The following is a 57,102-nucleotide window of genomic DNA, read 5'->3' as shown; positions in this document are numbered from 1 at the left end:
GGCTGATCGAGATGCTCGCCGGCCGCCCGGGCGAGCCGGTCTCGTTCACGAGCGCCTTTCACCCCGGGAACACCACGGCGCCGCCCTCCCGGGCCTAACCGACGTTTTGAAGATTCATAAACTTGTGAATTAGGCGTAGTGTGCCGGTCATGACGGCAACGATCGAGGCCTCCGGCCTGGCGAAGAACTTCGGGCGGGTTCGCGCCCTGGACGGGCTCGACCTCTCGGTGGCGGAGGGTGAGGTGCACGGCTTCCTCGGTCCGAACGGGGCGGGAAAGTCCACGACCCTCCGCATCCTGCTCGGCCTGATCAAGGCGACGAGCGGAGGCGTGGCCGTCTTCGGGCTCGACCCGTGGTCGGATGCGGTGCGCGCGCACCGGGACATCGCCTACGTGCCAGGAGACGTCAATCTCTGGCCGAGTCTCACCGGCGGCGAGGCGATCGACCTGCTCACCTCCCTGCGCGGGGGTGCTGACCGGGCGCTGCGCGCCCGCCTCATCCGGGACTTCGACTTCGACCCCCGCAAGAAGGGACGCAGCTACTCCAAGGGCAACCGGCAGAAGGTGGCGCTCATCGCCGCCTTCGCCCGACCGGCGCGGCTCTACCTGCTCGACGAGCCGTCGAGCGGACTCGACCCCGTGATGGAGGCCGCATTCCGGGGCGAGATCGACCGAGTGAAGGCAGAGGGTGCCACCGTGCTGCTGTCGAGCCACATCCTGAGCGAGGTGGAGGAGCTCTGCGACCGGGTCGCCATCATCCGCGCAGGCAAGACGGTGGAGACGGGCACACTCACCGAGCTTCGCCACCTCACCCGCACGAGCTTCCGCGTGACCACGCTCACGGATGCCGCGGCGATGAACGCGATCGTCGGCGTTCACGACGTGCGGCGCGAGGCCGACCACCTCGTCTTCGACGCGGACACGGATGCCCTGCGCCCGGTGCTGCAGGAGCTCGCGGCGATCGGGGTGGCCGGCCTCACCGTGTCGCCGCCGTCGCTCGAGGAGCTCTTCCTGCGCCACTACGGCGAGGAGCGCGCGCGAGAGGTCGCGAACTGATGTTCAGGCTGCTTCGCGCCCAGGCGCGGCGGGATCGGTGGCAGCTCGCCAGCTGGATCCTGGGAATCGGCGTGCTCGCCGTCGGAAGCGCGGCGGCCGTCGTGCAGGAGTTCGGCGATACCAAACAGAGGGCGGCCCTGCTCATGCTGGCCTCCGGCAACCCTGCCCTGCTCGCGGTGCGCGGTACTCCGGACGGCCTCTCCACCGGGTCCGTCATCTTCTTCGAGATCTTCACCTTCCTGGCGGTGCTCGCGGCGCTCATGATCACCTTCCTCACGGTTCGGCACAGCCGGGGCGACGAGGAGCAGGGGCGTACGGAACTCGTCGGCGGCACGCCGGTGAGCCGCTCGGACGCCCTCGGCGCGACGCTCTGCCTGGGGGCGCTCGCCAACCTCGCCGTCGCGACCTTCGTCGCCGCCGGATTCGCCGCGACCGGCCTGCCACTCGGCGGATCCGTTCTCACCGGGCTCGCGACGGGTGGCACCGGGCTCGCGTTCTGCGGCATCGCCGCCCTCGCGGCCCAGGTCTGCCGCACCTCGCGGGCGGCGAATTCGCTCGCCGGGATGCTCGTGGGCCTCGCCTTCGTGCTGCGGGCCTTCGGCGACGCGACCGGCACGGTCTCGGAGGGCGGACTGAGGGTGACGAGCGCGTGGCCATCCTGGCTGTCGCCGATCGGCTGGGGCCAGCAGGTGCACGCCTTCGGCCACGAGACCAGCGCGCCGCTGCTTCTGCAACTCGCTCTCTTCGTGGTCGCCAGCGGGGTGGCGCTCGCCGCGGTGCGCCGCCGCGACCTCGGTGCCGGCCTCGTCGGCGACCGGTCGGGCCGCGCGACGGCCGGCCCGACGCTCACGGGCACGCTCGGACTCGCCTGGCGCCTCCAGTTCAGCGCCGTCATCGGCTGGGCGGCGGGCGGCGCCCTCCTCGGGCTCTTCGCCGGTGGCCTCGCGGATGTCGCGGTCAGGGCCGTGCAAAACAACCAGGCTTTCGCGGCCACGGTGCGCGGCCTTCTCAGCGGCAGCACGTCCAGCCTGCTCGACACCTTCGTCGCGGCGATCATGGCCTTCCTGGGCGTGCTCGCGGCCGGCGCGGCCCTCCAGGCGGTGCTTCGAGTGCGCATCGAGGAGGCCGAGGGCCGCGCAGAGCTCCTACTCTCCGGAGCGGTCTCGAAGGCCAGGCTTCTGGTCAATTCCCTTGTCGTGGCGCTCGTCTCGCTCGTCGCGGTACTCCTCGCCGGCGGCGTCGTCACCGGGCTCGCATTCGCGGGCGCCGGGCATCCGGACCGCATCGGCTCCTCCCTCGTCGCCGCGTTCGTGCAACTGCCGGCCGCCCTCGTCTTCGTCTCGGTCGCCGCCCTCGTCTTCGCGCTCCTGCCGCGGCTGACCATCGGTCTCGGCTGGGGCCTGCTCGTCGTCGGCTTCGTGCTCGGCCAGTTCGGCGGGGTCTTCAAGCTCCCGGACTGGCTGCGCAACCTGAGCCCGTTCACCCACACGCCGATCGTGCCCGGTGACTCCGTGGACCTGGCGCCACTCGCGGTGATGGTCGTCTTGTCGATCGTGGTCGCGGCGGCGAGCGTGTTGCTCGCGCGGCGCAGGGACCTGGTGACCTGATGCCGTCGGACGAGGTGGAGGAGTTCGCCGAGCAGATGGCGGCGACGCTCGCCGCCGCCGGTTTCCCCCGGATGGCGGCCCGCGTGATGATGGCCATCATGACGGCGGAGTCCGGGCGCGCCACCGCGGAGGAGCTCTCGCAGCAGCTGGGGGCGAGCGCCGCGGCCATCTCCGGCGCGACCCGCTACCTGCAGTCGATGGCGATCATCCGCCGCCTCTCGATCCCCGGAACGCGCCGGCATCGCTACGAATTGCCCGATCATGCCTGGTATGACGCGACGAGCTCGCAGGGGCAGCTCTACACCCACCTGATCGACCTCGCCGAGCGCGGCCTCACGGCCATGCAGCCCGACTCGAAGACGGCGCAGCGCACCGCGGAGATGGCGGACTACTTCCGCTTCATGCGCGAACGCCTGCCGCTGCTGCTCGAGGAGTGGAAGGCGACCCGCAGGTAGGCTTTTCGCGCCGGATTGCGCGCCGGGAGAGCTTAAGCTTGAGCCTCATGAGCGACGAAATGCCCTTCCCCTCCGGCATCCATCTGGGCGAGCTGGACCCGACCGTGCGTCCTCAGGACGACCTCTTCCGACACGTCAACGGCAAGTGGATCGAGCGCACCGAAATCCCCTCGGACAAGGCGCGCTACGGCTCGTTCTATCTGCTCGCCGAAGAGGCCGAGAAGGCCGTGCGCGACATCATCGAGGAGGCCCAGTCCGCCGAACCAGGCACCGAGGAGCGCAAGTTCGGCGACCTCTATGCGAGCTACATGGACGAGGCGCGCATCCAGGAGCTCGGCGCGACCCCCCTGCACGCGGCGCTCGCCGATGTCGACGCGATCGCCGACGTCCCGTCGTTCCTCGTCGCCCTCGGGGTGCTCGAACGCCAGGGCGTGAGCGGATTCTTCCAGCTGTACATCGACAACGATCCTGGCAACCCCGAGCGGTACATCGCCCTCTTCGAGCAGGGCGGCCTCGGCCTGCCGGACGAGAGCTACTACCGCGAGGAGAAGTTCGCGGACATCCGCACGGCCTACCGCGCGTACCTGGAGAAGATGTTCGGCCTGGCCGGGGTGGCGGATGCCGCGCCGCGCGCCGCCCGCGTCTTCGAGCTCGAGACCACCATCGCCGCCGCGCACTGGGACAACGTCGCCACGCGCGACAGCGAGAAGACCTACAACCTCACCACCTGGCACGACGTCGTGACGAGGGCCTCCTCCGTGGCCAACGGCCCAGACCTCAACCGCTGGCTCGACGCGCTCGACGCGCCGAAGGGCGTGTTCGACGAGCTCGTGCTGCGCCAGCCGTCGTTTCTCGACGGCATCGCCGCGGCGCTCACCGCCGGCAACCTCGAGCGCTGGACCGACTGGCTGCGCTGGCAGGTGATCCGCTCATCCGCGGCGTACCTCTCCGACGAGTTCGTCGAGGCGAATTTCGACTTCTACGGCCGCACCCTCACGGGCACCCCGGAGCTGCGCGCCCGCTGGAAGCGCGGCGTCTCGCTCGTCGAGGGCGCGATGGGCGAGGCCGTCGGCCGCACCTACGTCGACCGTCACTTTCCGGAGGCCGCGAAGACGAGCATGGACGTGCTCGTGGCCAACCTGGTCGTGGCCTACCGGCAGAGCATCGCGGCGCTCACCTGGATGACGGACGACACCCGCGCGCGAGCCCTCGACAAGCTCGAGAAGTTCACGCCCAAGATCGGCTATCCGGTGAAGTGGCGCGACTACTCGACGCTCGAGATCAGGGCAGACGACCTCATCGCCAACGTGCGTGCGACGAGCGAGTTCGAGTTCCAGCGCGAGCTCGGCAAGATCGGCAAGCCGCTCGACCGAGACGAGTGGTTCATGACCCCGCAGACCATCAACGCCTACTACAACCCCGGTTTCAACGAGATCGTGTTCCCGGCGGCGATCCTGCAATTCCCGTTCTTCGACGAGGGTCGGGATGCCGCGGCCAACTACGGCGCGATCGGCGCCGTGATCGGGCACGAGATCGGCCACGGGTTCGACGACCAGGGCTCGAAGTACGACGGCGACGGTCGGCTCACGGACTGGTGGACGGCAGACGACCGTGCCGCGTTCGAGAAGCTCACGGCTTCGCTCATCGAGCAGTACAACGCCCTCGCCCCGCGCCAGGTGCCCGACCACCACGTGAACGGCGCCCTCACGATCGGCGAGAACATCGGCGACCTCGGTGGGCTCTCCATCGCCTGGAAGGCCTACCTGATCAGCCTCGACGGCGCCGAGCCGCCGGTGGTCGACGGCCTAAGCGGCGCCGAGCGTTTCTTCCTGTCGTGGGCGCAGGCCTGGCAGGCCAAGTCCCGGGACGAGGAGACGGTGCGGCTGATCGCGATCGACCCGCACTCGCCCAATGAGTTCCGCTGCAACCAGATCGTGCGCAACATTGACGCGTTCTATGAGACCTTTGGAGTGACAGAAGCCGATCAGCTGTGGCTCGATCCAGAAGAGCGCGTGACTATTTGGTAGTTGGTACGAGCGACAACCTACGTCGAGAGCGAATCCGCACCCCCCGTGTCGGTCGCCATCGCGGAGCCGCGGGAGCCGAGAGCTTCTCCGGCAGCTTCACCGCGCTCGGACAGCTCGCCTACGCGGGCGCCCAGGTCTCCGCGCACGTCGTCGACCTGCGCAGCGGCGCCACTCTCCTGTCGATCGATGACCGGATCGTGCTGCCGACGGCCGGCATCGGCCAGGTCCTGCTGCTCATCGAGGTCTCGGCGCGCATCACCTCCCGTGAGCTGGGCGGCTACGGCATCCTCGACAAGACGCCGGGGGACGCGATCGGCGCGCCGGGCATCTGGCACCGGCTTCAGGCGCCGGCCCTGCCCGTCGCCGACCTCGCGGCGCTCGTCGGCGCCACGAGCGACAGTCTCGCCACCAACGTGCTGCTGCGGCACATCGGGCTCGACTCGGTGCGCACGCGCACCGAGTCGCTCGGACTCGCCCGCACCGCCCTGCTCGACCTGGCCCGCACGACCCGGGGCCCGGATGACGCCCCGCAGCTGTCCGTGGCGTCCACCGCCGAACTCGCCTGGCTCTTCGCCGCCCTCTCCCGCGGGCAGATCGTCGACCATGTCACGAGCGACCGCGTGCTCGGCTGGCTCGCCCTCAACGCCGACCTGTCACTCGTGGCGAGCGCGTTCGGGCTCGACCCGCTCGCCCATCGTTCGACCGACCACGGCATCCGGGTCGTCAACAAGACCGGCATCGACTTCGGGGTACGCGCGGAGGCCGGGCTGCTGAGCGGATCGAGGACGGGCGTGGCCTACGCCGTCACCGTGCAGTTCGCGGATGCGGACCTCGCAACGAGGCTGCGCGTCATCGAGGCCATCCGCACGGTCGGCTTCGACCTGCTCGAATACGTGCACTGACCCGTCGCAACCCGCCGCGAGCCCGCACCCACCCCCCCGCCCACTCCCGCCCACCCCCGCCGACTCGGGGCAAATGGCCGGTATTCCGGCCGCCAGGCGGCCATTCGCCCCGGCTCGACGCCGCGGGCCGTCGAAATCCGTTCGGAGTGGGGGGACAGAAAGGGTTGTCCTCCAAAGACGGAACCCGCTAGGATCGGCGCAGGCACTTGAGCCGGTGGTAACCCGAGCCACCGACCGACCCGACTGTGCCTGCTAACTAAATAGGACGACCCTCCCATGTCGCTTACCCGGCGGCCACGGCGATCCCCCGACGCCCGGCCACATTCTGTCCTGCTCTTTTCCCCGAACACGAGCCCCCTTCGTAAGCGGCTGAGACTTGCGCTCGCTGCTTTCACGACGGCTGTGCTCGCCGTCGGGCTCGTCGCGGTGGGCGTCGCTGCCCCGGCTTTGGCACAAATGAACCAGCCATCCGACTGGGTGACCCTGCCGGGTGAAGCGTGCATCGATGTGGGCTATTCGACCGAGAATTCGGCGAGCAACCCCTACGTTCTCCCCGCCACCTTGCCGGCGGGCCTGCCCGCCGGGGGCACGTACTCCAAGGTCATTGTGAAGGCGGGGAACACCGGGACGAGTGTTGTGCACGAGAACACCGTCTACGCGCCCATCGAGGTCACCGGAACGACCGTGAAGTGGATCTACCGGGCCGCGCTGGTCGCGGGCGATACCTTCGTGCACGACGAGAAGGGGAGCATCAGCCACGTGATCGTCTGCGCGGTTCCCGCTCCGGCCGCGGTGGCGCAGTGCATCCCAGATTCCGCCATCAGCTACACCTACAACCCCGCGGACAACTCGGGCATCGTGACGGTGGCGAACCCCAAGGGCTCGACGGGCGTGCTGTGCAAGCCGCTCTACATCACCGCCACCAGCTGGAAGTACAAGCAGAACGCGGTGTGGGGCCAGACCCTCGACCAGGTGAACAAGGTGGCCATCACCACGCCGGGTACCTACTCGTACTCCGCCGCGGTGGCCTGCGGCCAGGGTGACATCTATGCCTCCCGCACGGCGTTCATCGTGCCGACCGCCGAACTCACCGGACCCCAGCCCTGGGAGAAGTTCCTGAGCGGGCTCGGATTCGCCACCAGCACCCCCGGCAACACCTACACGCAGCAGCCGACCAACTGCTACGGACTCGTCGTGCCGGTCGCACCGGCCCTGACGACAGCTACGGCCTGTGGAGCGTACGGAACCGTGACGCCCGCCGTGACGGATGGTGTGCTCTACTCGACGGTGTTCACCAACGCGACCGGCGACTACACGGTCACCGCCACCCCCACCGCCGGGCACCACTTCGGCGGCTGGGAGAAGTCGAAGGTGTGGTCGGGCAATGTCGGCGCGTACGTCGAGTGCGTGCTCAAGCCCACGGTGACGATTTCGACCGGCGAGTGCTACGCCGACACCGGGTACTCGAGCAAGACGGTCACGGCCGTGTTCAACAACGTGGGGTCGAATGTCCCGGTCACCTTCACCGGTCCCGGCGTGTCTGAGACGGTTCCGTCCGGGACGAGCAAGACGGTGCAGTTGAGCCCGGTCGGCAACGCCGGCGCGTCTCTCGTCTTCACCGCCGCGGGCCAGACCTTCACATTCGCGGTGCCGGCATTCGCCGACTGCGGCGCCGAGACCAACCCGAACGCGAGCGCTGCCGTCGGTGCGTGCGTCTACGACGAGAATGGCAAGGCCGGATCGCGAAGCGTCGAATTCACCTTCGACAACTCGAAGAGCAACCGTCCGGTCGACTTCGCTGTCGCGTCGATGCCGCAGCTCAACCGCACGGTCGCGGCCGGCGCCACGGTGAAGGTCACCGCGGACAACGTGTCGGCCGCGGGCGGCAGCTACACGGTCACCGCTGACGGCAAGACGTTCGTGCTGCCGGTGCCGGCCTGCCCGGAGCCGACCAGGCCGGAGCCGGTCACGACCCACAAGGTTGTCGAGAGCGCTCCGGACTGCTCCACCAGCTCGGTGACCATCACGACCACCGACACGACCACCTCCTGGGTGTTCGACGCCGCGACAGCCGAGTGGGTCCGTGGCGACGACATCATCACCGCCACGACCTCCACCCGTGACCTGACCGAGGGCGAGGCGGCGCACTGCCTCAGCATCCCGACCGACCCGACGTCACACGACCAGGTCTGCCTCTCGAATGACGAGTCGGCGACCCTCGTGAGCGGCTACATCTCGGTCCTGCTTCAGGCCGGCGTCAAGTACACCATCCACAACATGGCGGATGCGGACGCGACGAACGACATCGTCGCGACGACGACAGACACCTCGCTCGAACCCGGCACGTATCGGGTGACTGCCGAGGCGCTGCCCGGATACACGCTCGCGCCATTCGAACCGTTCCCGCTCTTCACGATCGCGAGCGCCGGTGCGTGTGAGCAGCTGCCGTCGCACGCTCTCGCCGACGGTTCGGCCACGGGCACCGACCAGTCCTGCAGCGCGAACTCCCTGATGAGCGGCTACATCACCGTGGCTCTCGACCAGGGGCTCTCGTACTTCATCGACGGGGTGGAACTCACGTCGGCAGTGACCAACGAGAAGCCGGGCACATACGTCGTGACCGGAGTCGCCCAGGACGGTTTCCAGTGGAACGGTGACCCGTGGACGATCGTGATCGCCGCGGCCGCCTCATCCTGCCTCACGGTGGTCACCGAGCTCAAGACGCTCGCCTTCACCGGGTTCACCGGCGGGGCGGGGTACGTGGGCCTCGCCGGCCTGATGCTCCTGCTCGGTGGTGCGCTGATCATCTGGTCACGTCGCCGCAACGCCCAGTCGTAGCGGGTAACAGGTAGTAGGGCGAGGGTCCCGCCCACGGTCAGCCGACCGCGGGCGGGGCCTTCTGCCGTTGGGGGCGCGCGGCTGGCACGCGGCCGAAGGCCTGCCCGCTAGCGAAGTTCGTAGATACGAACCGCGGCGGTGTCGTACACCGTGCGAAAGTGCGAATCGCCGCGAATGCTTTGCTCGGCTGCCGCGAGCACGCCGACGTTCAACATCCTGTGGCTGCTCGCGTAACTGGTTTGGCTGTCGGAGAAGATGACATAGCTGTGCGGCGCCGTCGCCAGGCTCTTCACATACCGCTCGATACTCGCACCGCTGACCGTCGTCGAGTGGTCCTTCAGCAAGGTGACGAGCGACGACGTCCTGGACGCGGAGTCGAACAGCCGGTAGTTCGACCCAATAAAGAGGGGAAAGTTCGCGACCGCCTCGACTGCGAGGTCGTCCTTCTTCACCCTCGCATCCAGCCACTCCGACGCACGGGTGTCCTGCTGCGAGACGAGATGATCGGCTTCCGGCTGGAAGTAGGTGATCGTGAACAACACGGCCATCACGGTGAGCGCGGACGAGAACCCCAGGATCAGACTGCGAGTGTGCACGGGCCCGGACCAGAAGAGCCACGCGACTCCGATCGCGTACCAGGGCACGCCAAAAAGGAAGACGCGCAAACGGCCCTCACCGCCGTAGGTCTGCCCGAGAAGCGCCAGAGCGGGTGCCGCGGCCAACCAGCCGACGATTATCGTCGTTCCTACGTTCCCTCTCAGGAGGTTGCGCAGCCAGCCGGCGACCGCGAGGACGCCGGTTAACGCCGACAGGATCGTCGCCGCCCGAGAGGCGAATTGCGCCGCATCCGTTGCCTGGGCTGCGCCTGGCGGCGTGTAGGTGGCGTTGGCGAAGAAATCGAAACCGCTGAAGAGGCCGTAGACGGACTGGATGTATCCGAGATTCGGAAGCAGGTAGATGACCGCTATCGCCAACAGGGCCGGCCCCAACCACCGTGGCCGGACATAGCCGACGATGGTCAGCGGCAGCAGTCCGAGGACGGCTAGATACGGGGTCAGCTGATGGCTGGCCGCGATTATCGCCTGAAGGATGAGGACGGCTACGATGGCGGCGATTCTGAGCCGTCGTTGTGGTCCCTTCTCGGTCAATGACCACCGGTCACCGGTGGGGGCCGGTGCCGCGTTCGTCTCGGCTGGGCTCGTTCGCGTGTGCTTCGGGTCTCGCGCCTCCGGCCTCTTGATTCGGTTCTCGATTGCCTCGACCCACGGCATCGGGGTGCCCCTCAGCACTGCCATGACTGCGAGGCACATCGCGAGGTAGAGGGTGAAAACGAACGCTTGGGGCGAGTAGTAGTTCTGATTGACCCAATTGCACAGGGAGAACACGAGCGTGGCCGTCCACGATATCCGCGCGTTCTTCGAAATCGCTCGGGCGATCCCGAACACGAGCGCGGCATCGATCAGGGGAAAGAGCAACTCTGCCCAGGTGGCATAGGCGGTCGGCTCGCGGTAGTTGGCGATCCGACCGATGAAAGCGCTGACTGAGAAGAATCCCGGCCAACGGTTGTAGAGGTCTATCGACGGGTCGACCCGACCGAACGCGTCGATGTAGCTCGTGACCGCTATGTGCTTGTAGGTCCACGGCAGGCGTGGCGCGGCCTCGATGATGTTGGCCGACGAGTAGAGCATCGCAATGAGCACCGCCAGAGCCCCCGCCATGGACGGTGCCGGAAATACCCGTCGCGCGGCCAGGCCCCATAGGCAGAGCGCGAGCATGGTTGCCACCGCCAGGTACCAGGTGAGCGGAAACGCCGGAAGCAGGCCCCATGTGCCGATAGCGCCGACGTTGGTGGACTTGAGCCCTACGATCCAGAGGATCACGGCAATGCCGCAGACCGACAACGACAGCAACCCGGCAAGACGTCGGCCTCGTGCGGAACCCGGGGGCTCAGATCGGCCCGCGACCGTGGTGGAGGTCATCTTGGGCGCAAACACCATGAACCCGGATGCGGCGAGAAGCACGACGACCGCTGCGGCCTGGGGGTACCAGAACCTAGTCCAGACCATGACGAGGCTGACCATAGCCGTGATCGCCGTGCTCGCCAGCACGGCGATCAGTGTCCGCACTGAGGGATGGACGACCCGCAGCGGCCGCGCGCATGCCCAACCCGGCAAGACGAGCCACACCGCCACAATGAACATGGCGACGGCCGGTCCGCCGGGATTCACGATCACCAGAGCGGCTGCCGACACGCCACAGAGGGCGAGCATTCTCTCGAAGAGCCGTGCGGTGGGCATCGTGCGCCAGTTTCGTGCCACGGGCGAAGCGGCGGGAGTCCTCACTCTGGTGCATCCTCTCCGGCGGTGCTTCCGTGGCGCGCTCCCTGTGCGCCTCGCTTCGATCCCTCGGGAGGCATGTCGTCTGACCAGCGTCGCGCTCGGTTGAATGACCAGATGAACCACGGCAGACAACCGACGGCGGCGGCGAGGCGGACCAGGTTCCACGCGAGAGTCTGGGGAGGCAGGATCGATGCCGCGGCCGAGGCCGCGGCCAGGCCGATCGCCACGATCAACCGAGTCGGCGGCCGCTGCAGGGGCACGTCGGAGCCGAGGGCTCGCAATTGCAGGAACGCGAGTGCGGCGAAAGCGATAATCGTGGCGATCGCTGCGCCCACGATACCGATGAGCGGCACGAGAACGATGTTGAGGCCGATGTTGACGGCGGCGGCCGCTGCGGTCAGGATTCCGACCGCATTCCCGCGCCTTTGCACAATCAGGATCTGGGCGCTCGCCAATTCCGCCGCCACGGGATACGACGACAGGGCGACCAGAAAGACCACGAGAGTCAACGGGCCGGGCCGGAAGCTTTCGGGAGCGACCACCCGCAAGAGAATCGGTGCCGCCAGGGTGATCCCCAGGATCGTTGGCAGGAGCAGACGGTAGAGCTGGTCTCGAGAGCGCGAGGCGAGCTCGGTGCGCTCGACATCGGTTCGGAGGGCAGCGAAGTGTGGCGACCACGCGCTGTGGATGAAGATCAGCAGGGTGATGCTGACCGAACCCACAATGTAGCCCACCTGGTATCGAGCAACCGCCTCCGGACCCTTGATCACCTGGATGATGACCCGGTCGGCGGCGCTGAGCAGAATCCAGGCCAAACCCGCAAAGGCGAGAGGAATGCCCAAACTGATGGCTCGCTTGATGGCGGGCCAGTTGAGCAAGCCGCGCAGTGTGGGACGCACAAAGACGATTCCCACGATCATCGCCGCGAACTGGGCTCCGACGCCACCCCACGCATAGATGGTGGCGCCTTTGTGAACGGTGAACAGCAGCACGAGGCCGACGATCTGCCCACCGATCGCGGCTATGGTGCCGACCACGGCAAAGGGACGGAACCGGTCTTCTGTCAGAAGCAGCGCCTGGATCACCTGCACTGCAGCGGTCGGCGCCGTCCACAAGAGGACCGCGAGCAGAAGGCTGTCGAATGCTCCGAACCCGAGGGCTTCACGCCAGAGCGGGGCGGTGAGAACGACGGCGAGCGTGACGACAAAGGATATGACGATGCCGACGGTCACCAGTCCGCGAGCCGCTTGTCCGTCGCTGTCCTCCGATCGCTGCAGGACGACTGCCTTGTCGATTCCGAGCAGCGCGAGAACGCTGATGACCTGATGAACAGCGATCGCGGTGGCCAGCGCTCCGAACGCTGCGGGAGAGATCACGTGCGTGAGCACGGGTGAGATGATCGTCGCCGCGACGAGTTGGAGCGACCACACGAGTGCGTAGAGCAGGCCCCGACCGAAGAGCGGGGACCCCTTCGATGGTGGTGCCGTGTCCGACGACCCAGCCATCGTCATGCCATCGACTCGAGGGGTAAATCGCGGATTCGTCGCGCCGGGACTCCCGCGTAAACACCGTGAGACGCGCAGCGACCCGTGACAACAGCGCCCGCCGCGATGATGACATCCGATTCGACGACGGCTCCTGGCAGGATGGTGGCGCGCGCTCCCACCCAGACCCTGTCGCCGATCACGACGGGGCGGCCGACCGCCTGATGCTCCCATTTGCCATATTGGTCGAACGGATGATGGCTGGTGAGAATCATCGTCTGCATGCCGAATGCGCACTCGTCACCGATCGTCACTGGAGCGCCCGCTTCGACGAACACTTGACGATTGAAATACACCGACCGACCGACCGTGAAGTTCTTCGGGCTGCCGACGAAGCTGAAGTTGGCTCCGGGGGCCGATAGGAGTGATGCGCCGAAGAGGTTGTAGATCACCCGTCGAAGCGCGCGTGGCGAGAACGTCGATCCGCCGACGATGCTGAAGGCGAAGTGGTGGGCGGCGAGCTGTATGTCTTCGCGAAACCCACGGAGAGCACTGTCGATCACTGCTTCATGCCTCTCGCGGACCGGCGCTGAAGCAGGTAGCTGAGGGGCCCACGGGCGACGGAAAAGAGTTCAACCCAGCCCATTCGCGCGAACTCACGATCCCATTCGTCGGCTGGTCGAGCCCCGGCGACACGGGCGGGCCTGCGCCACGCGAGCGAGACGAGCCGGGTCAGCGCGTGGGGACTGCGGACCAGTGCCATGCGAGCGGTGTGGGGGTTCATGAACAGTTTGGTGAGCCAGGCACCGAGGCCAGTCCCGTATCCCCTGGCCTGAACGCGAAGCGCGGCAAGGTCGTCGCGATTTCGATGCCAGACGATGGCCGAGGGCTGCATCACCAGAGTGCGCCCGTCGAGAATGATGCGGGTGAACATGTCGATGTCTTCGCCGCCTCCCGCGCGGGTGCCGACTCCCAGGGCGCTATCGAATCCACCAAGCTCGAGGGCGGCACGACGCCGCAGCGCGAAGTTTGCTCCAGTGCCGAACTCCCCGATCGAGAACGGGAACATCGGAAGACGGGCAGGCGGTTCAGCGAGCGAATAGATGCGCGGCTCGAGGTTCTTCGACCAGCTCACGCGGCCATCGAAATACCCTTGGGCCGGCGTGCGCAACTCCCCGCTCGGCACGAGTCCCGTGACACAGTCGACGTTCGGGGCGCGAGAAAAGCCGGCAGCCAGCTCCGTCAGCCAGGCCTGGTCGACAATCACGTCGTCATCGGTGTAGGCGACGATCTCTCCCGTCGCGGCGCGGAGTCCCGTGTTTCTGGCGAGGCCGAGGCCCGGGGTCGGTTCCGATACCAGGGTCACCGCTGGTGCAACGAATTCGTTCTGGACCAGATCCCGGATTTCGGAGGTGCGCGACGCATTGTCGACCACGAGAACGTCGAATTTTGGATAGTCGAGAGCAAGGATCGCCTTCAACGCACTGCGGAGCTGGGACGCGCGATCTCTCGTGCAGACGATGACGGTGATGGTGGGCAGTGGCGCGGCGTCGACGCGGCGCACAGCGCGGGGGAGCACGGCCATCGCCCTATCGAGGGCCGCGCGACCGATCAGTCCGTTCGGCGCGTCGAGTTCGATGAAGCCCCTGACGGCCGGCCCTTCGCGGACAAGAAGGCGAGCCCTTGTGTACCCATCGGATTCCCGCAGATGGACCTGTTCGAAGCGCGTGACGGTCTGGACGTCGAGGGTGCCTACCCACAATGCTCCCGGCCAGTCCGGAGGGTGGGAGCTCGTCATGGCGGGATTCAGCTCAAGCGTTCGCATTGCGAGGCCCCTTCCCCTGTCGCGAGGGCCCTGCTGTCACGTCGCAGCCCTGTGCTCCGTTGAGACTAGCGAATCGTCTGCGCGCGCGTGGGTGATCCCGTAGAGGTAGCCGAACCCGGCTGAGACGAGGGAAAGAACAATTGCGAACGCCGCAGCGGGGCGTCCATGTGAAAGCTCGCGCCACACACCGCCAGGAAGCATCCGCCCGGCATAGCTGCGCTCGCTCGACAGCGCGTCCTGGGGACCGAGGTCTCTGCTGAGGGCGGCCTTCGAGACACCTTCGAAGAAGCTGCGTCGGCGAAGGTAGCGCCACGTGACCCTGTCCGGTGTGACTCGATGATGCACGACGCTGCGAGGTTCGAAAATCACCCGGCTATTCGGGTTCAGCTGGCGCAGCTTGATGCACACCTCGGTCTCCTCCCCGCCCAGGGGAACCTGACCGACACGACCGGTGTCCACGTTGAACCCGCCGATCGCCAGGAGCGCCGAGCGCCGGAAGATCATCGAGCAGCCAATGACGTTGCGCACCTCAGAGCGTTCGCTCGGCTGGCCTCGATAGGTACAGCCGACGACCCAGAGCAGCTCGGGTGGGAGGGTCGACGGCGGCCGGCCCGATGGCCAATCGGGCACTGCGCTCCCGCCGGCCCCCACGATGTCGTCGTTCACGAAGCATTCGACGAGCAATCGAAGCCAGTCGTCTGCCGCCACGGCGTCATCATCGAGGAAGGCAATCAGGCTGCCCTCGGCCGCCTCGAGGCCGGTATTGCGAGCCCCCGACAGTCCCTGCCGGTGGCGGTTGGACACGACTCTGACGCCGGTCTCCGACCACCGCTCCTCGACTCGGCGAAGGAGCTCGCTCTCATGGTCTATGACGACAATGACCTCTGATGCTTCCGGCTGGGCACGAGCGGAGTTTATCGCCAACGCGAGGTCGCCCCATCGTCGCTGCGTGTAGGCGCAGACGACAACGCTGACGGTGGCGTGGTGGGTCATGCGGATCTTCGCGCAGTCGGGTCAGCATGCTCGACGATCGAGTGGGCTGGATGCGCCGAAACGGCGTTCGCGTGGGCGAGCACGCGAGGGCATTCCATCAGAATGGTCTCGAGGACTCGGAATCCGTCGCGCATCGCGTGAAGGTTACTCTGGCCGAATATTCTCCGCTGCTCGACGCTCGGAACCTCCGCGACCCTGAGCTTTGCCGAGGTGACACGGCAATCGAGAACCGTCTCGATCTCGAATCCGTCGCCCCAGTAGGTGTGCCCGTCCTCAGCCTTCGGAAGCGAGTTATCTGGCAGGTCGAAGGACGGGACCACGCTTGTCCAGAAGGCGTTGTAGCCATAGCAGAGGTCGGTGTAGTGCGTGTTGAATAGCAGGTTCGCGAGCGCGTTGAGGGCGAAGTTGCCCAAATGGCGCGAGAGGGTGATGTCCTTGCTTCCGCCGCCGGCGCAGAAACGGGTTCCCTTGGCAAAATCGGCGCCTGCTAGAAGCGCGTCGACGAACGCGGGGATTTCGGAGGGGTCGGCGGAACCGTCGGCGTCGAACGTGACGATGACGTCCCCGGTGACGGCGGCGAAGCCGCACGCGAGCGCGTTGCCTTTGCCCGAACGGGTCTGCTCGATGATCTCGATGCTGGGCATCACCCGGCGGGCGGTGGCGACGGTGTCGTCCACCGAATGTCCATCAACGAGGACCACCTGGTGGACGGGCGGGAGTTGCGGGAGCATAACCTCCAAGTTCCTTGCCTCGTTCTTCGCAGGAATGACGATCGAAACGCGGGGGACCGCCGTCCGCAGCGGATTAGAGATCTCGGGCATAATGCAGCTCGTTTCGGGTCGAGCAAGACGTAATAAACCGACTGGCAGGTCGGCCAATTCTCTTCCGACCTGGACAAGCGATTTTCGGGTTGACGCTACATTCCAGTATACTTGTTTGGCCCCGTCCGACTTTGGGTCTTTGTGCCCAGAGATCACACTGGGCGAGGGCTGGTTCTGATAGAAATACTGAGAGTCTCTTTTCTTCCCCAATCGCGAGGATCGGCTAGCCGTCATGGACTGGCAATTGACGCGCGGCGGGGATCCACGCGCGGAATCGCGCGAACCCCTATGCAAATGCGGGCATGAACGCGACGCGCACGGCCATCATCGGCGCGGGTCGGACTGTGCTCTCTGCGGTGCGGATGTCTGCACCAAATTCAGCAGTAGTCGGGGCGCGGCGTCGGAGTGAGGTGCCGCTCCCAGCGCACGTCAGCGCGGACACTACCATCGGGGGTGTGAGACTTCTCATCGTCGCTGACGGCATACCGAACCGGGATCCGGAGCTGGGCGACGGCAGTTCGATGATCTCGTTCGAGATCATCAGGTCGCTGCCAGCCGAGATCGCGGTCACGCTGGTGACGCTGGGCTCGACACACGACATCCCCGAGGTAGTCTCCGCGAGGTGCGAGCGCGTTGTGACGTTCGGCAAGAGGCGGCACGAAGTCGCGCTGTTCCGCTCGCTGTTCTCGAGGTTGCAGGTTGCCGCAGAGGAGCGTTCAGTGGCCGGGGTTCGAGCCTGCGTCCGAGAACTGTCCGCCAAGAGCGATGTGACACTCCTTCACGGACCGCACATCCCCTTCGTGGGGAGGTACGTCCGCGGACCGATGGTCATGCAGGTGGTCGATCCCTGGTCGATCCGGATGGAGATGGAAGCACGACACAGCGCCGGATTGGTCGGCGCATACAAACGATTCAAGGCCGGTCGCGTTCTTGCCCTCGAGCAGTCGATTCCCGCCAGGGCGCGTCTGCTCACGGTCGGGCGCGAGGATGCCGCCCGATGGTCCGGACGACTCCATCGGGCGGTTCGAGGCATAGCGAACGGCGTCGACCACGCGGAGCGTGTTCCTCGCGAACCCGGCCCGCCCGTGGTGTGCTTTGTTGGCAGCCTCAACTACGCACCCAACATCGACAGCGTCACCATCCTTGTGGAACAGATCGCCCCTCTGGTGTGGCGGGATCTTCCCGAGACGCGTTTCACGATCGCGGGTAGACAACCGGCCAAGGCTGTCACGGATTTGCGGCGACCGGGGGTGGAGATCCTGGCCAATGTCCCGAGCATGACAGACGTCTTCAATTCCGCGGATGTCGCCGCGTTCCCGGACCGCGAAGGGCTGGGCATCCGCAACTCCGTTCGAGAGGCGCTCGGCGCCGGCATCCCCGTCGTCGCCACCGCGGCGGCGGCTCGCGAGGTGGAGAGCCAGGAATTGCTGACAACTGCGGAGGAACCGGCAGCGATCGCGGCGGAGATCGTCCGACTCCTGCGCGCGGCGGGTTCGACGGCGGAGAACCGAGCGGGTGACGTCGTGACATGGCGATCGTGGAAGAACGCAACGGCCGAGTACCTCGACGAACTCGAACTCGCGCACGCCACTTCCTCCTGATTGCAGGGCATGCCGTGCCAGTGTTACTCGGTGCCAATGGCTCCGGCCGGGGGGACGGCGGCATCGTGTGGAGGCTCTGGATCGTCGATCCGCACGAGGCGAGCGGGGTTGCCGCGCATCACTCCGCGCTCGGGAACGCTCTCGAATACGAGAGAGAGTGCGGCGATCCGGGCGTAGTCACCGACGTGAATGGGGCCGACGACGACGCAGCCGGCACCGAACTCGACACCGGTGCCGACGCTTGCGACGCCCTTCTCCGTTCCATCGCGTCGCACGATGTTGCCGATCGTGACGTTTTGCCTTAGAACGCAGTCGGAACCCATCACGACCGCGGGATTGAGCACGATGCCGTGCGGGTGGAATATTCGGAGTCGCGGACCGATCTGGCATTCCGGGGGAAGCTCGACCCCCACGAACAGCGACATCCACAGGCGGTAGATTCCCGCGTGCACGTACCCGATCGCACCCCAGTGCTGGTGCGCCCATTGCGCAAGCCGAAAGCCCACGAGAACAAGCTGCGAGTCGCGGTAGCCCTTGTTGGTTGCCCAATCTTGGAAGACCCACCTGAAGAAGCCCGGCGCGCCCCTCCGTTCGACCTTCGACACGTTCGACCCCCCCTAGCTTGAACGAGAAGCGGCTCTGGGCGTCTTCTTCGAATCAGCCCATCTTCCCCCGCCCCGCCCGTGGGCGACAACCTGGGGTTTCGCGCCAGCGCGCTTGAGGCGAGTCCTCGCTCTCCGACTTCAGCGCCAGACTCTCACCCAGTCGACGGCCAGGGTACTTCCGGTGGGTGGCGAGTAGCCCTCGAGGACCGTCAGGCTAAAAATCACATACATGGGATCGCGCGTCTCGGCCGGCTTGGTTGCATAGGGCTTGCCGTCCAGATAGGGAGTGGCGTGAATGCCATCCCAATACAGGCCGTAGGTGTGGTACGCGTCCAGATACGACGCATTCTCCTCGCCATAGCTGGCTAGACCGAGCTCGGGGCCCGACGCAGGATGAAAGTTGAACTTTGGCGAGCCGTCAGGCGGGTAGAACTCCAAGATGTCGATCTCCGGCGGCCATTTGCCGGACGGCTGGGTCCAAATGGAGTTCCAGCACCCCTGGCAGGAATTGACTCTGGTTCGCGACTCGATGTACGTGCCCGGGGTCAGGGAGAAGTGATTCTCGGACTGAATCAACCCGGAGACGTAGTGGTAGGTCTTTCCGTTGAGGGTGGCGGTGGACGGAGCGAGAGTCAGGTAGACATTCCCGTTCGATTCCGAGACTTGCGAACTCGCGTAGTAAGCGCCCTCCAGGGAAGGGTTGAATGGCGCGTCTCCTTGTGTTGTCGCGGCATATCGGCCGGTGCTCCATTTGCTGGTATCCAGCGTGGAGCCATTGAACTCGTCGGAGAAGACAAGGGTGGTTTTCGAGGAGGCCGGAGAGTTGTCATCGACGGTGGGGAGCAGACCGAGCGCCTTCGGGGTGCTGGTCGCCGACGGAGTCGGGGCGGCAGTTTTCACGGCCCTCGGCGCAGGATCTACGGTCAGGATGATCGCAATCGCCACCGCTATGAGCAGAAAGACAAGAACGATCACCGCGCGCCGGAGGCGCCAGACCCTCATGGGCACTGTCGCCCCCTCACGTTCCGAATGCCCGCCCGGGGCTGGAGGGTCGGGCCTCGAGTGCGGTGGTGCGCACAAGGGTCCCGCCGTCCGATCTCGTCAAGGCTATCGAGTGAGGCCGGATCCCCGACGTGCCCGTCCGCGGGGTACGTGAGTCATCGTGCTCTTCTCACGGCTTGTAAGCATACTGAACCGCCCAGTCGACCTGCAGGTGGCCGGCCGTGCTGGCTGCCGGCGCCGGTGCCCCGATATCGGTCTCCGCTTGAAGTGTCCATCTGAAGTTGGTCGACGGGACGCCCGCAGCGATGCTGGTCTGAGCCACGAGAACACCGTCCCAGAACCACTTGACCTTGCCGGGAGTCCATTCCGTGGTGGCAACGTGCCAGGTGGATGAATCCGTCGCCGACCAGCTTCGAGGGCTTACCGCGTCGAAGGACATGTTCCACGTCGAGTCGAGGCTCCCTTTGATCGCGGATGCCGGGCTCATCTTGCCGTTGAGGCTCCCTTCCGGCCAGTCGATCTCTCCCTCGTTCCAGTTGTCGCTCGACGGCCACAAGAGGAAAGCGATCTTGTAGCCGGGCAGGTACTCCGAGCGGAACCTGACCGAGTAGCGACCGTAGGTTTGCCCGGCGTAGCCGAACGGGATTGGGGTCGCAACCCTCGGTACCCCCCCTTCGGTATGCAGGTAGTAGTCCAACACGCCGTTGGACACTGAGAGCACTGAGTCCGGGGTGTAGGTTCCGTGTTTTGACGTGTCCGGGAAGCCGGAGTACCCACGCATGTCCGCGCCGTAGACCGTGCCAACCTGGCCGAGCGCTGCCGGCTTCGAAAAGTCCTGGACAGCAGTCTGCGTCCAGCCGGGGAGATTGCCCACAGGCATGGAGGCGGTTGACGTGGCGGTGGCGGTCGGAGTAGGCGTTGCGGTGGCGGTGGCGGTGGCGGTGGCGGTGGCGGTGGGCGTTGCAGTGGGAGTGGGAGCCGGAGTCCGGGCGACCTTCCGCGCGATCACTTTGGTCGCAGCGGTTTTAGCCGACGTGATCGTCGAGTGGATGGGAGCCGCCAGCGCCGCATGCGCACCCGATACGTTGAGAGTGGCCAGAAGTAGTGAATAGACCGCTATCGATGAAATGCGCTTGAATGGCCTGCTCATGACAACTCCCCCGAAATAAGACGATTCCTCCGTGGGAAAGGCAAGGCGCTGAGGCCGGGTCACGGTTCGCGAACCCGAGACTTCTCGAAGCGGTTTCCCCCGAAACGGCGATGTGCCAAGCACCGACAGTGGTGCCCCACGGGCCCAATCTACCAGCGATCATCGGTGTTCACCACCTCGCGTTGTCGAGAGGAGCGGACTAGGCGAGCCGGTCGAGCCCGTCGTTGATGATGGGCCGCGCGGTCGGCGGGGGAAGCTCGATGCCGAACAGCGCCACCACGGCCTCGTTGAACGACGCGGCCTCGCCAGCGCGGGCGAGCTCCCTGGCCCGAGCGGATGGCATGTGCAGCAGCACTCCGGCGAGATGGCGCAGCGCCGCCTCGGTGCGGCCGTCACTGTCGCCGCGGGCGCGAGCCCGATCGATCTCGGCATCGAGGAGACCGAAGACGTGCGCACGCAGGGCGACGATGGCCGGGGTGAGCTGTTGCTCGGCGGTGAGGGCGGCATGCTCGGACACGGCCTCGCTCACGAGCGCGCGGGCGTCGCTCGTGGCATTGAGTTCCTCGAGCGGCGCGTGCAGGCTCACCGTCTCGAGGTCGAGAAGTTCGATGCCCGGGATGGCCGCGATCGTTGGATCCACGTTGCGGGGGAGGCCGAGATCGATCACGATCCGGCGGCGACCCTGTGCCACGACCGCGGTCGTGATGACCGGGGTGCTCGTGCTGGTGCAGGTGATGACCACGTCGGCGCCGGCGATGGCGGATTGCAGGTCGTCGGTGGCGGCCATCCCGTGGCGCAGCGCGAAACGTGGGGCGCGCCCGGAGGCCGAGAACACGGTCAGGTCGGCGGCGCCGCGGTCCCGCAGAGCGGCGACCGTGGTGCCGGCGTACTGGCCGGTGCCCACGATGAGAACCCGGGTGGCCGTCCAGTCGGCGATGCGGCTCGAGGTGAGCTCGAGCGCGAGGCGCACGAGCGAGCGCCCAGCGCCGCCGAGCGCCGTGCGGTTCTTCACGCCGCGGGAGGTGTGGGCGGCCCGCTGGAAGAGGCGTTCGAGGCCGGAGGAGGTGGTGCCGGCCACGCGGGCCTCCTCGAGGGCCCGGCGCACCTGGCCGGAGATCTCGTCTTCGCCGAGGATCACCGATTCGAGACCCGCGGACACGGCGAAGAGGTGGCTCGCCACATCGTCGCCCTGCAGCACGCGCACCGAGGCGGTGAGCGCGTCCGCCTCGATTCCGCTGGCTTCGCTGATCACCTGCACGGCCCTGGCCGCCGCCGACTCGCTCGCGGTGGCGAGCGGTTCCTCGATCTCGAGGTAGGCCTCGAAGCGGTTGCAGGTGGCGAGCACTACGGCGCCCGTGACAAAGTCTCCGTTCTGCACCAGGATTCCGGCGGCCCGCGGCGCACCGATCGAGAGCTTCTCGAGAAGGTCGAAGCTCGCGTTCTGGTGGTTGGCGGTGAGGCAGAGAAGCACCTCGATAGCATACGCCCGCTCGCTGTCGAGTCCGCTGGGCGACCGTCCAGCGCCGCTCGCTCATACTTAAGGACGTGAACCTGCCTGCGCACCATCCCCTCGTCGACGGCGGAACGGCCGCCTCCCCCCTGATCAGGGCCTATCGCGGCGACCGCCCGGAGACCACCCCCGTGTGGTTCATGCGCCAGGCCGGACGATCACTTCCCGAGTACCGCGCGCTGCGGGTGGGAATGGCCATGCTCGACGCCTGCCTCGATCCCGAGCTCTCGAGCGAGATCACGCTCCAGCCGGTTCGCCGCCACGGCGTCGATGCGGCGATCTTCTTCAGCGACATCGTCGTGCCGCTCAGGCTCGCCGGCGTCGACGTGGACATCGTGCCGGGGCGCGGCCCGGTGCTCGGCGCGCCCATCCGAACGGCGCAGGATGTCGCCGCACTCCGCGCCCTCGACCCGGCCGCCCTCGCCCCGATCGCCGAGGGCGTGGCCCGCACCGTCGCCGAACTCGGGTCCACCCCCCTCATCGGGTTCGCGGGGGCCCCGTTCACGCTCGCCGCCTACCTCGTCGAGGGCGGCCCGTCCAAGGATCACCTGCGTGCGCGCACCCTCATGCACGCCGACCCCGCGGCCTGGGATGCCCTGCTCGGCTGGGCGGCGGACGTCACCGGCGCCTTCCTCCGCGCCCAGGTACTCGCCGGGGCGAGCGCCGTGCAGCTCTTCGACTCGTGGGTCGGATCGCTCTCCGTCGTCGACTACGAGTCGCGGGTCGCCCCGTTCTCGGCACAGGCGATCTCGCACGTGAAGGACCTCGGCATCCCGGTCGTGCACTTCGGTGTCGGCACCGGAGAGCTGCTCCGGTCGATGCACGCGATCGGCGCCGACGTGATGGGCGTCGACGACCGCATCCCGCTCGACGAGGCGTCGCGGCGGCTCGGATCGGAGGTGCCGCTTCAGGGCAACATCAACCCCGCGTTGCTCGCCGCCCCGTGGCCGGTGCTCGAGCGGCACGTGCTCGACGTGATCGAGCGGGGCCGCGCCGCGAGCGCCCACGTGCTCAATCTGGGACACGGGGTGCCTCCGGAGACCGACCCGGACGTGCTCACCCGCATCGTGGAACTCGCCCATGCCTGACGTCGTGGTCGTCGGCGCCGGCATAGCGGGGCTCGTGGCGGCACGCGACCTCGCGGCCGGAGGCCTGTCCGTGACCCTGCTCGAGGCGACCGACCGGCTCGGCGGCAAGGTGGCGAGGCACACGGTCGGCGGCATCGAGCTGGATGCCGGGGCCGAAAGCTTCGCCACGCGCCGCGGAACCGTCGCCGCGCTCGCCGCCGAACTCGGGCTCGAGCCGGCGATCGTGCAGCCGAACCCGGCCGGCGCATGGCTGCAGCCCGCGACCGGAGCGGCGCTCCCCCTGCCCAAGACGGCGCTTCTCGGCATCCCGGGAACCCCGCTCGCGGCGGACGTGATCGCCGTCGTCGGGATGCGGGCCGCCCTTCGTGCCCAGCTCGACGAACTCATGCCGAGCGCCGTGGCCGCGAAGGAACGCACCCTCGGCGCCCTCGTGCGGCGCCGGATGGGGGACGGCGTGGTCGACAGCCTCGTCGCGCCGGTCGTGATCGGCATCCATTCTCGACACCCCGACGAGCTCGATGTCGACGTCGTGGCGCCCGGCCTCCGCGGCGCGCTGCGCGGCGCGGGCTCGCTCGCCCACGCGGTGCTGAGGCTGCGGGATGCCGCGCCGGCGGGCACGGCCGTGTCCGGAATCGATGGCGGTATCTTCTCGCTCGTCGAGGCGTTGGGCGCCGACCTGCGCCGGCGCGGGGTGCTCATCCGCACCGGGGCGGTGGTCTCCTCGGTCGATGCCGGCGGCGTCACCCTCGCCGGCGCCACCGTCGACAGCGGCGAGCGGATCGACGCCCGGCGGGTGGTGCTCGCCGCGCCACTCGGAGCGGAGGCCGGAGCCTCGATCCTGCTCACCACCCTCGTGGTGGAGAGCGCGGCTCTCGATGCCGCGCCCCGGGGCACCGGGGTGCTCGTCGCGCCCGGCGCCCCCGGCATCCGCGCGAAGGCGCTCACCCACGCGACGGCGAAGTGGCCGTGGCTGGCCGCCCTGGCCGGCGAACACCGGCACGTGGTCCGACTCTCTTACGACGCGCGGCTCGTCGACGGCCTCGCCGCCGGCGCCCTCGAGCGACAGGCCGTCGCGGATGCCTCGGCCCTGCTCGACGTGCGAATCCGCCCGGAGTCCGTCGTCGGCTTCTCGGCGGTGGGGTGGGCACCCGTGCCGCCCGCGCCGAGCCCGATCGACGGCGTGACGGTCGTCGGCGAGGGCGTGGCCGGCACCGGTTTGGCTGGCGTGATCGCCCACGCGCGGCTCCAAGCTCAACGTTTGCTGCAAGGAGTGGCGCCCTAGCTCCTGGGGGCTACTGTGGAAGGCGTACCCGCTATAGAGCGCCTCGGCGCTGGCGCACAACGGAACGGAGCATTCATGCGAGGCAAACTACTCTTCCTCGTCGGACTGGCCGCAGGATACGTACTCGGCAGCCGGGCCGGCCGCGAACGTTACGAGCAAATCAAGAGGGCTACCAACCGCCTGTGGAACGACCCCCGGGTGCAGCGCCAGGTGAAGCAGGCCGAAGACTTCGCCAAGGACAAGGCACCCGAGGTGGCCGACTTTCTCGCCGAGGGCGCGAAGAAGGTCGTCGGCCAGGTGAGCGGCAGGCCGGCGAGCGCGAAGACGCGCCAGACGAAACGTCCGGCCGCCGCGAAGCATCCGGCCGCATCCAGCACCGACGCCGCGAAGTAGACGATCATGAGTGACGACGACCGCGGCAGACGGTCCCTGTTCGCGCTCATCGCCGACCTGCCGCGGCTGCTCGCCGAACTCGTCAAGGACGAGTTGGAGCAGCTCAAGCAGGAGATGCTCGCCAAGCTCAGGCACGCCGGCGTCGGCGTCGGACTCTTCGTCGCGGCGGGCCTGTTCGCGTTCTTCCTGATGGCGGTGCTCATCGCGGCGGCGATCCTGGGGCTCGCCGTCGTGCTCCCCGGCTGGGCAGCGGCGCTGGTCGTCGCGGGCCTGCTCCTGGTGATCGTGGCCATCCTGGTCGGCATCGGCGTCGCCCAGGTGAAGCAGGGCATGCCGCCCGCCCCGACCGAGACCATCACGAGCGTGAAGAAAGACGTGAATGCCATCAAGGGCATCGGAATGCGAGAGAAGCCATGAGTGAGCCCATCGAAACCCGCGTCTCGACGGCTCGCGTCGAGCTCGAGAGCGCGCTCAACGAGATCGAGGACCGGCTCAACGTTCCCAAGCAGCTGAGCCGGCTGTCGCGCCGCGCGAGGGCCGCGTACAAGGCCAACCCGCTGCCCTGGATCGCGGGCGCCACCGGCGCGATAATCGTGATCGGCGGGCTCGTCGCGTGGGCGATATTCTCTGACGATTAATCGCACCAGTCACACCGCTCCCAGCACCACGACAGAAAAGCAGCGCCGCTTTTTGATCTCGCCCACCGGCGAGGGAGGATAGACGGCATGAGCAACACCCCAACGCCCAGCGGGTACACGCTGTGGGCCGTCTACCGTCGTGATCCAGCAAACCCGGCGGGGACCGATCTCGAATCGCTGCGTGCGGCGGTGAACGCCGTGGAGGCTCGCGGCGTGACCGTGCGCGGCTTCTACGACGTCTCCTCGCTGCGGGCAGACGCCGACCTCATGGTCTGGCTGCACGGCGGAGAGCCTGAGACCATCCAGTGGGCCCTCCGCGAACTGCGTCGCAGCGACGTGATCAGGAACCTGCTGCCCACCTGGAACGCGATGGGCGTGCATCGCGATGCCGAGTTCAGCGCGAACCATCTGCCGGCATTCATGCGCGACAAGGAGCCGGAAGCCTGGCTCACCGTGTACCCGTTCGTGCGTTCGTACGACTGGTACATCCTGCCGGAGGAGGAGCGGCGCACCATGCTCGCGGACCACGGCCGCAAGGGGGCCGAATACCGCCAGGTGCTCGCCAACACCGTCGCCTCGTTCGCCCTCGGCGACTACGAGTGGATCCTCGCGCTCGAGGCGCCGCAACTCGTCGACCTCGTCGACCTGATGCGCACCCTGCGCCAGACCGAGGCCCGGCGCCACGTTCGCGAAGAGGTGCCCTTCTACAGCGGGCGCCGCATCCGCCTCGAGGAGATCGCCGAGGTGCTCGAGTGACGGTGGTGCAGAACGCGACACCCGCCGCGGCCTTCGGGCCAGAGTACGTGACGGAACCGACCGCCTACGACGCCATCCTGCTCGCGAGTTTCGGCGGACCAGAGGGCCAGGACGACGTGATCCCGTTCCTGCGGAATGTGACCCGCGGGCGCGGCATCCCGGAGGAGAGGCTCGAGGAGGTCGCCCACCACTATCGGGCGTTCGGCGGCGTGAGTCCCATCAACGCGCAGAACCGTGAGCTGAAGGCCGCGCTCGAGGCGGAGCTCGCCCGGCGCGGCATCGACCTGCCGGTGCTGTGGGGCAACCGCAACTGGGCGCCCTCCCTGAAGGATGCCTTCGTCGAGGCGAACGAGCGCGGTTTCGCCCGGCTCATCGCGATCGGCACCAGCGCGTACAGCTCGTACTCCAGTTGCCGCCAATACCGCGAGGACTACGCCGCGGCGCTCGCCGACACGGGCCTCGAAGACGTGATCCAGATCGACAAGGTGCGCCAGTTCTTCGACCACCCGGGGTTCGTGCAGCCCTTCATTGACGGCGTGCGCGGTGCGCTCGCCTCGATCGCGGCGGAGGGCATCCCGCTCGAGCAGACGCACGTGCTGTTCTCCACCCACTCGATCCCCGACGCCGATGCCGCGAAGAGCGGGCCGGCGTTCCGCGGCTTCGGCGACGGTGGCGCGTACGTGGCCCAGCACAGGGCGGTCGCCGAAGTCGTGATCGCCGCCGCGGGTGACGCGCCCGCCTGGGACCTGGTCTTCCAGAGCCGCTCCGGACCGCCGAGTGTGCCCTGGCTCGAGCCGGACGTGAACGACGCGATCCGCGACCTCGCCTCCACGGGCATCCGTGCCGTGGTGATCGTGCCACTCGGATTCGTGAGCGACCACATGGAGGTGAAGTGGGATCTCGACACCGAGGCGATGGAGACCGCGCAGAGCCTCGGCGTGCTCGCGATCCGCGTACCGACCCCCGGCGTCCACGCCGCCTATGTCTCCGGGCTCGTCGACCTCGTGCTCGAACGGCGCGACGCGGTCCCGGTCGCCGACCGGCCGGCCCTCACCGAACTCGGACCGTGGTACGACGTGTGCCGGTCAGGCTGCTGCGAAAACGCGCGACTCGGATTCAAGCCTGCGGTTGCGGGGCTGCAGCCGTGACCTCACCATCGTCCGCCGGCGACGTCATCCGCATCGGCACTCGGGGCAGCGCCCTCGCGCTCGCCCAGACCGGAGTGATCGCGGCCGCCGTGGCCAAGGCCTCCGGGCTTGAGGTGGAGATCGTGCCGATCGCGACGGAAGGCGACCACTCCGCCGAGTCCCTCGCCACCCTCGGGGGCACCGGGGTCTTCGCGAGCGCCCTGCGCGAGGCGCTTCTCGGCGAGGTGTGCGACCTCGTCGTGCACTCGCTCAAGGACCTCCCCACGGCGGGCTATCCCGGCCTGCGCATCGGGGCGGTGCCCAGGCGAGCGGATGCCAGGGACGCCCTGTGCGCGCGTGACGGCCTCACGCTCGAGGCCCTCCCCGCCGGTTCGCGGATCGGCACCGGCTCGCCGCGCCGCGCGGCCCAGCTGCGCGGCAGGAGGCCGGACGTCACCGTGGTCGACATCCGCGGCAACGTCGACACGAGACTGCGCAAGGTCGAGTCCGGCGAACTGGACGCCGTCGTGCTTGCCGCGGCGGGTCTCACCAGGCTCGGCAGGCTCGACGCCGTGACCGAGTTCTTCGAACTCGGCCGCTGGGCAACCGCCCCTGGGCAGGGCGCGCTCGCCATCGAGGTGCGCGAGGGCCACTCCGCCTCGTTCGCGGCGATGCTCAAGACGGTCGACCACCCGAATACCCGCCTCGCGGTGTTCGCCGAGCGGGCGGTGCTCGCCCGGCTCGAGGCCGGTTGCGCCGCGCCCATCGGGGCGTCGGCCGTGATCGACGGCGAGCTGCTCTTCCTCACGGCCACCGTGTACGCGCCGGACGGGTCGAGTTCGCTCACCAGTTCGCACGCGCTCGTTCTCGAGGGGTCGGCCGCCGAACGTGCCGGCCTGCCCTGGGAGCTGGGCGACCGGGTGGCCGACGAGCTTCTCGAGCTGGGTGCCGCCGACATCGCACCGCTCGGGACGGCATCGTGACCCCGCATCGCGCGGGCAAACCGCTCGCCGGGTGGCGGGTGCTCGTGCCCCGTGGCGGCAAGTGGGGGGACAGCGTGGCGGCGACCCTACGCTCCTACGGCGCCGTTCCGGTGATCGCGCCGATGATCAACTTCGCGAGCGCCGAGAACCCGCGCACGCTCTCCGACGCGCTCAAGCGGCTCGAACGCGGCGACTTCGATTGGCTCGTGATCACCAGCGCCACGACCGTCGACGTGCTGATGAGCCAGCAGGTGACGGTGCCGTCGACCACGCGCATCGCCGCCGTCGGCGAGACGACGAGCGCGGCCCTCGCGCTCGCCGGCTACCGGGTGGACTTCGTGCCCGAGAGCGACAACTCCGCTCGTGGCCTCGTGAAGGAATGGCCGGCGTCGGCGATCGTGGGGCGGGTGCTGATCCCCCAGTCCGACATCGCCGAGCCGACCCTCGTCGCCGGGCTCACGACCCTCGGCCTCGAGGCGGAGTTCGTGGCCGCCTACCGCACCGTGGGCGTGCCGGTGTCCGAACATGTGGCGGCGGATGTCGCCTCCGGTCGCATCCGGGCGGTGCTGATCACCTCCGGCTCCGTCGCGCGCCAGGTGCAGGCGCAGCTCGCTCCCCTTCCCGACGACACGATCGTGGCCGCGATCGGACCACGCACCGCCTTCGACGCGCGAGCGGCCGGGATCACGGTTCACCTCATCGCCGAATCACGGTCTGCGCTCTCGCTTGTCGAGACGCTCGCGGAACACGCGCTCGCGGAACGGACGCAGAACAATGAGTGAGGGCCCGACCATCCGCCCGCGCCGCCTGCGCAGCACCCCGGCGATGCGCCGCCTCGTCTCCGAGACTCGTCTGCACCCGGCCGAGCTCGTGCTGCCGATGTTCGTGCGTGAGGGCGTGAGCGAACCGGTTCCGATCACGTCGATGCCTGGCGTGGTGAACCATTCGCTCGACAGCCTGCGCAGGGCCGTCGTCGAGGCGGCCGAGGCGGGAATCGGAGGGGTGATGCTGTTCGGCATCCCCAGCCACAAGGATGCGTTCGGCTCCGGGGCGACCGACGACGGCGGCATCCTCAACGTGGCGACCCGCGCGGTGATCGAGGAGGTTGGCGCGAGCATCGTCGTGCAGACCGACCTCTGCCTCGACGAGTTCACCGACCACGGCCACTGCGGTGTGCTGGATGCCCGCGGCCGCGTCGACAACGACGCGTCGCTCGAACGCTACCGCGACATGGCCGTCGCCCAGGCCACGGCCGGCTCCCACCTGCTCGGCCTGAGCGGCATGATGGATGGCCAGGTCGCCGCCGTGCGCGACGTGCTCGACCAGAACGGTTTCACGGACACCGCGATTCTCGGCTACGCGGCCAAGTACGCCTCGGCCTTCTACGGCCCGTTCCGCGAGGCGGTGCAGTCATCGCTCGAGGGCGACCGCCGCAGCTACCAACTGGACCCCGGCAACCGGCGCGAGGGTCTGCGCGAGGTGATGCTCGACGTCGAGGAGGGCGCTGACGTGGTGATGGTCAAGCCGGCCATGAGCTACCTCGACGTGCTCGCCGATGCGGCGGCCGTGAGCACCGTGCCGGTCTGGGCCTACCAGGTGTCCGGCGAGTATTCGATGATCGAGGCCGCGGCGGCGAACGGCTGGATCGACCGTCGCCGAGCCATCGAGGAGTCCGTCCTCGGCATCAAGCGCGCCGGCGCGGACGCCGTGCTCACCTACTGGGCCACCGAGCTTGCCGGCTGGCTGCGCTGACCATGATTCTGCCGGCACCGATGGAACGGAACATGTGATGGGCACGAACGAGCACTACTTCACCCGGGCCAAGCTCTCGATCCCCGGCGGCGTGAACTCGCCGGTTCGGGCGTACGGGTCGGTCGGCGGCACGCCGCGCTTCCTCGTCTCCGCGCGGGGCGCGTACGTCACGGATGCCGAGGGGCGCGAATATGTGGACCTCGTGAGCTCCTGGGGTCCAGCCATTCTCGGGCACGCGCATCCGTCGGTCGTCGAGGCCGTGCAGGATGCCGCGGCGAAGGGGCTCTCCTTCGGGGCATCCACTCCCGGCGAGACCGAGCTTGCCGAGCTCGTGCGCGAGCGGGTGCGAGTGGGCGACCAGCGTGCGGTCGAGAAGCTGCGGCTCGTCTCCACCGGCACCGAGGCGACGATGACCGCCATCCGGCTCGCCCGCGGCGCGACCGGCCGTGACCTGCTCGTGAAGTTCGCCGGCCACTACCACGGGCACTCCGACGCCCTTCTCGCCGAGGCCGGCTCCGGCCTCGCGACCCTGGCCATGCCCGGCTCGGCCGGGGTCACCGCCGCCACCGCGGCGCAGACCCTCGTGATCCCGTACAACGACCTCGCCGCCGTGCGCGCGGTCTTCGCCGAGCACGGCCCCAACATCGCCGCGGTCATCGTGGAGGCGGCCGCCGCGAACATGGGTGTCGTCGCGCCGGAGCGCGGCTTCAACCGAGCGCTCGCGGCCATCGCCCGCGAGAACGGCGCCCTCACGATCTTCGACGAGGTGCTCACCGGGTTCCGCGTCGGCCCGGCCGGCTGGTGGGGCCTCGAGGCCGCCCGCGTGGTGCCGGACGGCGCGGGCTGGCAGCCGGACCTCTTCACTTTCGGCAAGGTCATCGGCGGCGGCATGCCGCTCGCGGCGCTCGGCGGCCGCGCCGAGATCATGGACCGGCTCGCCCCCCTCGGCCCGGTCTACCAGGCCGGAACGCTCAGCGGCAACCCGGTCGCCGTCGCCGCGGGCATCGCCACCCTCAGGGCTGCGGATGCGGCGGTCTACGCGAAATTGGACGCCGTGGCAGACCGGCTCTCCGTCGCCGTCTCCGCCGCTCTCGCCGCGCAGGGAGTGGAGCACACCGTGCAGCGCGCGGGCAACCTGTTCTCGTTCGCCTTCGCCACGAGCGCCCCGCGCAACTACGCCGAGGTGAAGGCCCAGCAGGCGTTCCGCTACGCCCCGTTCTTCCACGCCATGCTCGACGCGGGGGTCTCACTGCCCCCGTCGGTGTTCGAGGCCTGGTTCGTCTCGGCCGCCCACGACGACGCGGCGGTCTCCCGCATCCTCGATGCCCTGCCCGCAGCGGCCCGCGCCGCAGCGGCCGCTGTGCCTCCCGCCTGACGCGCCCCGGTCGTCATCGCTCGCTTCCGTCGAGATGCCCACTTCGGCCCGTAAATCGCGTCGGAAAGGGGCCGAAGTGGGCACCTCGGTGAGTCAGGGTGCGGCAAGCAGCTGGGACAGCCGTGCGATCTCGGCCCGCGAAATGCCGATCGACGCCAAATAGTCGCCGACATCGAGCGGCTCAAGCCACTCCACGAGAGCATCTCGCCGATCCCGGATGCGCGACAGCAGCGTCTCGTCGCTGTGGGCCTCCTCGCGCCGCGGTTCTGGCGTCGTCCACAGGTGCGCGTTGACCCGCCGGACCGCCGCCTCGTAGTCATCGGCGATCGCCTCAACCGGAACTCCGGCCAGCCGAAGAACGAGTGCCGTGACGAGTCCGGTGCGATCGCGTCCCGCCGAGCAGTGCACGAGCACCGCGCCATCCGCCCCCGCGATCGCGTGGAACACGGCCGCGAACTTCTCGGGGGAGAAGGCGAGATTGTCGGCATAAGACGCCGGGCTGTCGAGCAGCGGGCCGCAGACGCGACGGAACTCCGGGTCATCCGGATCCTCGGTGGGCAGATTGACACGGATGATCCCCGCGAGCGCCGATTCGTCGATGACCGGATGCGCCGCCTCGCGACCAATCTCGGACGGGTTGCGCAGGTCCACCACGAGCCGCACGCCCCCCGAGATCGCCTGGCGCCAGCCCTCGTCCGTCAGAAACTCAGGCCGACCGGACCGATAGAGCCGGCCAAACGCGGTCGCGCCACCAGAGACGATCGGCAGCCCGCCGAGGTCGACGGCGTTGAACGCGCCTTCCCAGGTCACCGGAGTCGCGAGGGTCGAGGTCATAGGCCCGGAGTCTAGCTTCCGCACCCTTCACCGAGATGCCCACTTCGGGCCCCGAATCGCGTGGGAAAGGGACCGAAGTGGGCATCTCGGCGAGAACTACAGCAGCGACAGCAGCAGGAACACAATGCCGAGGAGGGGGAGCACTCCCTGGATCGCTGCCGAGCGGGCGTTCGCGCGACCCGTCGAGATCAACACGAGGGCGGCGAGCACCATGCTCCCTGTGCCCATGAAGATCAGCGCGAGACCGGCCGGGCGACTGGAGGCGAGCAGCAGCATCCCGACGACGATGCCGATCGTGAGGAACAGGTTGTAGAAGCCCTGGTTGTAGGCCATCGGCTTGAGGGTGTCGGCATCCGCCTGGCTGGCGATTCCGAAGATCTTCCAGGTGCGGGGGTTCGTCCAGCTGAGGCTTTCGAGTGTGAAGATGTAGACGTGGACGAGGGAGGCGAGTCCCGCGAAGGCCAGTCCGATTACGAAGAGTGCAGTCATGCTCGCAAGTATGGCGGATGCGGCGACCGAGGCTGCGGTCGGCGTCAGCCGAAGAGGATGGCGGCCTCGTCGTAGCGTGACTGGGGCACCGTGTTGAGCTTGCCGAGGGCATCCTCGAGGGCAACATGGGTGATCGTCGTGCCGCTGAGCGCGACCATCCGGCCCCACCGTGAGTGCATGATCATGTCGACGGCGGCCATGCCGTAGCGGGTGGCGAGTACCCGGTCGAACGCCGTGGGGGTTCCGCCCCGCTGGATGTGGCCGAGGGTCGTCGCCCGGGTCTCCATGCCCGTGCGCTCCTCGATGATCGGGGCGATGAGCTCGCCGATCCCGCCGAGCCGCGGACGGCCGAACGCGTCGAGGCCACGCTCGGAGTGTGCGTCGTCCATGGAGTCGAGGTGGAAGCCCTCGGCGACGACGACGAGCGGCGCCCGGCCGCGGTCCCGCACGGAGGTGACCCAGGCCACGATCTGGTCGATGCTGGTCTTCTGCTCCGGGATGAGGATGGCGTGCGCGCCGGCCGCCATGCCGGAGTGCAGGGCGATCCAGCCGACGTGACGGCCCATGACCTCGGCGACCATGCAGCGGCCGTGCGAGTCCCCGGTCGTGCGCAGGCGGTCCATCGCGTCGGTCGCGATCTGTACCGCCGTGTCGAAGCCGAAGGTGTAGTCGGTGGCGGAGAGGTCGTTGTCCACCGTCTTCGGCACGCCCACAATCTTTATACCGGCATCCGTGAGTCGCTTGGCCGCGGCGAGGGTTCCTTCGCCGCCGATCGCGATGAGCGAGTCGACCCCGAGGCGGTCCATGTTCTCTTTGATGCGTTCCGCGCCGCCCTCGCCCTCGAAGGGGTTCGTGCGCGACGTGCCGAGGATCGTACCGCCCTGCTTGGCGATGCCCTGGATGTCTTTGCGCTCGAGGGTGACGATGTCGCCGTCGACCACTCCGCGCCAGCCGTCGCGGAAGCCGACGAACTCCTGCCCGTAGATCTGGGTGCCCTTGAGAACGGCGCCCCGAATGACCGCGTTGAGGCCCGGGCAGTCTCCGCCGCTGGTGAGAATTCCAATGCTCATGGCACCATCATTCCGCAAGTTCGGGGTTGCTCCGTTCACCAGCCTCTCGAGGCTCCGCTCGGCCGTCGCGTCAGGGCAGCGGATGCCGCGCGCAAGCGGTCGTCGCGGCGTGCTCCGCGCACACGACGAGCTGTTCGCGGCAGGACAGCTCGCCGCAGTTCTGCATGTGGCTCGTCGGTTCGCCGCACCGATAGCAGCGGCCGATGGTCAGGGCGTCCTCGGAGAAGTCGATCGACATCCGATTGTCGAAGACATAGAGCGAGCCCTGCCAGAGGCCCGTGTCGCCATAGGTCTCGCCGTATCGGGCGATTCCCCCGTCGAGCTGGTAGACCTTCTCGAACCCGCGGCTCACCATGAGGGAGGAGAGCACCTCGCACCGGATGCCGCCCGTGCAGTACGTGACGACCGGCTTGTCCTTGAGGTGGTCGTACTTGCCGCTGTCGAGCTCGGCCACGAACTCTCGGGTGTTGGCGACGTTGGGCACAACGGCACCGGCGAACCGGCCGATCTCGGCCTCGAAGGCGTTGCGGCCGTCGAAGAAGACCACCTCCTCGCCTTCCACGAGCTCGTGCAGACGCTCGGGGCTGAGCCTCTCACCGCCGCCGATCACGCCGTTCTCGTCGACGCGCAGCTCACCCGGCGCGCCGAAGCTCACGATCTCGTCGCGCACCCGCACGCTCAGTCTCGGGAAGTCGTCGCCGCGGCCCTCGCTCCACTTGGCATCCAGCCCGGCGAACGGCGCATACTCCCGCGTCTTGCGCAGGTAGCGCTTCACGTCCTTCAGCTCGCCGCCGACAGTGCCGTTGATGCCGTCCTTCGAGACGAGGATGCGGCCGCGCAGGCCGAGCGACTCGCACAGGTCGCGCTGCCAGAGCCGGATCGCGTCCGGGTCGGCGAGTGGCGTGAAACGGTAGAACAGCAGGATCTTGGGGACGGCCACCGACCGATTCTACGTTTTTCCCGCTGCGTGGTTCCGGCACGGGGTGTCACCCCTCCCCGTTTTCGTGATGTCAATTCGACGTGACGTCATGTCGAATGGACAACCGCCATCGGAGGCGGAGGCGGAGTGGGGGACGTAGTCTGCTGTGCATGGAAACGCCGATCGCGACCGATGCCTCGACCGATGCCTCGACCGATGCCTCGACGGATGCCGCGACCGATGCCGCGCCACTGCGCTCCACCTACGCGCCGAGCCACCCGGTCAGCCTGAGCCTCACCCTGCGGCCGCTGAGCCGCGGCAGCCAGGACCCGACCATGGTGTGGGACGGCTCCGGCGTCTGGCGCACCCTGCCGACCCCGGCCGGACCGGCCACCCTGCACCTCGCCCAGCGCGCCGGCGAGATCCTCGCCACCGCGTGGGGCGCCGGAGCGGAGTGGGCGATAGCCGGCGTGCCGGAGTTGCTCGGTGACGGCGACGAGCCGGGCGATTTCGATGTGTCGCAGAACCCGTTTCTCGCGGATTCCCGCCGCCGCAACCCCGGACTGCGGCTGCTGCGCACCGGGCTCGTCTTCGAGATGCTGCTCGCCGCGGTGCTCGAGCAGAAGGTCACCGGCACGGAGGCGCGCCGGGCCTGGAGCCAGCTCATCCGGGCGCACGGCGAGCCGGCGCCCGGCCCGGCCCCGGCCGACATGAGGGTCTTCCCGTCGCCGCGGGTCTGGCGGATGATCCCCTCCTGGGAGTGGCACAGGGCGGGCGTCGGCCCGCAGCGCTCGCGCACGGCGCTCGCCGCGGCCTCTGTCGCCGCGGGGCTGGAGCGCACGCTCGCCATCGGCCGGGGCGGGCCGGAGGTCGTGTCGCGGCTGCGGTCGGTGCCCGGCGTCGGCGTGTGGACCGCGGCCGAGACGAGCCAGCGCGCCCACGGCGACCCGGACTCGGTGAGCGTCGGCGACTACCACCTGCCCGCCGTGGTCGGCTGGGCGCTCATCGGCAAGCCGGTCGACGACGACGGGATGCTCGAGCTCCTCGCCCCGTGGACCGGGCACCGGCAGCGGGTCATGCGGCTCATCGAGGCGAGCGGGTTCGCCAAGCCGCGCTTCGGGCCGCGGATGACGATCCAGGACCACCGCTCGCACTGAGCTAGCGTGAAGCGGTGCACCTTCTCTTCAGGACTTTCCTCGTCTGGCTTCGCCGCAACCGCCCGGGACTCGACGTGCACGACGTCGGCCGAATCAGCTTCCGGGTGCTGCCCACCGACCTCGACGTGCTCGGGCACATGAACAACGGTGTCTACCTCTCGATCATGGATCTCGGGCGCATGGACCTCATGCAGCGCTCCGGGGTGCTGCCCCGCCTGATGAAGGCGGGCTTCTACCCGGTGATGGCGGATGAGACCATCAGTTTTCGGCGCTCCCTGCAGCCCTGGCAGCGATTCACCATCGAAACCCGCATTGTCGGTTACGACGAGAAGGCCGTCTACATCGAGCAGCGCGCCGTGGTCGGAGGAGAGATCTACGCGCGGGCGACGATGCGTTCCCGCTTCGTGAGAAAGACCGGGGGCACGGTGTCGACGGCCGAACTCGCCTCGGTCGCCGGTATCGACATTTCCGACGACACCCTGCCGGAGTGGGTCACTCGCTGGGCGGCGGATGTCGCCCTTCCGCCCGCGCGCGGGTCGGCGCCGAGCGAGTGGGACTGACCGCCGCTCGTGGCTGCTACTCGGCTGGCTGGTCGTTCGCCGGCGACTCGTCGTGCTCGCCGAGCGGACCTCCGCCGAAGTCGGCTGCGCCCGCGGCGTCCGCCGTCTGCTTGAGGAGTTCGTCCGCCGAGGCCTGGGCGGCCGCCGCTTCCGCGGCATCCCCGGCCGCTGAACCGCCCTGGTTCGCAAACTGGTCGAATGTTGCCATCGCTTGCTCCCTGTTCGAGTACTGCTTCGAGAGAGCCTAGCCAGCGGCGGGCCCGTTGGTAAAGAGGCGGACCGCATCCCGCGGGCTCGATCAGCGGACCTCGAGCACCGCCATCGCGGCGTTGTGGCCCCCGATGCCGCTCACGCCGCCACCGCGCCTCGCGCCGGCTCCGCAGAGGAGGATGCGGTCGTGCGCCGTCGCGACGCCCCATCGCTCGGCGGGGGTCGCCAGGGCATCCGAATCGTCGGCGAACGGCCAGGACAACGGGCCATGGAAGATGTTGCCCCCCGGCAGGTGCAGGGCATCGTCGAGGTCGAGGGTGGTCTTCGTCTCGAGGCAGGGCCGGCCGGCCGCGTCCGTCATCAGCAGCGGTTCCACCGGTTCGGCGAGCACCGAGTCGAGCGAGTCGAGCACCGCGCGGGTGAGCCGTTCGCGCATGGCGCCGTTGTTCTCCGGAGTAATGAGCCGATCCGGCGTGTGCAGCCCGAAAACCGTGAGCGTGTGGGCGCCGGATGCCGAAAGCTCCGGAGAAAGGATGCTCGGGTCGGTGAGCGAGTGGCAGTAGATCTCGGCGGGCAGCGGGCTCGGCAGCTCGCCGGCGGTCGCCGATCGGTAGGCCCCATCCAGCTGCGAGTAGCCCTCGTTGATGTGGAAGGTGCCACCGAACGCGGCGGCCGGATCTACGCCAGAGTCGCGCAGGCGGGGCAGCCGTTCGAGCAACAGGTTGACCTTCACCTGCGCGCCCTCCGGGCGCTCGGGCGCCGGCTCTCCGAGCAGCCGCGCGAGCACGTGCGGCGCGACGTTCGCGAGGATCGTCGTGGCCGCGATCGTGCGTTCGGTGCCCAGGTGGCGGTAGCGCACCTCGCCGTCCGGGGTGAGCGCGGCGACCTCCGCACCGGAGACGAGCGTGGCGCCGGCGTCGCGGGCGGCATCCTCGAGTGCGCTGGTGACGGCGCCCATGCCGCCGGCCGGCACATCCCAGTCCCCGGTCTCGCCGCCGATCACATGGTAGAGGAAGCAGCGGTTGGCCGCGAGGGTCGCGTCGTGAGCCGGCGCGAAGGTACCGATGAGCGCGTCGGTGAGCACGACCCCGCGCACGAGGTCGTTCGCGAAGGTGCGTTCGATCACCTCGCCGATGGGCCGCTCGATGAAGTCGTGCCACGAGCGGTCGTCGTCGACCGCCCGCCGCGCCTCTGCACGGGTCATCAACGGCTCGCCCACGCTCGGGAAGAGCGCGCGGGCGAGGTGCGCGGTCCGTCCGTAGAAGTCGTGCCAGGCGGCGGCGTCACCCGCGGCGCCGACCGCAGCGAACGACCGTGCGGTGGCCTCGGCGTCGCCGTTGTCGACGAGCAGGCCGCGCGTCGTGCCCGGTTCCGGTGTGTATGAGGAGTACCGCCGGCGGAGCAGACGGATGTCGAGGCCGAGTTCCCGGATGATCCGAGCGGGAAGCAGGCTCACGAGATAGGAGTAGCGGGAGAGTCGAGCGTCGACGCCCTCGAACGCCTGGGCGGAGACCGCGGCGCCGCCGAAGTGGTCGAGCCGCTCGAGCACGGTCACGGTCCTGCCCGCCTGCGCGAGGTAGGTTGCGGCGACAAGGCCGTTGTGCCCGCCGCCGACGATCACGACGTCCCGGCCGCTCACGCGGCGTCGCCGTGCAGCGGGGTCTCGCCGTCCGCCGGGCTGTCGCCGTGCAGGGGGGTGTCGCCAAGGGGGGCGTCCTCGTCGGCGGCGCAGCCGATGGCGTCGACCACCCGGCCGGAGAGTCTGAGCAGGCGCTCGGCATCCTCCGGTTCGAGCACATCGAAGAAGTAGCGCCGCACCGCGGCGAGGTGGCCGCGAACCGCGCGCAGCACCGCCCGTCGCCCGTCGGGGGTGAGGCCGATCCATGATCCGCGCGCGTCCGTCTCGCACTCGGCCCTGGCCACCAGCCCGCGTTTCTCCATGCGGGAGACGAGGTGCGACACGCGGCTCTTCTCCCAGCCGATGCCGCCCGCGATGTCCCGGCTTCTCAGCTGGCGGTTCGGCGCGACGTTGAGCGCGAAGAGCACCTCGTACTCGGAGGCGGAGATGCCGGAGTCCCGCTGGAACTGCAGGTCGAGGGCACGGTCGAGCCGCCGGCGCATCACGTAGAAGGCGCGCCAGACCTCCAGTTCGGTGTCGCTCAGGGTGTCCGTGTCGCTCATGACACCATTCTACCCGTTAGTTGACACATCAACCAATGTCTGATTATGTTGACGCATCCCCAACCTGCACGGAAAGGCTCACTGTGTCTACAAAGATCGGCATCATCATCGGAAGCACCCGCCCGGGACGCAATGGCGGGGCGATCGCCCGCTGGGTGAACACGATCGCGTCGAAGCGCACCGACGCCGAATTCGAGGTCGTCGACCTGCTCGACTACAACCTGCCGCACCTCGACGAGGCCGTTCCGGCGTCGCGGGGCCAGTACGCGAACGACCACACGAAGGCGTGGGCGGAGAAGATCGCCGAGTTCGACGGCTACATCTTCGTGACCCCCGAATACAACCACAGCACGTCAGGGGTGCTCAAGAACGCGATTGACTACCTCTACGCCGAGTGGAACAACAAGTCGGCCGGCTTCGTGAGCTACGGCGGTTCCGGGGGAAGTCGAGCGGTCGAGCACCTTCGGCTCGTGGTGGCCGAACTGCAGATCGCCGACGTGCGCGCCCAACTCGGCCTCTCGCTCGTGTCCGACTTCGAGAACTACACGACCTTCATCCCGACCGCGCGGCACGAGGCCCATCTCGACTCCGTGCTCGAGCAGACGGTGGCCTGGGCGGGTGCGCTCAAACCCCTGCGTGAGACTGCGCGCGAACTTTCGGCGGCTTGATCGGCTCGGCCCATTGCGCCGAGGTCACCGGAATCGCTTCAACCGGAGCGCCGCGGGTGCCCGGAATGGCGAACTCTTGCTTGCGGGGCCGCTGCACGCACGTGCCGTGCGCCCCGCGGCGGAACGCGCCTCTCCTCGCGCAAGTAGTCTCGTAGCATGTCGACGTACGCGCCCGATTCGCCTGTGAGCCTCGACCCGTTAGCGGTGGAGGCCATCGCAACCGTCCGCCGCTGGCTCGCCGAGAGCACGGATGTCGCCCCGGACAAGTCTGCGGAGCGCCTCGCCGGGGTGCTCAAGGATCCCCGGGGACTGGACTTCACGATCGGCTTCGTCGACCGGGTCGTTCGCCCGGAGGACCTGCGCGTCGCCGGCCGCAACCTCGAGCGGCTCTCCCGCGCCGTGCCGGCGTTCCTGCCCTGGTACATGCGCTTCGCGATCCAACTCGGCGGCGGCTTCGCCCCGCTCATCCCGTGGCCGATCGTGCCGATCGCCCGCGCCGTGCTGCGCCGGATGGTGAGCCACCTCATCGTGGACGCCACGCCCAAGCGCCTCGACAAGAGCATGTCTGCGCTGCGCGGGTCCGGCATCCGGCTCAACCTCAACCTGCTCGGCGAGGCGGTGCTCGGTGACGAGGAGTCCGACCGTCGGCTGCAGGGCACGCGCGAGCTGCTCGAGCGCGACGACGTCGACTACGTCTCGATCAAGGTGTCTTCGGTGTCGAGCCAGCTCTCGATGTGGTCGTTCGACGAGACCGTCGAGCGGGTCGTGGCCCGGCTCACCCCGCTCTACGAACTCGCCGCGGTGTCCGCCACTCGCAAGTTCATCAACCTCGACATGGAGGAGTTCCGCGACCTCGACCTCACTATCGCGGTGTTCAAGCGCATCCTGCAGCAGGGCCGCCTGAAGAACCTCGAGGCCGGAATCGTGCTGCAGGCCTACCTGCCGGACGCGCTCGCGGCGATGCAGGACCTCACCGCGTGGGCCACTGCCAGGCGCGCCGCCGGGGGCGCCGGCATCAAGGTGCGCCTCGTCAAGGGTGCGAACCTCGCCATGGAGCACGTCGACTCGGTGATTCACGGCTGGCCTCTCGCCACCTACTCGACCAAGCAGGACACCGACACGAACTACAAGCGAGTGCTCGACTGGTCGCTGACCCCGGAACGCACCGACGCCGTGCGGCTGGGCATCGCCGGGCACAACCTCTTCGACGTGGCGCACGCGTGGCTCCTCGCCAAGGAGCGTCAGGTGGAGTCGCGCGTCGAGTTCGAGATGCTGCTCGGCATGGCCACCGGCCAGGCGGATGCCGTGAAGCGCGATGTGGGGGGCCTGCTGCTCTACACGCCCGTCGTGCACCCCGGCGAGTTCGACTCGGCGATTTCGTACCTCATCCGCCGCCTGGAAGAGAACGCGTCGAGCGAGAACTTCATGTCCGGCGTATTCGAGCTCGCCCAGGACGAGACGGTATTCGCCAGGGAGGCCGAGCGATTCCTCGCGTCGGTGGGCGCACTCGATCGTGCCGTTCCGCTCTCCAACCGACGACAGGACCGCACCCTGCCGGTGCCGCCGCTGCCCATCGACGGTGCGCCGCGCCAGTTCTCGAACGAACCGGACACCGACCCGGCGGTCGCCGCGAATCGCGAGTGGGGGCGCCGCATCCTCTCCCGCGTTGCTGGGTCCCGCCTCGGCATCGACGGGATCGGCGCGGCCAGGATCACGGACCCCGCCGCCCTTGAGCGCCTGATCGCCGAGGCCGTGGCCGCCGGCGCCGAGTGGGGCCAGCGCCGGGCGGACACCCGGGCGACCGTGCTGCACAGCGCGGGGGAGGCGCTCGCCGCGGCGCGGGCCGAACTCATCGAGGTCATGGCGACCGAGACGGGCAAGACCATCGCCGAGGGCGATGTCGAGGTGAGCGAGGCGGTGGACTTCGCGCACTACTACGCCGAGCGCGCCCGCGAGCTCGACCGGGTGGAGCACGCGGAGTTCGTGCCGTCGAGGCTCATCGTGGTGACGCCGCCGTGGAACTTCCCCGTGGCGATACCGGCCGGCTCCGTGCTCGCGGCGCTCGCCTCCGGGGCCGCGGTCATCATCAAGCCCGCCCCCCAGGCGCGGCGCAGCGCTGCCGTACTCGTGGAGGCCCTCTGGGCGGGAGGGGTGCCGCGCGACGTGCTCAGGCTCGTCGACATCGAGGAGGGCGAGCTCGGCAGGCAGCTCCTGTCCGACCCCGCCGTCGACCGGGTGATTCTCACCGGGGCGTGGGAGACCGCGCAGTTGTTCCGCTCCTGGCGCCCCGACCTGCCGCTCCTCGCCGAGACGAGCGGCAAGAATGCCATCATCGTCACGCCGAGCGCCGACCTCGACCTCGCGGTCGCGGACGTCGTGAAGAGCGCCTTCGGCCACGCCGGCCAGAAGTGCTCGGCGGCGAGCCTCGTCATCCTCGTGGGTTCCGTGGCCAGGTCGGAGCGATTCCGGCGCCAGCTCGTCGACTCGGTCACGACCCTCCGGGTGGGCTACCCGCAGGATCCGACCACGATCATGGGCCCGATCGTCGAGCAGGCCCACGGCAAGCTCGAACGGGCGCTCACGACCCTCGAGGAGGGCGAATCCTGGCTCGTGAAGCCGCGTTCGCTCGACGAGTCGAACCGGCTCTGGTCCCCCGGCGTGCGCGACGGTGTCGCCCCGGGCAGCGAGTTCCACCTCACCGAGTACTTCGGGCCGGTGCTCGGCATCATGCACGCCGATTCGCTCGCGGAGGCGATCGAGCTGCAGAACGCGCCGGCCTACGGCCTCACCGCGGGCATCCACTCGCTCGACTCCGACGAGATCGCGACCTGGCTCGACTCGGTCGAGGCGGGCAACCTCTACGTCAACCGCGGCATCACCGGCGCGATCGTGCGCCGGCAGCCGTTCGGCGGCTGGAAGAGGTCGACGGTCGGCGCCAGCGCGAAGGCGGGCGGGCCCAACTATCTGCTCACCCTCGGCGACTGGCAGCCGGTGTTCCCCGAGCCGGGAACGAGCGTCGTGCTCGAAGGCCTGAGCGACCGCGTGGCGGCCGTGATCGAGGCGGCCCAGCCCGGCATGGAGTTTCTCGAGTTCGACCTCGTGCGGGCCGGCGCGGTCAGCGACCAGCGGGCCTGGGCCGCCGAGTACGGCGGCTCGCGAGACGTGTCAGGGCTTGTCGTTGAGCGCAACGTCTTCCGCTATCGGCCGGTGCCGGTCACTGTCCGCCTGGCGGAGGGCGCCTCTCCGGCCCAGCTCGTGCGCGTGATCGCGGCGGCCAGCCTCGCGGGCGCTCCGCTGACGATCAGCTCGTCGGTGCCGCTCGCGGCAGGGCTCGTGCGCCTCTTCGACTCTCCGGCCTCGCCCGTCGAGGTCGTCGAGGTCGTCGTGGAGTCGGATGCGCGCTGGCACGCGCGACTGCAGTCCGGCGAGGCGGCGGTCGGCAACGGGACCCCCGGCCGCATCCGCCTGATCGGCGGGAACAGGCTCGCCCTCGCGGTCGCGCTCGGCGGGGATCCGGATGTGGCGATCTTCGCCGGACCGGTCACCGTCTCCGGCCGCCTCGAGCTGCTGCCGTTCCTGCACGAGCAGGCGGTGAGCATCACCGCGCACCGCTTCGGCAACCCGGACCCGTCGACCGTCGTCGTGATCTGAGGCGGCTGCGCACTCGCGCAGCCTCCGCGAGGCGGACCTCACGCGCCCCTCGCACACAGCCCGGCCAGGGGCCAATTCGGGCAACCGGGGCCAACACATCGGCCCCGGTTGCGCACTATGGCCCCATCAGCCGAGTGTCGCCAACGTCATCATTCAGTCCGCCTAGCGGCCGACCAGGTCCGGATGGTGGATCGCCGCGACATCCGGATGCGCACGGAGCCTGCTCTTGAGCCCGTTCTCCCCGTAGCTGGCGAAGATCGGGTTGGTCGGGTCGACGCTGATGCCCGCCGCCTCCGCCTGAAGCTCGGCGGGCAGGTCGAGCACGGGGATCGACGCGTCGAGCGCCGGGTTGAAGAAGAACGGGATCGATATGCGGTCCGAGCCGATCGGCGGCGAGATCACGCGATGCACCGTCGCCTTGAGGTAGCCGTCGGTCGCCACCTCCAGCAACTCGCCGATGTTGACAACGAACGCCCCTGGCACGGGCGGGGCGTCGATCCACTCGCCGTCCTTTTCCACCTGCAGGCCGGCCTTGCCCGGTTCGACGAAGAGGAGCGTGAGCACGCCGGAGTCCTTGTGGGCACCCACCCCCTGGCGCGGTGTGGGGCGCGACTTGCCCGGATACCTCACGATCTTGATGAGGGTCGCCGGGTCGGCCGCAAATCCCGCGTCGAACACGTGCTCGTCGGCCCCGAGGGCGACGGCCCAGGCCCGCAGAAGTCGCAGACCGATCGCGGAGAGCTCGTCGTCCCACCGCGTGATCACGGTCCTGAGCTCGGGCAGCGCGGCCGGCCATTGGTTGGGACCCTGCAGCCGCCAATAGTCGGCAATCCCGTCGCCTGACATCACCGCTGGCCGCTCCGGTCCGACGTCGATTTGCTCGCGCCAGTCGACCGTGCCCCGGGTGAGCTCGCCGCCGACCCGCGTGTAGCCGCGGAACTGGGGGCTCTTCAGGTTCTCGATCGCGAGCTTGTCGGCATCCGGCAGGTCGAAGAATGCCCGGGCGGTGCGGATGACCGACTCCTGCAGCTCCACCGGAACGCCGTGCCCCACGAGGTAGAAGAAGCCGAACTCGTGGGTGGCCTGCCGGAGCTCGGCCCGGAAGGCCACGGCCTCCGACTCCCCGGCGTCCAGTCTCGAGAGGTCCAGGATCGGGAGGGTGCGTGCGGCGCTCATCGCACCATTCTTGCCGCTGCGCTCGCCGCGGCTGCGAGTGTTACGCCCGGTTGTGCCCCGGTCCGGCGCCGCTACCCGCGAAGGGCCGCCGTGACGATCGCCAGCGCCTCCGCCTCGTCGACGCCGAGCTTGTGGATGCGGGTGGCGTAGTCGCGCGCGGCGACCTGCGCCTCCCGGTGGGCCGCGTCCCCGTGGGCGCTCACGTATGTACCGTTGCGGCCGCGGGTCTCGATGATCTGGTCCCGCTCGAGCTCGCGGTAGCAGCGCGCGACGGTGTTCGGGGCGAGCCCCAGGTCGTCGGCGAGGCGCCGCACTGTCGGCAGCTTCGTGCCGGGAGCGAGCTCGCCGGAGCCCACCTGCTCGAGCAGCTGCACGCGCAATTGCTCGAACGGGGGAACGCTCGACTTCGGGTTGATGGCGAGCGTCACTGGCCCGCCACCGGCGCGTGCGTCTCGAGAAACTGGAACACCTCGGTGCTGTCCACGCCGGGGAACGTGCCGGAGGGCATCGCGGCCAGCAGGCTCGAGTTGAGCCGCGCGCTCGGCCAGGAGAACTGCTCCCACTTGGCCGAGAGGTCCGCGGGGGCGCGGCGGCAGCATCCCTCGTCCGGGCACGTCGAGACCCGCCGGTTAACGGTGTCCCGGCCGCGGAACCACTTCGCGGTGGCGAACGGCGTGCCGACGCTCACCGAGAAGTCGCCCTGCGGGGTCGACTGGATGGCCGAGGTGCACCAGTAGGTGCCGGCCGGCTTGTCGGTGTACTGGTGGTACGGGCTGAACCGGTCCTCCACGTCGAACACCTGCCTGGCGCTCCACTGGCGGCAGACCAGTTGGCCCTCCACCGCGCCGAGCGCGTCGGTGGGGAAGGCGGCGCTGTCGTTCTCGTATGCCTTGAGAATCGTGCCGCTCTCGTGCACCTTGAGAAAGTGCACCGGGATGCCCAGGTGCTCGGTCGCGAGGTTGGTGAACCGGTGCGCCGCGGTCTCGTAGCTCACCGCGAAGGCGTCGCGCAGATCCTCCACCGACAGCTGCTTGAGCTCCTTCGCCTCCCGCAGGAAGGTCACGGCGCCCGCCTCGGGAATCAGCAGCGCAGCGGCGAGGTAGTTGGTCTCCACGCGCTGGGCGAGAAACTCGCCGTAGTCCTTCGGCTCCGGGTTGCCGAGCACGAAGCTCGCGAGCGCCTGGAGCAGCGCCGACCGGGGGTCGCGCGAGACCGTGGCGCCGAGCGGGAGGTAGATGCGACCGTTCTTGAGGTCGGTGACGGATCGGGTGGTCTGCGGCAGGTCCTTCACGTAATGCAGGGAGAAGCCGAGGTGCGCGGCGAGGTCGGATGCCACCCGCTGGGACAGCGGACCGCCCGCGTGACCGACCGCTGCCAGCAGCGTCTTCGCGTGCGCCTCGAGCTCGGGGAAGTAGTTGTTCTTGGCGCGCATCACCGTGCGCAGCCGCGTGTTCGCCCGCCGGGCCTCCTCGGGCGTCGCCGCGCGCTCGCGGTGCAGGCGCTCGAGCTCCCGCTGCAGGCCGAGGATCGTCTCGAGCGCCTCGTCGCTGATCGACTTGCCCACCCGAAACTGGGGAAGGCCGAGCGAACGGAACAGCGGACCGCGCTGCGCCCGCTCGAGGGCGATCTCCTGCGCGGCCCGGCCGGTGGGCGCCTCCGTGGAGAGCAGCTCGTCCAGGGGCACCTCGAGGGCCCGCGCCACCGACTGCAGCACGCCGAGCTTCGCTTCGCGCTTGCCGTTCTCGAGCATCGAGACCTGCGACGGGGCTCGGCCGACCGCCGAGGCGAGGTCGTCGAGGGTCATTCCCCGCTCGGTGCGGAGGTGGCGGATGCGGCGGCCGAGAGTGAGGGTGTCGAGCATCTCTTCATCGTCCGCTCCGCGGAGCTCCGTCGTCGTCATCCCTCCATGGTGGCATGCGGGCTTCTTCCGCGAAACAGAAGAATCGAGAATCTTCTGCGAACTTTCTCGGTGAAGACCCCGCCCGTGGACGCAATAGTCGAAGAGAAGCAACCATTTACACGACCGGGAGCACGCAATGACCTACTCAGCCCGTCGCCCAGGCGACCAGACCCAGACCGCGGCCGAACTCGAGACCGAGTGGCAGCTCGACCCCCGCTGGGACGGCGTCCGCCGTGAATACACCGCCCAGGACGTGATCGACCTGCGCGGTCCGGTGCGCGAGGAGCACACCATCGCCCGGCGCGGAGCGGAGAAGCTGTGGGAGCTCATCCAGTCGAACGGCTCCGAGGACAGCCCGGAGTGGGTCGCGGCGCTCGGTGCCCTCACCGGAAACCAGGCCGTGCAGCAGGTGCGCGCGGGCCTCAAGGCCATCTACCTCTCCGGCTGGCAGGTGGCGGCCGATGCCAACCTCTCCGGCCAGACCTACCCCGACCAGAGCCTCTACCCGGCCAACTCGGTTCCCGCCGTGGTGCGGCGCATCAACAACGCGCTGCTGCGGGCCGGTCAGATCGAGTTCAGCGAGCGCGGCGAGGCTGCCGACTGGATGGCGCCCATCGTCGCGGATGCCGAGGCCGGCTTCGGCGGACCGCTCAACGCATACGAGCTCATGCACTCGATGATCGAGGCCGGCGCGGCCGGCGTGCACTGGGAGGACCAGCTCGCGTCGGAGAAGAAGTGCGGGCACATGGGAGGCAAGGTGCTCGTGCCGACCAGCCAGCACATCCGCACCCTCAGCGCCGCCCGCCTCGCCGCCGACGTCGCCGGCGTGCCGACCATCATCATCGGCCGCACGGATTCGCTCGCCGCGAACCTCATCACGAGCGACGTCGACGAGCGCGACCGGCCGTTCCTCGACGGCACGCGCACACCGGAGGGGTTCTACGGAACGAAGCCGGGCATCGATACGGTGCTCGCCCGCGGCATGGCATACGCGCCGTACGCCGACCTGCTCTGGGTGGAGAGCTCGGAGCCCGACCTCGAGCTGGCCAGAACGTTCGCGGAGCACATCCACTCCGTGTACCCGGACAAGAAGCTGGCCTACAACTGCTCGCCGTCGTTCAACTGGAAGTCGCACCTCGACGACGAGACGATCGCGCGGTTCCAGCGGGAGCTCGCGTCCATGGGCTACACGTTCCAGTTCATCACCCTCGCGGGCTTTCATGCCCTCAACCACTCCATGTTCACGCTCGCGAAGGACTACGCCGAGCGGCACATGAGCGCCTACGTCGAACTGCAGGAGGCCGAATTCGCCTCGGAGGCAGACGGCTACACGGCAACGCGCCACCAGCGCGAGGTGGGCACCGGTTACTTCGACCGCGTGGCCACCGCCCTCAACCCCACGAGCGCCACCCTCGCGCTCGCCGGCTCCACCGAGACGGCCCAGTTCCACTAATCCTGCCCTCGCTGCTTCCTTCCGAAATCCATGCGTTCCTCGCCGACCGCCGCGTGTCGTTGTACAACACGCCGGGTGGCATCCAGAAATGCATGGATTTCGGAAGGCGCGGCTTCCACATCCTCACGAAAGAGAGACGACCATGACTTCACGAATCGAGATCGCCGGCCCGCTGCGCGATCGCTACGACGAGATCCTCACGCCGGGGGCGCTGCGCTTCCTCGCCGAGCTGCACGACCGCTTCGCCGGCCGCCGGCACGACCGGCTCGCCGCCCGCATGCAGGTGCGCTACGACCTGGGCAACGGCCGCAACCTGCGGTTCCTGCCTGAGACGGCCGCCATCCGGGCGGATGACTCGTGGCGCGTCGCCGGCGCCGGCCCCGGACTCGAGGACCGCCGGGTGGAGATCACCGGGCCGACGGACCGCAAGATGGCCATCAACGCCCTCAACTCCGGAGCGAACGTCTGGCTCGCCGACCAGGAGGATGCCACGAGCCCCACCTGGGGCAACGTGATCGAGGGCCAGCTCTCGCTCTTCGACGCGTTCCGCGGACGGCTCGAGTTCACGAGCGACGACGGCAAGCAGTACCGGGTCACCGGGGAGCAACCGACCGTGGTCATGCGTCCGCGCGGCTGGCACCTCGTGGAGAAGCACCTCACCTACGTCGACCGCACCGGGCGCCGCACCGCGGCATCCGGATCGCTCGTCGACTTCGGTCTCTACTTCTTCCACAACGCGAAGCGACTGATCGAGCTCGGCCGCGGCCCGTACTTCTACCTGGCCAAGCTCGAGTCTCACGTCGAGGCACGGCTCTGGGACGACGTGTTCAGCTTCTCGGAGACGGCGCTCGATATCGACCACGGCACCATTCGCGCGACCGTGCTGATCGAGACGATCCCCGCCGCGTTCGAGATGGACGAGATCCTGTGGGAGCTGCGCGACCACTGCGCCGGCCTCAACGCCGGCCGCTGGGACTACATCTTCAGCATCATCAAGAACTACCGCGGCCGCGGCCAGTGGTTCGTGCTACCCGACCGCACCCAGATCACCATGACGGTGCCGTTCATGCGGGCGTACACCGAGCTGCTCGTGCAGACCGCCCACAAGCGCGGCGCTCACGCGATCGGCGGTATGTCGGCGTTCATCCCCAACCGCCGCGATCCGATTGTCACGGAGCAGGCGCTCGAGAAGGTGGCCGCGGACAAGAAGCGTGAGGCCGGCGACGGGTTCGACGGCACGTGGGTGGCGCATCCGGACCTCATCCCCACCGCGCGCGCCGAGTTCGACGCTGTGCTCGGCTCTCGGCCAAACCAGCTCGACCGCCTTCGTCCCGAGGTGTCGGTGACCGCGGAACAGCTGCTCGACATCCGTTCGGCCGGGGGCACGGTGACGGATGCCGGGGTGCGCGACAACGTGTCGATCGCCATCCGATACATCGAGTCCTGGCTGCGCGGGGTGGGCGCGGCGGCGATCGACAACCTCATGGAAGATGCGGCCACGGCCGAGATCAGCCGCTCGCAGATCTGGCAGTGGATCCACCAGGACACCGTCACCGAGGAGGGCACGGCCATCACCCGGCCGCTCATCGAGGGCTACATCGCCGAGCTGGGGCTCACCGGCGGTCGTTTCGCCGACGCGATCGAGGTGTTCCGCGAGGTGGCGTTGCAGGAGGAGTTTCCGACCTTCCTCACGGTGGCCGCCTACCCGCGGTACCTGGTGGAGGACACGGAGGGCGCGCCGCGCGAGAGGGTGGGCGTCGCGGCCTGAGCCGGTTGCGTCCCGAGCCGGTTGCGTCCCGAGGCGCCGCGTCATCCGCACCTGTGCCCGTTCGTCGCGGCTGTGCCCGCTCGACGCACCTGTGCCCGCTCGACGCGACTGTGCCCGCTCGACACGGCACGGGAGTGTCGGCCGGGCACGGTTGCGTGCGCGAGGGTGCCGCTACGACTCGCGCGACCGGTGGATGAGCTTCGAGAGCACGATCGCGCTGCGGGTGTGGTCCACGTTGGGGGCGACGCGCACGCGTTCGAGCGCGAGCTCGAGCGACGGGATGTCGCGCGACCGCATGTGCACGATCGCATCCGCGCTTCCGGTGACGGTGCCGGCGTCCACCACCTCCGGCACACCGGAGAGGATGCGTCGCAGCTCCTCCGGCGCAACGGTGCCGCGGCAGAACAGCTCGACGTACGCCTCGGTGCCGAGCCCGTCGACGGCGGGGTCGACCTGGATGGTGAAGCCGCGGATCACCTTGTCTGCGACGAGCCGGTCGACGCGCCGCTTCACTGCGGACGCCGAAAGTCCGATCACCTCGCCGATATCACCGTATCCGGCACGTGCATTCTGGCGAAGAAGGTCGATAATGCCGTAGTCCAGACTGTCCATGGCCCTACCTTACGGTTTATATTTGTGCTTTAGGGTGCAATTTCAGCGATTTTGTGCGCCTTATGCGCTGAATGTTCTGATGTGTGCGTGTGACACTGGAACGACCCCACACCCCGATCTCCGAAGGAGCCCTCGTGTCGGCCACCACCCCCGTAACGGATGCTGCACCCAGCATCGAAAAAGCCCCTCAGCGCGTCGCCACCAAGCGCACCGTGCTGATGTGCCGACCCGACTTCTTCACCGTCGTGTACCGCATCAACCCGTGGATGGATCCGCGGCTCCCCACCGATACGGCGCTCGCCGTTCGCCAGTGGGAGGTGCTGTACAACACGTACCTCGAACTCGGCTTCGACGTGGAGCTCATCGACCCGATCGACGGCCTGCCCGACATGGTCTACGCGGCCAACGGCGGTTTCGTGCTCGACAACATCGCCTACGGCGCGAGCTTCACATACAAGGAGCGCCAGCCCGAAGGCCCGGCCTACATGGACTGGTTCCGCGCCAACGGCTTCGACGTGCGTGAGCCGCAGAACGTGAACGAGGGCGAGGGCGACTTCCTGCTCGTCGGCGACGCCATCCTGGCCGGAACCGGGTTCCGCAGCGCATCCAACAGCCACCAGGAGATCGGCGAGATCTACGGCCGCGAGGTCGTGACGCTCGAGCTCGTCAACCCGAGCTTCTACCACCTGGACACGGCGATCGCCGTGCTCGACCCCGCGCCGGCCCCCGGCGAGTCGCCGAACATCGCCTACCTGCCGTCGGCCTTCAACGAGCACGGACTGGCCGCACTCCGGGAGCGCTACCCCGACGCCATTCTCGTCAACGAGGAGGACGCGGCGGTTCTCGGCCTCAACTCCTTCAGCGACGGCTACAACGTCGTGATCGCCGCCCGCGCGAAGGACTTCGAGCGCCAGCTGCGCGAGCGCGGCTACAACCCCATCGGCGTTGACCTCTCCGAGCTGCTGCTCGGCGGCGGCGGCGTCAAGTGCTGCACCCTCGAGCTGCGACGATGAGCGTCATCTCGGGGCTGTCGACCTCGGCCTCCGCGCAGCTCATCGAGCTCGAGGACGCCCACATCGCCCACACCTATCACCCCCTTCCCGTGGTGGTGGCGACCGCGGACGGCGCGTGGGTCACGGATGTCGAGGGCCGCAAGTACCTCGACTGCCTCGCGGCGTACTCCGCCGTGAACTTCGGGCACGGGCATCCGGCGCTCATCGCCGCGGCGAAGGCGCAGCTCGGCCGCGTCACGCTCACGAGCCGCGCGTTCCACAACGACCAGCTCGGCCCGTTCGTCGCCGCGCTCGCCAAGCTCGCCGGCAAGGACATGGTCATCCCGATGAACACGGGAACCGAGGCGGTGGAGTCCGGCATCAAGGTCGCCCGCGCCTGGGGCTACCGCGTGAAGGGCGTCCAGCCGGAGAACGCCAACATCGTCGTCGCCGAGGGCAACTTCCACGGCCGCACGATCACGGTCGTGGGCTTCTCGAGCGACCCGGTGGCCCGCCACGGCTTCGGACCGTTCACCCCGGGCTTCCGTTCGGTGCCCTACGGGGATGCGGCGGCTCTCGAGGAGGCCATCGACGACAACACGGTCGCCGTACTCATCGAGCCTATCCAGGGCGAGGCGGGCATCCTCGTTCCGCCGGCCGACTACCTCCCGGCGGTGCGCGAGATCACCGCGCGGCGCAACATTCTCTTCATCGCGGACGAGATCCAGTCCGGTCTCGGACGCACCGGGGCCACGTTCCAGTGCGACAACGTCGGGGTCGTTCCGGATCTCTACCTGCTCGGCAAGGCGCTCGGCGGGGGAATCGTCCCGGTCTCCGCGGTGGTCGGAAACTCCGACATCATCGGCGTTCTCGGCTCCGGAGAGCACGGCTCAACGTTCGGCGGCAACCCGCTCGCAGCGGCCGTCGGGCGCGCGGTGGTCGGCCTGCTCGAGACGGGGGAGTTCCAGGAACGCTCGCGCACCCTGGGTCTGCGCCTGCACGCCTCCCTCGATCGCCTCGTCGGAAATGGCGTGCTCGCCGTGCGCGGCGTCGGGCTCTGGGCGGGGATCGACATCGACCCCGAGCTCGCCACCGGCCGCGAGGTCTGCGAGCTTCTCGTGGCGCGCGGGGTCCTCGCGAAGGACACCCACGGGTCCACCATCCGTCTCGCGCCGCCCATCGTGGTGGAGGCCGCCGACCTGGACTGGGCAGTCGAACAGCTCGAGGCCGTGCTGCAGGAGCTGGCCGCCGCGAGGTGACCGCGGGCTGCCTCGCGCGAGCGGGCCGACGGCGATGAGGCGCTCGGATGATCGCGGCTCGTTGCCTGCGCTGAGCGGATGACTCGGTATTTCGTGCGGGCCGTTCGGGGTGAGCGGTAATCTCGGAATTGTCCGATGTCGGGACTGAGGATCGGCGGGAGGCGCGGTGACTGGCGAAGTGGCGCACGAGCCCCGCACAGAGCGCAAGGCGCCCACGTTATACGACGTGGCCGCGGTCGCCGGGGTGTCGCATCAGACGGTGTCCCGTTTGGTGAAGGGCCAGACCAACATTCGTCCGGAGATTCGCGAGCGGGTCGAGGCGGCAATCGCGGCCCTGAACTACCGGCCGAACCGCGTCGCGCGCTCCCTCGCGACGAGCCGCTCGCATCGCATCGGCGCGCTCTTCTTCGACCCTCATCGAGGCGGCGCGCGTCGACGGTGCAGGTGAGTTCCGGATCTTCTGGCAGGTGAGCCTGCGGCTGCTTGGGCCGGGGATCGTCACGGTGTTCCTGTTCGCTCTCGTTGCGACGTGGAACAACTACTTCCTCCCACTGATCATGTTGAACAGCCAGGAGCTGTATCCGCTCACGGTCGGACTCGCCCAGCAGCAGTCGGCGAGTGCGGCGGGAGGCGGATCCCAGGCCTTGTTCTCCACCGTCATCACCGGATCGCTGGTCTCGGTGATCCCGCTGGTCGTGGCGTTCCTCTACCTTCAGCGATACTGGCAGACCGGCCTGGCGACGGGTGGCGTCAAGGGCTGACGCCCGCGCGCACCGAAACCCAGTGACACACGACAAACCCACGACGGAAGAGAAGAACGTGATCTGGTACGGCGGAGACTACAACCCCGAGCAGTGGCCCGAAGAGGTGTGGGACGAGGATGTGCGCCTCATGCAGGAGGGCGGCATCAGCCTGGTGAGCGTCGGCATCTTCTCCTGGGCGAAGCTCGAACCGCGGGAGGGAGAGTTCGACTTCGGCTGGCTGGACCGCATCCTCGACAAGCTGCACGCTGCGGGCATCCGGGTAGACCTCGCCACGGCGACGGCGTCTCCGCCGCCGTGGTTGAGCCACCGCTACCCCGAGGTGCTTCCGGTGACCGAGTCCGGGGTGCGCCTGGCCACGGGAAGCCGACAGCAGTACTGTCCGAGCTCGCCCGTCTATCGCCGGCTGGCCGCGCGACTCACGCAGGCCATCGTTGACCGCTACGCCGGGCATCCGGCGCTCGAACTGTGGCACATCAACAACGAGTACGGCTGCCACGTGAGCCACTGCTACTGCCAGGCATCCGCCGCGGCGTTCCGGGACTGGCTGGCGACGAAATACTCCACGGTCGAGGGGCTCAACGCCGCCTGGGGCACGGCCTTCTGGTCACAGCAGTACGGCGACTTCGCCGAGGTGTACCCGCCGAGTGCGGCCCCGACCTTCCGCAACCCCACCCAGCTACTCGACTTCGACCGGTTCAGTTCCGACCAGTTGCTCGAGTGCTACCGGGCCGAGGCGCGCATCATCCGGGCGTCGTCGCCGGTGCCGATCACCACCAATTTCATGGGCTTCTTCAAGCCGGTGGACTACTGGAAATGGGCGGGCGAGGTGGATGTTGTCTCCGACGACTCCTACCCGGACCCGGCCGACCCGGACTCGCCGGCCTACGCGGCGATGACAAGGGACCTCATGCGGTCGCTTCGCGGCGGTGCGCCGTGGATCCTGATGGAACAATCGCCGAGCGCCGTCAACTGGCGGCGCCGCAACGCCCCGAAGCTCCCCGGCCAGCAGCGCGCCTGGTCGTACCAGGCCGTCGCCCGCGGCGCCGACGGCGTGCTGTTCTTCCAGTGGCGCCAGTCGGTGGCGGGGGCGGAAAAGTTCCACTCCGGAATGGTGCCGCACGGCGGCACCGACACGCGCGTCTGGCGTGAGATCGCGGGGCTCGGCGCCGAGTTGAAGGAGCTGTCGTTCGAGGGCGATCCGGTCGGTTCCCGGGTGGCCATCGTCTTCGAGTGGGACAGCTGGTGGAGCATTGAGCAGGAGGCGGTGCCTGCCGAGCTCTCCTACCTGCACGGGGTCTTCGCCTGGTACCGGCAGTTGTTCGCCCACAACGTCGCCGTTGACTTCGTGCGCGCGGACTCCGACCTGTCCGGTTATTCTGCGGTGATCGTGCCGAGCCTGTTCGCGGTCTCCACCGCTTCGCTCGCCAACCTCGACGCGTTCGCGCGCGCCGGCGGTCAGCTCCTGGTCACCTTCCAGAGCGGAATCACCGACGAGAATGCCCGCATCATCGACGGCGGATACCTCGGCGTGCTCCAGTCGACCCTGGGGATCCGGGTCGAGGAGTTCTCACCGCTCGCCGCGCCGGACCTTGCGGTGACCGGGAACGGCGAAGTGCCACCGATCAGGATCGCCGGCGAGCTGACCGGCGCAGCGCACGGCTACCTGTGGAGCGAGTTCCTGCACACCGAGGGCGCGGATGTGCTGGCCGCTTTCGCCGGCGGCGCGCTCGACGGCTGGCCGGCCATCACTCGCAACACCCTGGAAGCCGGCGCCGGCTGGTACGTCGCGACGCAGCCGGAGCCCTCTGCCATCTCCGCGATTCTCGCGCGATTGCTCGCCGACGCCGGGGTCGACGGGGCGCTGGGCAATCCACTGCCCGGAGTCGAGGCCGTGCGTCGGGGAGACTCGCTCGTCCTGATCAACCACGGGGCGGAGCCGGTGGAGGTGCGGGGGGTCGCCATTGCGCCCCAGGGGGTGGCGATCCTTCCCGCCTAGCAGGGTGCTTATGCTGGGCGGATGACGTCGCCCAGCATCCGCGGCCGCATGGTCGCGCGCAACCCCAGCGAGCCGCACCGCGCCTCCAGCCCGCTCGAGCTGCTCTTCGACCTCACGTTCGTGGTGGCGATCTCCCAGGTCGCCGCCCCGCTCGCCGCGCGGATCGCCAATGGGCACGGTCCGGACGGGATCGTGCCGTACCTCATGGTGTTCTTCGCCATCTGGTGGGCGTGGATGAACTTCACCTGGTTCGCCTCCGCGTACGACATCGACGACGTGCCGTACCGCCTGCTCACGATGCTGCAGATGGCCGGAGTGCTCGTGCTCGCGGCCGGCGTGCCGGCGGCCTTCGAGGGTCAGGACTACGTCGTCGCTACCATCGGCTACCTCATCATGCGGGTGGGGCTCGTGAGCCAGTGGCTGCGTGCCGGAGTCGAGCATCCGGAGGGCAGGGTCACGGCCTTCCGGTACGCGGGCGGGGTGACGGCGGTGCAGATCGGCTGGGTGGCACGGCTGGCCCTGCCTCCGGAGTTCGGCGTCGCCTCGTTCCTGGTGCTCGCGATCCTCGACCTGTCGGTGCCGCTGTGGGCGGAACGGACGGGGAGCACGTCCTGGCATCCGCACCACATCGCCGAGCGCTATGGCCTGTTCACGATCATCCTGCTCGGCGAGTCGGTGTCCGCGGCGACGATCGCGGTGAAGGGGAGCCTCTCGGCGACCGGCGTGAGCGCCGCGCTCGTCGAGGTGGCCGCGGCCGGTCTCGTGCTGCTCTTCGCCCTCTGGTGGCTGTACTACCTCGAGCCGGCGGGCAGCGGTCTGGCCGCCCGCCGCAACCGCTCGTTCCTCTGGGGGTACGGGCATTACGTCATTTTCGCCTCCCTCGCCGCGGTCGGGGCGGCACTGGAGGTGGCGGTGGAGCACGGGGCGGGCGAATCGCACATCTCGGATGCCGGGGCGGCGCTGGCTCTCGCCGTTCCGGTCGCGCTGTTCCTGGCCTCCCTCTCCGCCCTGCACGCGCCCCTCGTGAGCAGGCTCGCCATCCGTCCAGCGGCCGTCGCGATCGCCGCCGCGCTGATTCTGGCCGTGCCGATCGCGGCCCCCGTGATCGGCGTGCCGTCCTCCGTGCTCGCGATCGCACTGGTCGCCGCGGCGCTCGCGGCGGTGACCATCGCGGACCCCCGACGGCGCGTGGGAACGACTTTCTGAGCATGGTACCGAATTGGTACCATTCCGGTACCATGGGTGAATGGCAACGAATCTGCGGCTGAGGGCCGACGCCGAGGCGGCCGTGAGGGCCGAGGCCGAGAGGTCCAACCGGTCGCAGCAAGACGTGATCCGGGCGGCGATCGCCAGCTACCTGCACCTGGACGGGGCCGAGCCGCCGGCCCCCGCAGAGCCGCCGACCAGCACCGCGCCGACCGAGGGGCCGGCAGCGCCCGACCGCCTGCTCCCGCCGCGGTCCCGCTTCGCGCGCGCCGGCCAGCGACTGCTGCTGCCGACGTCGATGCGCTCGAGCGACCTGTTGGGGCGCACCGACCGTGGCTAGGTTCTACGTCGATAGCAGTGCGCTGATCAAGCGGGCCGTCGAGGAGGTCGAATCGGATGCCCTCGAGGAGGAGCTCTCCTTCGGGGTGGAGCGCGGCCATGTGCTCATCGCCTCGTCCCTCGCCTGGGTGGAGGTGACGCGGGCGCTGAGGTCGCGGCTCGGTTTCGAGAACCCGGACGACATCCGCCTGCTCGCCGACGTCGCGCTGTCCGGGATCTCCGAGGGGGTGATGGATGGCGCGGTGGTCGCTCTCGCCCGCAGGCTCTCGCCCGTCAAGCTGAGGAGCGTC

General features: G+C 68.7%; 53 protein-coding genes and 1 pseudogene (2 of these 54 cut by a window edge). 33 read left to right on the top strand and 21 right to left on the bottom strand.

What is annotated here, in order from left to right; translation table 11 throughout:
• The 7 genes from VIM54_RS03695 to VIM54_RS03665 form a co-directional block, all read left to right on the top strand.
• Nucleotides 1-98, top strand: the final stretch of a protein-coding gene (locus tag VIM54_RS03695; RefSeq protein WP_331899257.1) for a LacI family DNA-binding transcriptional regulator. Its footprint begins 976 nt before the window's first position; the window shows 98 of its 1,074 coding nt (coding positions 977-1,074); the start codon falls outside the window, past its left edge; it ends in the stop codon at nucleotides 96-98.
• A 51-nt stretch (nucleotides 99-149) separates the two neighbouring features.
• Nucleotides 150-1,055, top strand: a complete 906-nt coding sequence (locus tag VIM54_RS03690; RefSeq protein WP_331899256.1) for an ABC transporter ATP-binding protein — start codon at nucleotides 150-152, stop codon at nucleotides 1,053-1,055.
• A complete protein-coding gene (locus VIM54_RS03685; RefSeq protein WP_331899255.1) occupies nucleotides 1,055-2,662 on the top strand; it encodes a polyketide antibiotic transporter in 1,608 nt (535 codons plus the stop codon). Before VIM54_RS03690 ends, VIM54_RS03685 begins: the two co-directional genes overlap by 1 nt.
• The gene (locus VIM54_RS03680; protein WP_331899254.1) at nucleotides 2,662-3,117 is read left to right on the top strand and encodes a MarR family transcriptional regulator; all 456 of its coding nucleotides are present in this window, start codon (nucleotides 2,662-2,664) and stop codon (nucleotides 3,115-3,117) included. The genes VIM54_RS03685 and VIM54_RS03680 overlap by 1 nt, the downstream gene beginning before the upstream one ends.
• Before the next feature lie 47 nt (nucleotides 3,118-3,164).
• Nucleotides 3,165-5,144 (top strand): M13 family metallopeptidase, encoded by a 1,980-nt coding sequence (locus tag VIM54_RS03675; RefSeq protein ID WP_331899253.1) that lies wholly within the window; start codon nucleotides 3,165-3,167, stop codon nucleotides 5,142-5,144.
• Entirely contained in the window at nucleotides 5,138-6,046 is a 909-nt protein-coding gene (locus tag VIM54_RS03670) for a serine hydrolase (protein ID WP_331899252.1), read from the top strand. Before VIM54_RS03675 ends, VIM54_RS03670 begins: the two co-directional genes overlap by 7 nt.
• A 456-nt stretch (nucleotides 6,047-6,502) precedes the next feature.
• A complete protein-coding gene (locus VIM54_RS03665; RefSeq protein ID WP_331899251.1) occupies nucleotides 6,503-8,884 on the top strand; it encodes a hypothetical protein in 2,382 nt (793 codons plus the stop codon).
• A 107-nt stretch (nucleotides 8,885-8,991) separates the two neighbouring features.
• Here the strand turns inward: VIM54_RS03665 and VIM54_RS03660 are convergent, their stop codons facing one another.
• From VIM54_RS03660 to VIM54_RS03635, 6 genes are all read right to left on the bottom strand, one after another.
• Complete coding sequence (locus VIM54_RS03660) at nucleotides 8,992-11,181, bottom strand: hypothetical protein (protein WP_331899250.1); 2,190 nt, start codon at nucleotides 11,179-11,181, stop codon at nucleotides 8,992-8,994.
• 41 nt (nucleotides 11,182-11,222) lie between these two features.
• Nucleotides 11,223-12,734 carry a lipopolysaccharide biosynthesis protein gene (locus tag VIM54_RS03655; RefSeq protein ID WP_331899249.1) on the bottom strand — a complete coding sequence of 504 codons (1,512 nt, stop codon included), beginning with the start codon at nucleotides 12,732-12,734 and terminating at the stop codon, nucleotides 11,223-11,225.
• Nucleotides 12,731-13,159: an acyltransferase gene (locus VIM54_RS03650; RefSeq protein ID WP_331899248.1), complete on the bottom strand. Its 429-nt coding sequence runs from the start codon at nucleotides 13,157-13,159 to the stop codon at nucleotides 12,731-12,733. The genes VIM54_RS03655 and VIM54_RS03650 overlap by 4 nt, the downstream gene beginning before the upstream one ends.
• Nucleotides 13,160-13,266: 107 nt before the next feature.
• Nucleotides 13,267-14,505, bottom strand: a complete 1,239-nt coding sequence (locus VIM54_RS03645; protein ID WP_331899247.1) for a glycosyltransferase family 2 protein — start codon at nucleotides 14,503-14,505, stop codon at nucleotides 13,267-13,269.
• 63 nt (nucleotides 14,506-14,568) lie between these two features.
• A complete protein-coding gene (locus VIM54_RS03640) occupies nucleotides 14,569-15,525 on the bottom strand; it encodes a glycosyltransferase family 2 protein (protein ID WP_331899246.1) in 957 nt (318 codons plus the stop codon).
• Nucleotides 15,522-16,346 (bottom strand): glycosyltransferase family 2 protein, encoded by an 825-nt coding sequence (locus VIM54_RS03635; RefSeq protein WP_331899245.1) that lies wholly within the window; start codon nucleotides 16,344-16,346, stop codon nucleotides 15,522-15,524. The genes VIM54_RS03640 and VIM54_RS03635 overlap by 4 nt, the downstream gene beginning before the upstream one ends.
• 455 nt (nucleotides 16,347-16,801) lie before the next feature.
• Here VIM54_RS03635 and VIM54_RS03630 point away from each other — a divergent pair, with 455 nt between their 5' ends.
• Nucleotides 16,802-17,947, top strand: a complete 1,146-nt coding sequence (locus VIM54_RS03630) for a glycosyltransferase (RefSeq protein ID WP_331899244.1) — start codon at nucleotides 16,802-16,804, stop codon at nucleotides 17,945-17,947.
• Between the two features lie 23 nt (nucleotides 17,948-17,970).
• On the opposite strand, the gene VIM54_RS03625 is transcribed toward VIM54_RS03630, so the two are convergent.
• From VIM54_RS03625 to VIM54_RS03610, 4 genes are all read right to left on the bottom strand, one after another.
• A complete protein-coding gene (locus tag VIM54_RS03625; RefSeq protein ID WP_331899243.1) occupies nucleotides 17,971-18,552 on the bottom strand; it encodes a serine acetyltransferase in 582 nt (193 codons plus the stop codon).
• Nucleotides 18,553-18,690: 138 nt separating this feature from the next.
• Nucleotides 18,691-19,554, bottom strand: a complete 864-nt coding sequence (locus VIM54_RS03620) for a glycoside hydrolase family 16 protein (RefSeq protein ID WP_331899359.1) — start codon at nucleotides 19,552-19,554, stop codon at nucleotides 18,691-18,693.
• Nucleotides 19,555-19,723: 169 nt separating this feature from the next.
• Entirely contained in the window at nucleotides 19,724-20,704 is a 981-nt protein-coding gene (locus VIM54_RS03615) for a glycoside hydrolase family 16 protein (RefSeq protein WP_331899242.1), read from the bottom strand.
• A 199-nt stretch (nucleotides 20,705-20,903) separates the two neighbouring features.
• Entirely contained in the window at nucleotides 20,904-22,175 is a 1,272-nt protein-coding gene (locus VIM54_RS03610) for a glutamyl-tRNA reductase (protein ID WP_331899241.1), read from the bottom strand.
• A 74-nt stretch (nucleotides 22,176-22,249) separates the two neighbouring features.
• On the opposite strand from VIM54_RS03610, the gene hemE reads away from it, so the two are divergent.
• The 11 genes from hemE to hemL all read left to right on the top strand — a co-directional run bounded on the left by hemE (nucleotide 22,250) and on the right by hemL (nucleotide 31,608).
• On the top strand, nucleotides 22,250-23,302 hold the full coding sequence (hemE, locus tag VIM54_RS03605) for a uroporphyrinogen decarboxylase (RefSeq protein WP_331899240.1): 1,053 nt from the start codon (nucleotides 22,250-22,252) through the stop codon (nucleotides 23,300-23,302).
• The gene (locus VIM54_RS03600; protein ID WP_331899239.1) at nucleotides 23,295-24,584 is read left to right on the top strand and encodes a protoporphyrinogen/coproporphyrinogen oxidase; all 1,290 of its coding nucleotides are present in this window, start codon (nucleotides 23,295-23,297) and stop codon (nucleotides 24,582-24,584) included. The genes hemE and VIM54_RS03600 overlap by 8 nt, the downstream gene beginning before the upstream one ends.
• A 75-nt stretch (nucleotides 24,585-24,659) precedes the next feature.
• Nucleotides 24,660-24,977 carry a YtxH domain-containing protein gene (locus VIM54_RS03595; protein ID WP_331899238.1) on the top strand — a complete coding sequence of 106 codons (318 nt, stop codon included), beginning with the start codon at nucleotides 24,660-24,662 and terminating at the stop codon, nucleotides 24,975-24,977.
• A gap of 6 nt (nucleotides 24,978-24,983) precedes the next feature.
• Nucleotides 24,984-25,394, top strand: a complete 411-nt coding sequence (locus VIM54_RS03590; protein ID WP_331899237.1) for a phage holin family protein — start codon at nucleotides 24,984-24,986, stop codon at nucleotides 25,392-25,394.
• Nucleotides 25,391-25,615, top strand: coding sequence for a DUF3618 domain-containing protein (locus VIM54_RS03585; RefSeq protein ID WP_331899236.1), 225 nt, complete (start codon nucleotides 25,391-25,393; stop codon nucleotides 25,613-25,615). The genes VIM54_RS03590 and VIM54_RS03585 overlap by 4 nt, the downstream gene beginning before the upstream one ends.
• 87 nt (nucleotides 25,616-25,702) lie before the next feature.
• A complete protein-coding gene (hemQ, locus tag VIM54_RS03580) occupies nucleotides 25,703-26,371 on the top strand; it encodes a hydrogen peroxide-dependent heme synthase (protein WP_331899234.1) in 669 nt (222 codons plus the stop codon).
• Nucleotides 26,368-27,519 carry a ferrochelatase gene (locus VIM54_RS03575; RefSeq protein ID WP_414673160.1) on the top strand — a complete coding sequence of 384 codons (1,152 nt, stop codon included), beginning with the start codon at nucleotides 26,368-26,370 and terminating at the stop codon, nucleotides 27,517-27,519. Before hemQ ends, VIM54_RS03575 begins: the two co-directional genes overlap by 4 nt.
• Nucleotides 27,516-28,481 carry a hydroxymethylbilane synthase gene (hemC, locus tag VIM54_RS03570; RefSeq protein WP_331899233.1) on the top strand — a complete coding sequence of 322 codons (966 nt, stop codon included), beginning with the start codon at nucleotides 27,516-27,518 and terminating at the stop codon, nucleotides 28,479-28,481. The genes VIM54_RS03575 and hemC overlap by 4 nt, the downstream gene beginning before the upstream one ends.
• Nucleotides 28,478-29,263 (top strand): uroporphyrinogen-III synthase, encoded by a 786-nt coding sequence (locus VIM54_RS03565; protein WP_331899232.1) that lies wholly within the window; start codon nucleotides 28,478-28,480, stop codon nucleotides 29,261-29,263. The genes hemC and VIM54_RS03565 overlap by 4 nt, the downstream gene beginning before the upstream one ends.
• On the top strand, nucleotides 29,256-30,233 hold the full coding sequence (hemB, locus tag VIM54_RS03560) for a porphobilinogen synthase (protein ID WP_331899231.1): 978 nt from the start codon (nucleotides 29,256-29,258) through the stop codon (nucleotides 30,231-30,233). The genes VIM54_RS03565 and hemB overlap by 8 nt, the downstream gene beginning before the upstream one ends.
• A 37-nt stretch (nucleotides 30,234-30,270) precedes the next feature.
• The gene (gene hemL / locus VIM54_RS03555; RefSeq protein ID WP_331899230.1) at nucleotides 30,271-31,608 is read left to right on the top strand and encodes a glutamate-1-semialdehyde 2,1-aminomutase; all 1,338 of its coding nucleotides are present in this window, start codon (nucleotides 30,271-30,273) and stop codon (nucleotides 31,606-31,608) included.
• 93 nt (nucleotides 31,609-31,701) lie between these two features.
• Here the strand turns inward: hemL and VIM54_RS03550 are convergent, their stop codons facing one another.
• The 4 genes from VIM54_RS03550 to VIM54_RS03535 all read right to left on the bottom strand — a co-directional run bounded on the left by VIM54_RS03550 (nucleotide 31,702) and on the right by VIM54_RS03535 (nucleotide 34,941).
• On the bottom strand, nucleotides 31,702-32,442 hold the full coding sequence (locus tag VIM54_RS03550; protein WP_331899229.1) for a tyrosine-protein phosphatase: 741 nt from the start codon (nucleotides 32,440-32,442) through the stop codon (nucleotides 31,702-31,704).
• 96 nt (nucleotides 32,443-32,538) lie between these two features.
• On the bottom strand, nucleotides 32,539-32,931 hold the full coding sequence (locus VIM54_RS03545; RefSeq protein ID WP_331899227.1) for a DUF1304 domain-containing protein: 393 nt from the start codon (nucleotides 32,929-32,931) through the stop codon (nucleotides 32,539-32,541).
• 44 nt (nucleotides 32,932-32,975) lie between these two features.
• A complete protein-coding gene (locus tag VIM54_RS03540) occupies nucleotides 32,976-34,001 on the bottom strand; it encodes a 6-phosphofructokinase (RefSeq protein ID WP_331899225.1) in 1,026 nt (341 codons plus the stop codon).
• A gap of 70 nt (nucleotides 34,002-34,071) precedes the next feature.
• The gene (locus tag VIM54_RS03535; protein ID WP_331899223.1) at nucleotides 34,072-34,941 is read right to left on the bottom strand and encodes a rhodanese-related sulfurtransferase; all 870 of its coding nucleotides are present in this window, start codon (nucleotides 34,939-34,941) and stop codon (nucleotides 34,072-34,074) included.
• Nucleotides 34,942-35,090: 149 nt separating this feature from the next.
• Here VIM54_RS03535 and VIM54_RS03530 point away from each other — a divergent pair, with 149 nt between their 5' ends.
• Nucleotides 35,091-36,077: a DNA-3-methyladenine glycosylase 2 family protein gene (locus VIM54_RS03530; protein WP_331899222.1), complete on the top strand. Its 987-nt coding sequence runs from the start codon at nucleotides 35,091-35,093 to the stop codon at nucleotides 36,075-36,077.
• A gap of 14 nt (nucleotides 36,078-36,091) precedes the next feature.
• Nucleotides 36,092-36,637 (top strand): acyl-CoA thioesterase, encoded by a 546-nt coding sequence (locus tag VIM54_RS03525; RefSeq protein ID WP_331899220.1) that lies wholly within the window; start codon nucleotides 36,092-36,094, stop codon nucleotides 36,635-36,637.
• Nucleotides 36,638-36,653: 16 nt separating this feature from the next.
• Here VIM54_RS03525 and VIM54_RS03520 read toward each other — a convergent pair whose 3' ends face one another.
• The 3 genes from VIM54_RS03520 to VIM54_RS03510 form a co-directional block, all read right to left on the bottom strand.
• Nucleotides 36,654-36,845, bottom strand: coding sequence for a hypothetical protein (locus VIM54_RS03520; protein WP_331899218.1), 192 nt, complete (start codon nucleotides 36,843-36,845; stop codon nucleotides 36,654-36,656).
• 90 nt (nucleotides 36,846-36,935) lie between these two features.
• Entirely contained in the window at nucleotides 36,936-38,486 is a 1,551-nt protein-coding gene (locus VIM54_RS03515) for an NAD(P)/FAD-dependent oxidoreductase (RefSeq protein ID WP_331899216.1), read from the bottom strand.
• Nucleotides 38,483-39,028 carry a MarR family winged helix-turn-helix transcriptional regulator gene (locus tag VIM54_RS03510; protein WP_331899214.1) on the bottom strand — a complete coding sequence of 182 codons (546 nt, stop codon included), beginning with the start codon at nucleotides 39,026-39,028 and terminating at the stop codon, nucleotides 38,483-38,485. The genes VIM54_RS03515 and VIM54_RS03510 overlap by 4 nt, the downstream gene beginning before the upstream one ends.
• A gap of 83 nt (nucleotides 39,029-39,111) precedes the next feature.
• Between VIM54_RS03510 and VIM54_RS03505 the strand changes: the two genes are divergently transcribed.
• Nucleotides 39,112-39,696 carry an NAD(P)H-dependent oxidoreductase gene (locus VIM54_RS03505; RefSeq protein ID WP_331899212.1) on the top strand — a complete coding sequence of 195 codons (585 nt, stop codon included), beginning with the start codon at nucleotides 39,112-39,114 and terminating at the stop codon, nucleotides 39,694-39,696.
• A 156-nt stretch (nucleotides 39,697-39,852) separates the two neighbouring features.
• On the top strand, nucleotides 39,853-43,347 hold the full coding sequence (locus VIM54_RS03500) for a proline dehydrogenase family protein (RefSeq protein WP_331899211.1): 3,495 nt from the start codon (nucleotides 39,853-39,855) through the stop codon (nucleotides 43,345-43,347).
• Between the two features lie 162 nt (nucleotides 43,348-43,509).
• Here VIM54_RS03500 and VIM54_RS03495 read toward each other — a convergent pair whose 3' ends face one another.
• From VIM54_RS03495 to VIM54_RS03485, 3 genes are all read right to left on the bottom strand, one after another.
• Nucleotides 43,510-44,523 carry an isopenicillin N synthase family dioxygenase gene (locus tag VIM54_RS03495; protein WP_331899210.1) on the bottom strand — a complete coding sequence of 338 codons (1,014 nt, stop codon included), beginning with the start codon at nucleotides 44,521-44,523 and terminating at the stop codon, nucleotides 43,510-43,512.
• A gap of 71 nt (nucleotides 44,524-44,594) precedes the next feature.
• Entirely contained in the window at nucleotides 44,595-44,951 is a 357-nt protein-coding gene (locus VIM54_RS03490) for a GntR family transcriptional regulator (RefSeq protein ID WP_331899209.1), read from the bottom strand.
• A complete protein-coding gene (locus tag VIM54_RS03485) occupies nucleotides 44,948-46,423 on the bottom strand; it encodes a helix-turn-helix domain-containing protein (protein ID WP_331899208.1) in 1,476 nt (491 codons plus the stop codon). The genes VIM54_RS03490 and VIM54_RS03485 overlap by 4 nt, the downstream gene beginning before the upstream one ends.
• A 136-nt stretch (nucleotides 46,424-46,559) precedes the next feature.
• On the opposite strand from VIM54_RS03485, the gene aceA reads away from it, so the two are divergent.
• On the top strand, nucleotides 46,560-47,876 hold the full coding sequence (gene aceA / locus VIM54_RS03480; RefSeq protein ID WP_331899206.1) for an isocitrate lyase: 1,317 nt from the start codon (nucleotides 46,560-46,562) through the stop codon (nucleotides 47,874-47,876).
• 142 nt (nucleotides 47,877-48,018) lie between these two features.
• Nucleotides 48,019-49,644, top strand: coding sequence for a malate synthase A (gene aceB / locus VIM54_RS03475; protein WP_331899204.1), 1,626 nt, complete (start codon nucleotides 48,019-48,021; stop codon nucleotides 49,642-49,644).
• 171 nt (nucleotides 49,645-49,815) lie between these two features.
• Here the strand turns inward: aceB and VIM54_RS03470 are convergent, their stop codons facing one another.
• Entirely contained in the window at nucleotides 49,816-50,256 is a 441-nt protein-coding gene (locus tag VIM54_RS03470; protein ID WP_331899203.1) for an Lrp/AsnC family transcriptional regulator, read from the bottom strand.
• Nucleotides 50,257-50,390: 134 nt separating this feature from the next.
• Here VIM54_RS03470 and ddaH point away from each other — a divergent pair, with 134 nt between their 5' ends.
• The 8 genes and pseudogenes from ddaH to VIM54_RS03430 all read left to right on the top strand — a co-directional run.
• On the top strand, nucleotides 50,391-51,269 hold the full coding sequence (gene ddaH, locus VIM54_RS03465) for a dimethylargininase (protein ID WP_414673159.1): 879 nt from the start codon (nucleotides 50,391-50,393) through the stop codon (nucleotides 51,267-51,269).
• Complete coding sequence (rocD, locus tag VIM54_RS03460) at nucleotides 51,266-52,507, top strand: ornithine--oxo-acid transaminase (RefSeq protein WP_331899202.1); 1,242 nt, start codon at nucleotides 51,266-51,268, stop codon at nucleotides 52,505-52,507. Before ddaH ends, rocD begins: the two co-directional genes overlap by 4 nt.
• Nucleotides 52,508-52,673: 166 nt before the next feature.
• A complete protein-coding gene (locus VIM54_RS03455; RefSeq protein ID WP_331899200.1) occupies nucleotides 52,674-52,955 on the top strand; it encodes a helix-turn-helix transcriptional regulator in 282 nt (93 codons plus the stop codon).
• A pseudogene (locus VIM54_RS03450) lies at nucleotides 52,921-53,268 on the top strand (carbohydrate ABC transporter permease); the annotation flags it as partial. The gene VIM54_RS03455 and the pseudogene VIM54_RS03450, both read left to right, overlap by 35 nt.
• A gap of 22 nt (nucleotides 53,269-53,290) precedes the next feature.
• Nucleotides 53,291-55,267 carry a beta-galactosidase gene (locus VIM54_RS03445; RefSeq protein WP_331899198.1) on the top strand — a complete coding sequence of 659 codons (1,977 nt, stop codon included), beginning with the start codon at nucleotides 53,291-53,293 and terminating at the stop codon, nucleotides 55,265-55,267.
• A gap of 21 nt (nucleotides 55,268-55,288) precedes the next feature.
• Nucleotides 55,289-56,473 carry a low temperature requirement protein A gene (locus VIM54_RS03440; protein WP_331899196.1) on the top strand — a complete coding sequence of 395 codons (1,185 nt, stop codon included), beginning with the start codon at nucleotides 55,289-55,291 and terminating at the stop codon, nucleotides 56,471-56,473.
• Between the two features lie 40 nt (nucleotides 56,474-56,513).
• On the top strand, nucleotides 56,514-56,813 hold the full coding sequence (locus VIM54_RS03435; RefSeq protein ID WP_331899194.1) for a hypothetical protein: 300 nt from the start codon (nucleotides 56,514-56,516) through the stop codon (nucleotides 56,811-56,813).
• Nucleotides 56,806-57,102, top strand: the 5' portion of a protein-coding gene (locus tag VIM54_RS03430) for a type II toxin-antitoxin system VapC family toxin (RefSeq protein WP_331899192.1). Its footprint extends 117 nt past the window's final position; only the first 297 of its 414 coding nucleotides appear in the window; the start codon lies at nucleotides 56,806-56,808; its stop codon lies beyond the right edge, outside the window. The genes VIM54_RS03435 and VIM54_RS03430 overlap by 8 nt, the downstream gene beginning before the upstream one ends.

Source organism: Lacisediminihabitans sp., assembly GCF_036569425.1.
GTDB lineage: Bacteria > Actinomycetota > Actinomycetes > Actinomycetales > Microbacteriaceae > Lacisediminihabitans.
This window is presented reverse-complemented; position numbering and strand designations above follow the sequence as displayed.

Coding starts and splice junctions, on each gene's coding strand:
- VIM54_RS03500 (WP_331899211.1), top strand. CDS start 39,853: ATGTCGACGTACGCGCCCGATTCGCCTGTGAGCCTCGACCCGTTAGCG.
- VIM54_RS03595 (WP_331899238.1), top strand. CDS start 24,660: ATGCGAGGCAAACTACTCTTCCTCGTCGGACTGGCCGCAGGATACGTA.
- aceB (WP_331899204.1), top strand. CDS start 48,019: ATGACTTCACGAATCGAGATCGCCGGCCCGCTGCGCGATCGCTACGAC.
- hemB (WP_331899231.1), top strand. CDS start 29,256: ATGAGTGAGGGCCCGACCATCCGCCCGCGCCGCCTGCGCAGCACCCCG.
- VIM54_RS03680 (WP_331899254.1), top strand. CDS start 2,662: ATGCCGTCGGACGAGGTGGAGGAGTTCGCCGAGCAGATGGCGGCGACG.
- aceA (WP_331899206.1), top strand. CDS start 46,560: ATGACCTACTCAGCCCGTCGCCCAGGCGACCAGACCCAGACCGCGGCC.
- VIM54_RS03550 (WP_331899229.1), bottom strand. CDS start 32,442: ATGACCTCGACCCTCGCGACTCCGGTGACCTGGGAAGGCGCGTTCAAC.
- VIM54_RS03640 (WP_331899246.1), bottom strand. CDS start 15,525: ATGACCCACCACGCCACCGTCAGCGTTGTCGTCTGCGCCTACACGCAG.
- VIM54_RS03585 (WP_331899236.1), top strand. CDS start 25,391: ATGAGTGAGCCCATCGAAACCCGCGTCTCGACGGCTCGCGTCGAGCTC.
- VIM54_RS03665 (WP_331899251.1), top strand. CDS start 6,503: ATGAACCAGCCATCCGACTGGGTGACCCTGCCGGGTGAAGCGTGCATC.
- VIM54_RS03485 (WP_331899208.1), bottom strand. CDS start 46,423: ATGACGACGACGGAGCTCCGCGGAGCGGACGATGAAGAGATGCTCGAC.
- VIM54_RS03600 (WP_331899239.1), top strand. CDS start 23,295: ATGCCTGACGTCGTGGTCGTCGGCGCCGGCATAGCGGGGCTCGTGGCG.
- VIM54_RS03620 (WP_331899359.1), bottom strand. CDS start 19,554: ATGAGGGTCTGGCGCCTCCGGCGCGCGGTGATCGTTCTTGTCTTTCTG.
- VIM54_RS03510 (WP_331899214.1), bottom strand. CDS start 39,028: ATGAGCGACACGGACACCCTGAGCGACACCGAACTGGAGGTCTGGCGC.
- VIM54_RS03675 (WP_331899253.1), top strand. CDS start 3,165: ATGAGCGACGAAATGCCCTTCCCCTCCGGCATCCATCTGGGCGAGCTG.
- VIM54_RS03520 (WP_331899218.1), bottom strand. CDS start 36,845: ATGGCAACATTCGACCAGTTTGCGAACCAGGGCGGTTCAGCGGCCGGG.
- VIM54_RS03440 (WP_331899196.1), top strand. CDS start 55,289: ATGACGTCGCCCAGCATCCGCGGCCGCATGGTCGCGCGCAACCCCAGC.
- VIM54_RS03635 (WP_331899245.1), bottom strand. CDS start 16,346: ATGCCCGAGATCTCTAATCCGCTGCGGACGGCGGTCCCCCGCGTTTCG.
- hemQ (WP_331899234.1), top strand. CDS start 25,703: ATGAGCAACACCCCAACGCCCAGCGGGTACACGCTGTGGGCCGTCTAC.
- VIM54_RS03435 (WP_331899194.1), top strand. CDS start 56,514: ATGGCAACGAATCTGCGGCTGAGGGCCGACGCCGAGGCGGCCGTGAGG.
- hemL (WP_331899230.1), top strand. CDS start 30,271: ATGGGCACGAACGAGCACTACTTCACCCGGGCCAAGCTCTCGATCCCC.
- VIM54_RS03685 (WP_331899255.1), top strand. CDS start 1,055: ATGTTCAGGCTGCTTCGCGCCCAGGCGCGGCGGGATCGGTGGCAGCTC.
- VIM54_RS03660 (WP_331899250.1), bottom strand. CDS start 11,181: ATGCCCACCGCACGGCTCTTCGAGAGAATGCTCGCCCTCTGTGGCGTG.
- rocD (WP_331899202.1), top strand. CDS start 51,266: ATGAGCGTCATCTCGGGGCTGTCGACCTCGGCCTCCGCGCAGCTCATC.
- VIM54_RS03540 (WP_331899225.1), bottom strand. CDS start 34,001: ATGAGCATTGGAATTCTCACCAGCGGCGGAGACTGCCCGGGCCTCAAC.
- VIM54_RS03470 (WP_331899203.1), bottom strand. CDS start 50,256: ATGGACAGTCTGGACTACGGCATTATCGACCTTCTTCGCCAGAATGCA.
- VIM54_RS03545 (WP_331899227.1), bottom strand. CDS start 32,931: ATGACTGCACTCTTCGTAATCGGACTGGCCTTCGCGGGACTCGCCTCC.
- VIM54_RS03615 (WP_331899242.1), bottom strand. CDS start 20,704: ATGAGCAGGCCATTCAAGCGCATTTCATCGATAGCGGTCTATTCACTA.
- VIM54_RS03655 (WP_331899249.1), bottom strand. CDS start 12,734: ATGACGATGGCTGGGTCGTCGGACACGGCACCACCATCGAAGGGGTCC.
- VIM54_RS03690 (WP_331899256.1), top strand. CDS start 150: ATGACGGCAACGATCGAGGCCTCCGGCCTGGCGAAGAACTTCGGGCGG.
- VIM54_RS03530 (WP_331899222.1), top strand. CDS start 35,091: ATGGAAACGCCGATCGCGACCGATGCCTCGACCGATGCCTCGACCGAT.
- VIM54_RS03590 (WP_331899237.1), top strand. CDS start 24,984: ATGAGTGACGACGACCGCGGCAGACGGTCCCTGTTCGCGCTCATCGCC.
- VIM54_RS03645 (WP_331899247.1), bottom strand. CDS start 14,505: ATGACGAGCTCCCACCCTCCGGACTGGCCGGGAGCATTGTGGGTAGGC.
- VIM54_RS03495 (WP_331899210.1), bottom strand. CDS start 44,523: ATGAGCGCCGCACGCACCCTCCCGATCCTGGACCTCTCGAGACTGGAC.